This is a genomic window from Geodermatophilus saharensis, from assembly GCF_900188205.1.
Classification (GTDB): domain Bacteria; phylum Actinomycetota; class Actinomycetes; order Mycobacteriales; family Geodermatophilaceae; genus Geodermatophilus; species Geodermatophilus saharensis.
The window spans coordinates 54,594-97,695 of record NZ_FZOH01000013.1; the positions used below are offsets into that span (position 1 = coordinate 54,594).

Sequence of the window (43,102 nt, forward strand, 5' to 3'; positions counted from 1 at the left end):
GGCGCCACGGCCACCCACGGGCTGCTCGACGCGGTGGCCGGGGAGGTCGTCGGCGGCCGGTCGCTGGTCCCCGGCGAGCTGCTCGAGGGGGCCGGCGGCCGGGCCGACCTGGTGGTGGAGCAGTGCCCGAACCCCGGGGAGGTCCTGCTCGGTGCCAACCGCTGGTACCGGCGGCCGCCGGAGTACTCCGTGCCGGCCCTGCAGCTGACGTGGGCCTCGCCGCCGGGCTGCTTCCCGTGGGACGCGGGCTGGGACGGCGGCCGCTCCGGCCAGCCGCGGCCGGGCACCTGGACGGCCTGACCCCGTGGGCCGGTGGTCAGGCCAGCCCGAGGTCGCGGCGCAGCTTGGCCACGTGCCCGGTGGCCTTCACGTTGTAGGCCGCCCGCTCGACCCGTCCCTCGGCGTCGACGACGAACGTCGAGCGGATCACGCCCTGGACCTCCTTGCCGTACATCTTCTTGGTGCCGAACGCGCCGTAGGCGGTGAGCACCCGCTTGTCCGGATCGGAGACCAGGGTGATGCCCAGGCCCTCCTGCTCACGGAAGCGCTGCAGCTTCTCCGGCGGGTCGGGCGAGATGCCGATGATGTCGAGCCCGGCCTCGGCGAGCTCCCCGGCGGCGGCGGTGAAGTCGACCGCCTGGGTGGTGCAGCCGGGGGTCAGCGCGGCGGGGTAGCAGTAGACGATCACCCGGCGGCCGCGGTGGTCGGCGAGCGAGACCGGCCGGCCGTCGGCGTCGGGCAGCGTGAAGTCCGGCGCCGGGTCACCGGGCGCGAGGCGGACGGGAGCGGGCGCGGTCTCGGTCATGCCCGGCATCCTGCCGTGCCGGGCACGCCGGCCACAGCCAGGGGCGCGTCAGCCGCGCAGGAACGACAGCCGCACGTGGCGCTGCGGGTTGTCCCGGTTGGGGTCGACCAGGCAGATGCGCTGCCAGGTGCCCAGCTGCAGGCGGCCCTCGAGCACGGGCACCGTGGCGTGCGGCGGCACGAACGCCGGCAGCACGTGATCGCGGCCGTGCCCGGGACTGCCGTGCCGGTGCCGCCAGCGGTCGTCGCGGGGGAGCAGCTCGTCGAGCTGGGCGAGCAGGTCGTCGTCGCTGCCGGAGCCGGTCTCGATGATCGCCAGCCCCGCGGTGGCGTGCGGGACGAACACCTGCAGCAGCCCGTCGCCCTCGCCGCGGACGAACTCCTCGCACTCCCCGGTCAGGTCCACCACCGCCGGCACCCCGCCGGTCCGCACCGTCCGCAGCTCCGATCGCATGACGACATCGTCGTCCTGCCGGACGAACCGCGGCCACGTGCCCTCCCCGGCCGCCGCGGAGCCGGACCGCCGCCCCGTCGCGGGACCCTCCGGGCTCCACTCCTCGACGGCATCGTGCGACCTCGACAGGGGGGAGCGGTCACCGCCGGCGTCGATAGGCTCGGCGTCCGTGACCCGCCCCGACGGCCGCACGGCCGACCAGCTCCGCCCGGTGACCATCACCCGCCACTGGCTCGACCACGCCGAGGGCTCGGTGCTCGTCGAGTTCGGCCGCACCCGCGTGCTGTGCGCCGCCAGCGTCACCGAGGGCGTCCCGCGCTGGCGCCGGGGATCGGGGCTGGGCTGGGTCACCGCCGAGTACGCGATGCTGCCGCGGGCCACCCACACCCGCGGCGACCGCGAGTCGGTCAAGGGACGCATCGGCGGGCGCACCCACGAGATCAGCCGGCTCGTCGGCCGCTCGCTGCGCGCCGCGGTCGACCTCGGCGCGCTCGGGGAGAACAGCATCGCCATCGACTGCGACGTCCTGCAGGCCGACGGCGGCACCCGGACGGCGGCCGTCACCGGCGCCTACGTCGCCCTCGCCGACGCCGTCGGCTGGCTGGCCGACCGGAGGAAGCTGGCGAAGAAGACCGCGCTCGTGCAGTCGGTGGCCGCGGTGAGCGTGGGCGTCGTCGACGGCGAGCCCCGGCTGGACCTCGCCTACGAGGAGGACGTGAAGGCCGGCACCGACATGAACGTCGTCTGCACCGGCGAGGGCGGGTTCGTCGAGGTGCAGGGCACCGCCGAGGGCGCCGTCTTCGACCGGGCCACCCTCGACCGGCTGCTCGACCTCGCCGTCGCCGGCTGCGCCGACCTCACCCGCGTCCAGACCGAGGCCCTCGCGCGATGACCCGACTGCTCCTCGCCACCCGCAACGCCGGCAAGCTCGCCGAGCTCCAGCGCCTGCTGGCCGGCGCCGTCCCCGGCGTGCAGGTCGTCGGCCTGCGCGACGTCCCCGACTACCCCGAGGCCCCCGAGACCGGCGCCACCTTCGCCGAGAACGCGCTGCTCAAGGCCCGCGAGGCGGTCCGGTACACCGGCCTGCCCGCCGTCGCCGACGACTCCGGCATCGCCGTCGACGCCCTCAACGGCATGCCCGGCGTGCTCTCGGCGCGCTGGTCGGGCCGGCACGGCGACGACCCGGCGAACACCGCGCTGCTGCTGGCCCAGCTCGCCGACGTCCCCGACGAGCGGCGCGGCGCGGCCTTCGTCTGCGCCGCCGCCCTCGTCACCCCCGACGGCGCCGAGTCGGTGCTGGAACGGCAGTGGCGGGGCCGGGTGGTGCGCGAGCCGCGCGGCAGCAACGGCTTCGGCTACGACCCGGTCTTCCGGCCCGACGGCCTGGAGGTCACCGCCGCCGAGCTCGAGCCCGCGGAGAAGGACGCCCGCAGCCACCGGGGGCAGGCCTTCGCCGCGCTGGTCCCGGAGGTGGCGCGGGTCCTGCGCGCCGCCTGAGAGCCCTCCGGGCGACCGCCGGCCGACGTAGGGTGCCGCCCGCGACGGGCACGGGCGCCCGCGGGAGGAACGGGGGCCGCGTGGACCGGCGGGTGTGGATCGGGGCGCTGCGACCGGGACCGGTCGGCTACCGGCGCACCGAGGTGCTGCGCGGAGGGCTCGGCGCGCTGCTGGGCATCGCGCTGGCCGGGGTCAGCGCGCACGCGGTCCCGGGCGGGCCGGTGGGCCTGCCCTGGATCGTCGCGCCGATGGGCGCCACCGCCGTCCTGCTCTTCGCCGCGCCCGCCAGCCCGCTGGCCCAGCCCTGGCCGGTGCTCGTGGGCAACACGCTGTCCACGCTCGTCGGCGTCGCCGCCGGCAAGCTGCTCGACGACGTCACGCTGGCCGCCGCCGTCGCCGTCGGGGTGGCGATCCCGGTGATGATGCTGCTGCGCTGCGTGCACCCCCCGGGCGGGGCGTGCGCGCTGTTCGCCGCCGTCGGCACCGCCGCGGTGGCCGACCACGGCTGGGCGTTCGCGCTGTGGCCGGTCGGCGTCGACACCGTCGTGCTGCTGGCGGTCGCGACGCTGGTCAACAACCTCACCGGCCGGCCCTACCCGCACGTGCCCGACCCCCCGGCGCCGCCACCGGGCACCGACCCCCCGCCGACCAGCCGGGTCGGGTTGCAGCCCGAGGACGTCCGCGCCGCGATGGAGCGCCTCGACCGCGGCCTCGACGTCATGCCCGGCGACGTGCTGGCGCTGGTCCGCGACGCCGAGGCACACGCGCTCGACCGCCGGCTCGGGCAGCTGCGGGTCGGGGCGCTGATGGCCCGCGACGTCCGCACCGTGCAGCCGCAGGAGACGCTCTACCGCGCGCGGATGCTGATGAACCAGCACGCGGTCAAGGCGCTGCCGGTGGTCACCGGCGACGGGCACGTGGTCGGCATCGTCACCGTCCACGACCTGTTCAACACCGACATCGTGGCCTTCACCCCGGTGGCGGAGGTGATGACCAGCCCGGTGAGCACCGTCGGCGTCGACACGCCCGTCTCGGAGCTGGTCGGCCTCATGGCCGACCGGGGACTGCGCCACCTGCCGGTGGTCGACGACGACGGCCGGCTGGCCGGGATCGTCACGCGTGCGGAGCTGGTCGCCGTCCTGCACCGGGCCCTCGTCGGCTCCTGACCCCTCCGGGTGACCCCGGCCGGCCGGGCTCCACCGCCGCCGGCCGGCTGCCGAAGCCCTGCTCGATGACCGACGTCGGAGGGACACGGCATGGCGGAGGACAGCGGGACGGCGCGTGCCCGGCTGGTGGTGCTGATCCCGGCGCACGACGAGGCCGCGAACATCGGGGTCACGCTGACCGCGCTGCAGCAGCAGACCCGGCGTCCGGACCGGGTGGTCGTCATCGCCGACAACTGCAGCGACGACACGGTGGAGATCGCGCGGGCGCACGGCGCCGAGGTCTACGAGACGGTGGGCAACACCGACAAGAAGGCCGGCGCGCTCAACCAGGCCATCGTGCAGCGCTTCCGCCGCACCGCCGACAGTGACCGCCGCGGGGCCTCCGAGGACCCCCGGCGCGGCCCCGACCGCCGCCGTCCCCGGGCGGGCTGGGCCGACGGGGACGACGACGTCCCGGCCGGCACCTCACCCGACCTGCGCGACGACGACCACGTCCTGGTGATGGACGCCGACACCGAGCTCGCCCCGCGCTTCCTCGAGGTGGCCGCGGCCAGCCTCGACAGCTCGCCGCGGATCGGGGCGGCCGGCGGGCTGTTCTACGGCCACCCCGGCAGCGGCGTGCTGGGCCAGCTGCAGCGCAACGAGTACCTCCGCTACAGCCGCGACGTCGCCCGCACCGGCCGCGTCATGGTGCTCACCGGCACCGGCACGCTGTTCCGGGTGCGGGCGCTGCGGGAGGTCGCCGCGGCGCGCGGCAGCACGCTGCCGGGCACCCGCGGCCAGGTCTACGACACCCTCGCCCTCACCGAGGATAACGAGCTCACCCTCGCGCTGAAGAACCTCGGCTGGCGGCTGACCAGCCCGTCGGCGTGCGCGGTGGTCACCGAGATCATGCCGACCTGGGCGGACCTGTGGAAGCAGCGGATGCGGTGGCAGCGTGGTGCCCTGGAGAACCTGCGGCACTACGGCCTGTCCCGGGTCACCCTGCGCTACTGGGGACAGCAGGTGGGCATCGGCCTCGGCGTCCTGGCCTTCCAGGCCTACCTGCTGCTCACCGTGCTGGTCCTGGCCCGGGACGGCGGCCTGACCCTCGACCCGTTCTGGGGGTCGGTCGGCCTGGTCTTCCTCGCCGAGCGCCTGGTCACCGTCCGCCGTGGCGGGTGGCGCGCCCTGCTCCTGGCCCTGCCACTGCTGGTGGAGCTGGTCTACGACCTGTTCATCCAGGCGGTGTTCGTGCGCTCGCTGCTCGACGTCGTCCGCCGCCGCGAGGCCACCTGGCACCACGTCGCCGCACCGGCGACTCCCTGATCCCCGCCGCCGGCCCGGCGGCGACCCGACCCCCAGGAGGGAGGTGCACGTGTACAGCAAGGCGGGTTACGTGACCGCCAGCGGCGTGGGCGGCTCGACCGCCCTGGCCTACACCGGCTTCAACGCCCTGGCGTGGGTGGTAGCCGGCGTGACGCTGGTCTTCGCCGGGATGGCGCTGCTGAAGCTGGTCCCGCGCCGGTCGCGGGGCTGACGGGTCAGGACGCCGGCGCGGCTCCCGCGCCGCCGTCCGTCCCGGTCCCGGACTGCGATCCGGATCCCGAACCGGATCCCGAACCGGATCCCGAGCCGGATCCCGAACCGGATCCCGAGCCGGTCTGCGGTGCCTGCGTCGAGGGCTCGGCGGGAGCGGTCTGCCCGCTCCCGCCGTCCTCGTCGGACCCGGTGCCGTCCTCGCCGTCGCTCGGCGTGGCCGGCGCGGACTGCCCGGCCTCCTCCGGCTCCTCCGTGGGGGCCGTGGACTCCCCGGTGTCGTCGCCGGGCTGCGGGGTCTGCGTCGCGGGGGCCTCGGTGGGGGTCCCGTCGGCGGGGTCGGTCTCCGCCGGGTCCGACGGCGTGGTGTCCCGCGACGACGAGACGGTCGACAGCTCGCCGATCGTGGTGGACGACGACGAGTCCTCCGTGCCGCCGACCAGCGCCGACACCGGCTGCTTGCCGACCAGCTCGACGCCGGTGACGATCGCCATGGCGACCGCGAAGACGGCGACGGCGTACACCGCGACCCGCGACCAGCGGGGCCGGCGGCGCGGAGCCGGGGCGCGGCGCGGGTCGAGCGCGGCGGGCAGCACCTTGGTGGCGGCGGTGGCGTCGTCGGCGGCGGCAGGGGCCGGACGGGTGTCCTGCCGCTCGCGGGTCCGCTTCAGCCGCTCGGCGGTGCGGTCGAGGGAGGCGGTGTAGAGGGCCGACCCGACGGTGCTCACCACGCTGACGAGCGCCGCGCCGATGACGGTGCCGGCCACCCCGAAGAAGGAGGCGGCCACCGCGGCGGACACCGCGGCGAGGGCGCCGGCGACCACCTGCTTGACGGAGAGGGTGGTGCGCGGGGGCTTCTCGGGGGCCTGGTCGGGACGCGGCTGGATCTCGGTGCGCGGGGAGGACATGGGCTCCGACGGGGTCGAGGACGTGCAGGGAAGAGGACCACCCGGCGACCTCGTCGTAGCACCGGGCGGTCCGGTCGACACTACGTGGTCGCGGGTGGACCCGCAGTCGCGTTCCCGGGGGCCGGTGGCTCCCACCAGCGGGAACGCCGCCGGTGTGATCCTCGTCGCGGTCGGCCGCGTGGACCGGCCCGGCGCTGGGCACCGCTGCGGCGTGCGAGTGGGCATCACGGCGGTGCGGCGGCTCCGGTTCGACGACGGGACGCCGGTGACCGCGGCATCGGGCATCGCACCGCTCGGGGACGGCTGGCTCGTCGCCCAGGACGACGCCACGCACGCGGCCTGGCAGCGCCCGGACGGGGTGGCGCGCCTGCGCCTGCTGCCCCCCGTCGAGGGCCTCGACCGGTTCTCCGAGGCCGCGGGCACCAAGCACCTCAAGCCCGACCTCGAGGTGGCCTGCCCGGTGGAGGCCGACGGCCTCCCGGGCGTGCTGCTGCTGGGCTCCGGGTCGGCGGCGCGCCGCACCCGCGGCGTCCTCGTCACCCTCGACGGCGACCGGCCCGACGTGCGGGCCGCGGACCTCGCGCCGCTCTACGGCGCCGTCGCCGAGCGCCTCGGCGTGCCGGTCGCGCAGCTCAACCTGGAGGGCGCCAGCCGCGCGGGGGACGTGCTGCGCTGGTACCAGCGGGGCAACCTGGCCGCCGGCGTGGCCAACGCCGGGGTCGAGGTGCCGCTGGAGGCCCTGGTCGCCGTGCTGCTCGGCCGGGCCGGCGCCGGGACGGTGCCCCTGGGTGCCGCGCACGTCCTGGAGCTCGGGGAGGTGGCCGGCGTCGGCCTGGCGGTCACCGACGCGATCGCGCTGCCCGACGGCCGCGAGCTGCTCGCGGCCGCCGCCGAGGACACCCCCAACCCGGTCGACGACGGCCCGGTGGTGGCCACCGCCCTCGTGCTCGCCGACGGTGGCCGGGTGCTCGACGTGACGCCGCTGCCGGAGGTGGACGGCCAGGTGGTCAAGGTGGAGGGGCTGGCGCTGCGCGGGACCGACGGCGCCGCGGTGCACCTGGTCGCGGTGGTCGACGCCGACGACCCGGAGCTGCCCTCGCCGCAGGTGGACCTCACCGTCACCCCTGGCTGAGCGGCCGGGTCAGGCGGCGGCCCGCCCGCTGGTCATGAACCCGGCGACCCGCGGCACGCCCTCCTCGTACCAGCTCCTCGCCTCGGTGACCGCCAGCGGTGAGGCCGCCAGCAGGCCCGCGACGTCGTTGTCCAGGACACAGCCGGACACCACCCGGTTGACCGGGGTGCCGCGCCGCTGCCACCGCAGGACCGCGGGGTCCGGCGCCGCCCCGTGCTCGACGAAGTGCAGGACGCCCCCGGGCCGGAGCACGCGCGCCACCTCCGCCAGCGCGCGGCCGGCGTCGGGGATGCCGCAGAGGACCCAGGTGCACAGCGCCGAGTCGAAGCGGTCGTCGGGGAAGGGCAGGGCGCGGGCGTCGTCACCGGCGACGACGACCGGGACCGGGGACGCCGCGCGGCGCTCCTGCGACATCCGCAGCGCCGTGGCCGAGGGCTCCACCGCCCACACCCCGGTGACCGCCGGCGGCAGGTGGGGCTGGTTGAGCCCCGAGCCGTACCCGATCTCCAGCACGTCGCCGGTCAGCCCGGCGCAGACCCGTTCGCGGATCGGCCCGGTCAGCCGCGGCCCCAGGGCCCGGTCGAGCAGCCGGGGGCGGACGCACCGGCCGTAGATCCCCACGGGGTCGCAGGCTCCTCCCGGTGACCGGCCGGGGGCAAGGGCCCCGTGAAGGCCGTCGAGTGCGGGAGGCGGGAGTCGAACCCGCACGCCCGGAGGCACCAGATCCTAAGTCTGGCGTGGCTGCCGTTACACCACTCCCGCGTGGCCGCAGAGTCTAGGTCGCGTCGCCCGGCCGGGTGCCCGGGTTTCCCGGAACGGGCCGGTGGCGGCGGTGTCTGGCAGGCTGTCGCCCGTGCCTCCTCGCGACCCCCGAGAGATCCAGCTGGAGATCGACGCCGCCCGCGAGTCGCTGGCGGCCACCCTGGACCACCTGGCGTTCCGGAGCAGCCCCACGCGCCTGAGGGCACAGGGACAGGAGGCCGTCCAGCGCTTCCTGGTCTCCCCCGCGGGGAAGGCGACGATGGGCGGCCTGGGCCTGCTGGTGTCGCTTGTCCTCGTGCAGAAGGTCCGCCACCGCAGGGCCGCGAGGCGGACGGTCCAGCGCCGCACGCGCTGACGTGCGCACGCCCCGGCGGGACTCGGTCGGTCCCGGTCAGGAGTCGGTGTGGGACTACCCGCGCCCGCCCTCGGCCGAGGTGACCCCGCGGCGCGTCGTGGTCGAGATCGGCGGGCGGGTCGTCGCCGACACCACCCGGGCGGTCCGGGTCTGCGAGACCAGTCACCCGCCGGTGTACTACGTGCCCCGCGAGGACGTCGTCCCCGGGGTGCTCGAGCGGGCCGGCGGCTCGTCGTGGTGCGAGTGGAAGGGCGCGGCCACGTACTGGGACGCCGTCGTCGACGGGACGCGCCGCCCGTCGGCCGCGTGGTCCTACGAGCAGCCCACCGCCGGCTACGAGCACCTGCGCGGGGCGGTGGCGTTCTACCCGAGCCGGGTGGACCGGGCCACCGTCGACGGGGAGCAGGTCCGCGCCCAGGCCGGGGACTTCTACGGCGGCTGGATCACCGGCGACGTCGTCGGGCCGTTCAAGGGGGAGCCCGGCACGCTCGGCTGGTGACCGCCCCGGGTCAGCCCGCCCGGCTGCCGGCGGTCTCCTGGCGGACCAGCGGGAGGACGACCCGCTCGAGCACCGCGTCGGCGTAGGCGGCGTCCACCGGCTCGCGGGTGACCAGCCAGCGCTGCACGAACAGCGCCGTGGCCGCCTCGGCCGGGATCGACTGCGTCATCCCGGGCCCCACCTCGCCGCGCGCCTGGGCGCGGGCCCACATCTCGGCGAACGCCCGCCGCCAGATCGCCATCGGACCCTCGCGGAAGGCGTCGATCAGCGCCGGTTCGTGCTGCATGGCCGCCAGCAGCGAGCGGGTGGCCGCGCCGACCGGGCTGGCCATCATCTCGACCATCCGGTGCACGAGCTGGCGCAGGTCGCCCTCGAGGGACCCGGTGTCGGCGTCGAGCGTCCAGGCCCGGTTGAGCTCGGAGACGGTGTCGATGACGAGGTCCTGCTTGGTGCGCCAGCGGCGGTAGATGGTGGCCTTGCCGACGCCGGCCTCCGCCGCCACCGCGTCCATGGTGAGCGCGCCGTAGCCGACCTCGCCGAGCAGGCGCAGGATCGCCGCCCGGATGACGTCGTCGCGGCTGGGGTCGCGTGGTCGTCCTCCGCGGCCCGTGCGTGCCGGTGGGTCGGTGACCGGGGCAGCAGCCATGGGGGGACCCTAGGGCCTCCGGAGCCCCGCGACGGTGGTCCGCTGCGCGGTGCTCCCGCCCTGTTCGCCCCGCCCGCGCGCCTGCCGGTCCCGCCCCGGCGCGTCGGTCATCCTGCTGGCCGTGGCGAGCACGATCGGCGCGGCCCGCCGGCGCGAGGAGTGGGACCTGCCGGAGGCGGCGACCCGGGTCCTGCTGGCCAGCGCGGCCGAGCACGTGCTGCCGGCCGTGGCGGCCGTGGCGCGCGCGGTGGGGCTGTCGACCTTCGCCGCCCCGGGGCTGCTCGACCTGGCCGACGAGCACGACGGCCTGGCGGTGGAGCTCTTCTTCGACCGCATCTCCCGCGCGCTGACCGGCGCGGAGGCCGACGCGGTGCGGGTGGCCACCGACCCGGCCAACGAGTACACGGCGCTGGTGCGGGCGCTGCTGACCGCGCCCACCCTCGCCCAGGAGCTGGCCCGCCGGGGCGTCACCGCGGAGGTCGGCGTGCTGGCCGAGGCCGAGCTGTGGTCGGCCTACCAGCCGGTCGTCGACCTCGCCGGCCGCTCGGTGGTGGCCTACGAGGCGCTGCTGCGTGGCGACTCGGACGGCCGCGCCGTCGACGGCGGTGACCTGTTCTTCGTCGCCGACTCCGCCGGCTGGCTGCCGCGGCTGGACCGGGTGGGCCGGGAGTGCGCGATCGCCGGAGCGGCGGGCTGGCTCGGCGACGCGGACCTGTTCGTCAACACCCACCCGACCTCGGTGCTGCGGCCCGACGCCGACCTCGACAGCACCGAGCAGGCCGTGGCGCTGGCCGGCCTGCACCCGGGGCAGCTGGTGCTCGAGGTGGGGGAGCGGGCCGCCGTCGCCGACCGTGGGCACCTGCTCGCCGTCCTGGAGTCCTACCGCGCGCGCGGCTGGCGGGTGGCCCTCGACGAGGTGGCCGCGGGCTGGTCGAGTGCCTCGCTGCTCGACGTCGTCCGGCCCGAGGTGGTCAAGCTCGGCCGCCCGCTGGTCGCCGCCCTGCCCGACGACGGCGCCCGCGCGGTCGTGCGCACCGTCGCCGCGCACGCCCACCGCCTCGGCGCGGTGGTCGTGGCCGAGGGCGTGGAGGACGAGCGGGCCGCCGAGGAGGTCACCGCGCTCGGCGCCGACCTCGCTCAGGGCTGGCTGTTCGGCCGCCCCGAGGCCCCCGCCGTCGCCCCGGCCGCCGAGGTCAGTCCAGACCCCACCCCGTGAGCACCGGCCGCGCGTGCTCGTGGCCCAGGACCCCGTAGGCGCCGGCGGGCAGGGCGAACAGCCTGCCGTCGGCCGGCTCGAGCCCCAGCCAGCGGGCGGTCAGCACGCGCAGCACGTGCCCGTGCGCCACCAGCGCGACGTCGCCGTCGTCGAGCCGCCGGCGGGCTCGCTCCAGCACCCGGTCGACCCGCCGGCCGACCTGCTCGAGGGTCTCGCCAGGGGTGTCCCCGGGCACGACGGGATCCCGCCAGACCGACCACTCCCGGCCCAGCTGCTCGCTGATCTCGGCGGTGGTGCGCCCCTCGTAGCCGCCGTAGTCGAGCTCGACGAGGTCCTCGTCGACGGCGGTGGGGGTCAGGCCGGCCAGCTCGGCGGTGCGCCGCGCCCGCTGCCGCGGGCTGACCCAGACCTCGACCAGGTGCCGCCGGGCGAGGCTCGGGGCCAGCGCGCGGGCCCGCTGCTCGCCCTCGGGCAGCAGGGGCAGGTCGGTGACGCCCGTGTGCTGGCCGCTGCGGCTCCACTCGGTCTCGCCGTGCCGGAGCACCACGATCTCGCCCATGCCGTCTCCTCGTGCCGGTGTCGCCGGTCGGACCTGAGGAGCATCGTCGGGGACGGCGGCGGTTCCCGCTGACCCTCGGGCGTCAGCGCCAGCGGTCGAGCGCGACCGGGGTGGCCGAGCGCCGCAGGCTGTGGGGGCCGTGCACCGCGTGCGGCTCCGGCCGGGGGCGGCGAGGCTCCTCGCGCAGGGGCGGCACCCAGGCGGTGGTGACCGGCGGCTCGCGGTCCGGACGCGGTGGGCGCGGGCGCACGGGGTCCTGGCCGGTCAGCGGGCCGTCGAGCTCGAGCCGGCCGGCCAGGCCGGCCTCCCAGACCTGCCGGCGGACGGCGGCGGGCGCGCCGACCACCCGGCAGCGGCGGCCGGCCGCGGCGAGGGTGTCGCTGAAGCCGGCCAGGGCCTGCAGGCCGGTGCCGTCGTCGAAGCGGGCCCCGGCCACGTCGACGACGACGCTGCCGGTGCCGTGTCCGGCGGCCCGGGTCAGTGCCGAGGTGAGGCGGGCGAGGGTCGGGCGCCCGGCGTCGCCGGTGAGGCGGACGACGACCTGCGCGGGTGCGGGGACGACGGCGACGGAGAGGTGCACGGCTACTCCGGGTGGCAGCGGCACCACTGGTTCGGGTGCCGCCCACGACCGTAGTGCCGCCGACCGTCGCTCACAACGGGGAGTGCTCGCCCGGTTGCCCACCGCCACCTGTCCGGGGCCGCCGGGTCCGCTCGCCGGGTCCGCCCGCGCACCGGCACCATGGAGGCCGTGGACGCCGAGGACTTCACGCAGATCCGGGACGCGGTGCGCCGGCTCGTCCGGGAGGTGGTGGTCCCGCGCGAGGAGGAGATCGACCTCGACGACCGCATCCCCGAGGAGCTGCGCGGCGCGGCCGCCGACATGGGGCTGTTCGGCTACGCGCTGCCCGAGGAGTACGGCGGCCTGGGCGTGGACATGCGCGAGGACGTCGAGCTGGCCTTCGAGTTCGGCTACACGACGCCGGCGTTCCGCTCGCTGTTCGGCACCAACAACGGCATCGCCGGGCAGGTGATCGCCCGCTTCGGCAGCGAGGAGCAGAAGAAGGCGTACCTGCCGCGGATGGCCGCCGGGGAGCTGATCGGGTCCTTCGCGCTCACCGAGGCCGAGGCCGGCTCCGACCCCGCCGGGCTGCGGACGGCCGCCCGGCGCGACGGCGGGGACTGGGTGCTCGACGGCGCCAAGCGCTACATCACCAACGCGCCGCTGGCCGACCTGTTCGTCGTCTTCGCGCGCACCGACCCGGAGGAGAGGGGCGGGCGCGGGATCTCCAGCTTCGTCGTCGACGCGTCGGCGCCCGGGGTCACGCTCGGGCCCCGGGACAAGAAGATGGGGCAGTCCGGGGCGTGGACGTCGGAGGTCTTCTTCGACGGCGTCCGGGTGCCCGCCGACGCGCTCGTCGGGGAGGAGGGGCGCGGGTACGCCAAGGCGCTCACCGTGCTCTCCCGCGGCCGGCTGCACATCGCCGCGCTGTGCGTCGGCATGGCGCAGCGCGTGCTCGACGAGTCGGTGGCCTACGCCGCCACCGCCAAGCAGGGCGGTGCCCCGATCGGCCGGTTCCAGCTGGTCCAGGCGCTGATCGCCGACGTGCACGCCGAGCACCTGGCCGGGCGCGCGATGGTCCGCGAGGTGGCGGCCCGCTACGACAGCGGCGAGGACACCTCGATCGGCCCGTCCTCGGCGAAGCTGTGGTGCAGCGAGATGGTGGGGCGGGCCACCGACCGCGCCGTCCAGGTGCACGGCGGGCTGGGCTACCTGCGCACCACGCCGGTCGAGCGGTTCTACCGCGACGCCCGGCTGTACCGGCTGTACGAGGGCACCAGCGAGGTGCAGCGGGTGATCGTCGGCGGAGGGCTGCTGCGCGCGGCCGGCATGCCACGTGCGTGAGCCGCTGTCGCCGGAGGAGCGGGCCGGGCGCCGGGTCGCCGTCGGGGAGCTGGGCGGCGCGCTGCGCGGGCTCGTCGACGCCGCCGTCCGCACCGAGGTGCCCGAGGCGGAGCTGGAGTCGGTGGCCGCCGCGGTGCGGGAGCTGACGGCCCGGCTGCGGGCCGCCGGCCGGGGGCTGCACGAGATCGCCCGCGTCGACGACCCCGAGACCGGCGAGCGCTGGTACAGCCCGGTGTACGGCCCGGGCAGCCCGGTGGCGCCGCCGCTGGTCGCGACCGACAGCCCCGACGGGCGGGCGACCGGCCGGGTCACCGTGGGCAAGGCGCACGAGGGGCCGCCCGGGCTGGTGCACGGCGGGGTGGTGGCCACGCTGCTCGACCACGTGCTGGCCCGCGCGCTGCGCGCCGCGGGACGGGGTGGCCTGACCGCCTCGCTGACCGTCCGCTACCGCCGCCCGGTGCACCTCGGCGTCCCGCTGCTGCTCACCGCCGAGATGGGCGGCACCGACGGCCGGCGGACGACCGCGCACGCCCGCCTGGTCGCCGAGGACACCCCCGAGGTGGTGCTGGCCGAGGCCGAGGGGACGTTCGTCGCGCTGCGCACCGAGCAGGCCGCCGACGTCTTCGGCGCCACGGGCCGCACGGTCGGGGCCTGGACCAGCCGGAGCTGAGGGTCCCCGCAGGAGCCGAGGCCGCGCCGCGGTCCTGCTCCGGGTCGGCTCCGTGCTGCCAGGGTGAGCCGGTGTCCAGGGAGCGGTTCGCGCACGACGCGGTGCTGTCGATGGGGGCCGGCGCGGACGAGCGGGCGCCGGGCGGTGCGATCACCGTCGCCCTGTGCGGCAGCTGGGAGCACGAGCCGCCGTGCCCGCTCGCTCCGCACCACACCCGGGCGCAGCGGGCAGGGGACGAGGTGCGGCTGCGGGTGCTCTTCGCGGCCGAACCGGACGACGAACAGCGGGTGCGGGCGACGATCGACGACGCCCTGGCCGCGGGCACGGGCACGACCCCGGAGGGCGGGACCGTCTCGTGGCGGCTCGTCGGCACGTGGCCGTCGGAGGTCCGACCGGAGGAGCTGGAGCACGCCGGACGCCTGGCGCAGAGCTGAGCCGCGCGGGTGCCAGCCCCGGTCCAGGGGATCGACTCCGGCGCCGAGTCCGGTGTCCCACGACGACCCACCCGTGGCGACCTACCCGGTGAGACCGCCGACGGGTGTGTGGTGCCGGCCGCGCCGACACAGCCATGTGGCCTTCCGATCGATGATGTCCGCCCGTAGGCCGTACTCGTGCTCCGGGCACAGTGGCCAGGCCGCCCACAACCGGTCGACGAGGACGTCCTGTACGAGGCTCGCGACCTCGCACGCCGCCTCCTCGTCCCCGATGGAGAAGAAGCCGCCACTGTCGTGGTCACTGAGCTGGCCGTCGCAGGCGATTCGGAGGCCGTGGTCGCCGGCCACCGGTGTGACAGCCACGACCCGGCCCGTGGTTCGAGCAACATCTGCCGCCACCCGCCGACCGGCAGCCTCGGCGGCCGCCTGCTGGGCAGCAGCCGACAGACGGCGGACCTCAGGACCGCTGACGGCTCCCTGGGTCGTGAACAGGGGGTGGAGCCAGTCGCCCCAGTCCACGCCGCCGATCTCACCGAGCTCGGGGCGGACGACCTCCTGCCGCCACTCCTGCTCGTACATCCACCCTCCGCCCAGGACGCAGTCACGCCGACGTACCGAGTGTCCGCGAGGCCGCCTCCGGGGCAGCGAGGTCGGCGGGATCGGCATGAGCGCAGTCGTCAGTACGGCGGTGGCTGGGTGGTGGCGGTGAGGCCGGACGGGGTGGTGACGGTGAGGGTGCCGTCACCGGCGAGGTGGTGGGTCCAGCCGGGTGCCTGAGGAAGGACCCCGCCCTCCCCACCCTTCGCAAGCTCAGGGCGGGACCCTGAACGGGGCCGTCGAGCGGTGGTGGCCGGTGCAGTAGCCGGCCAGGTTGGCCGCGGTGGTGGGGCCGGCGGGCCAGGGGGTGGTGTGGTCGAGTTCGCCGTGGCGGGGGACGGGGCGGCGGCAGCCGGGGAAGCGGCAGCGGCGGTCGCGGGCGCGCACGTACCGGTCCAGTGCCGCGCCGGGCCGGTAGCCGGGGCTGGCGTCAGGAGCGCGTAGGTCGGTACCCGCACTGGCGGCGCGGTGCAGGGCGGGCAGGTCGGTGAGGGCCAGCAGGGCGCCGGTGACCGCGTCGGTGAGGGCGAGGCGGGGCCGGTCGGCCAGCCCGCCGCCGGTCAGGTTCAGCGCCACGACGAGTTCCGGCACCGCCCACTCGCTCACCGGGCGCAGCACCTCCGCCCGAGAAGCCCACCGCTCCGCCGCCATCGCCCCGGGCGAGCCCGGCGGCCGGTCGGCCGACGCCGGCCGGGTGGCGGCAAAGGCAGCGATCGCCCGCGCCCGCAGCGCCGTCTGCCGGCCGATCTCCCGGTCGGCGGCCTGCACCGCACCCAGCGGCCCCGACGCCCAGCCCACCACGGGCTCGTCGACCGCCAGGACCTCCGTCACGAACTCGATCACAAGTTCGAACGACGTGCCGATCAAGCCCTGTGGACGACGAACCAGCAGGTCAGGCGCCCAACGTGGCCGGCTCAGTCCGGACGGCGGTCCGGCACGTTCGCGGGGTCACCGCCCGGGTCGTGGGAGCGGCCGCCGGTGGGGGACAGCAGCGGGCCCGGGGCGCCGTCCCCGCGGCCGAGGGCGGCGACGAACTGGCGCAGCACGTCGTCGCCGCGGTGGGCCGGGTGCCAGTCCAGCTGCGTGCGGGCGCGGCTGGTGTCGAGCACCGGCGACTGGATCCCGAGGTCGAGCCAGCCCGGCTCGGTGGGCACCACGTGTGCGCGGAAGGCCGCCGTCAGCCCGGTCCGCACCAGCACGGCCGGGACCGGGATCCGGGTGGTGCCCAGCGCGCGGGCGATGCCGTCGGCGTCGAGGGCGGGGTCGGCGGCCACGTTGAACGGCCCCGGGACGCGCCGGTCGAGCATGCGGACGATGGCGTCGGCGAGGTCGTCGGCGTGCACGAAGCCGACCCGCAGCGACGGAAGCGGCAGGGGAAGCACCGAGGCGAGCTGCCCGGGCACCAGGCGGACGGCGCCGAACACCAGCGGGCCGAGGAAGTAGCGGCCGATCTCGCTGGCCGCCTCGGGCTGCAGCACCAGCGTGGGTCGGACGACGGTCAGCGTGACGTCCTGCCTGCGCCCGACGACCTCGCGCACCACCCGCTCGGCCTCGGACTTCTGCCGGCTGTACTGCGAGCTCGGGATCCCGGTGACCGGCCAGTCCTCGGTCACCGGCCGGTCGCCGCCGCCCGCGGCGTAGGCACCCAGCGAGGACATGTGCACCACGTGCTGCACCCCGGCGGCCACGGCCGCCCGCATGACGCGCCGGGTGCCGTCGACGTTCGCCCTGTGGAGCTCCTCGGACCGGCGGCCCGGCTGCAGCACCCAGGCCAGGTGCACGACGGCGTCGACGTCCTCGAGCAGGTTGGTCAGCGCCTGCTCGCTGGCGGTCTCGCCGAGGTCGGCGGTGTACCAGGTCGCCGACGAGTACGGCTCGGTGTCCGGCGGCTGCCGACGGGCCAGCCCGCGGACCTCGGCCACGCCGCTGCCCGGCGCGGTCAGCCGCCGCAGCAGCGCCGTGCCGACGTTGCCGCTCGCGCCGGTGACGGCGACCTTGAGGCCCTTGAGGTGTGCCTGCGGGAGCTCAGCCATGGTGTGCCGCTACCCGCTGGCCCCCGCGGCGATACGGCGAGCTGTCTCACCCTGCGCCTCCGCGGGCCGCAGCCCGAGGGAGACCACCCCGATGAGCAGGACGGCGACGGCGCCGGCGAGGAAGCCCGCGGGCAGCCCGGCGGCGTCGGCCAGGCGGGGGAGCAGCAGGCTGCCCAGGCCGCCGCCGAGCATCAGCGCGACCGACTTCGCCGAGACCGTCGTCGACCGCTGGGCGGCGCTCACCTGCTCGTGCATGAGCGCCTGGCGCAGCGGCCAGCCGGCGCCGTTGGCCAGGTAGAAGACGACGAAGGCGACGGCGGCCACCGCGACGTGCCCGGCCAGTGCCACACCGACGACGGCGAGGGCGCAGACCACCGCGGTGAGCAGGCTCGCCCAGGCCACCGACCCCCGCGCCAGCCGGCGGGCGGCCGGCGCGAGCAGGGCACCGAGCCCGGCGGCGGCGAACGAGACGGCCATGACGACGCCGTACACCGCCGCACCCCGGTCCAGCCCGCCGCCGAGGTCGGCGAACCACAGCGGCCCGAGCACCTCCAGCGTGGTCAGCGCGGTGCCGGTGAGGAACGAGATCACCAGCAGCCGCCGCAGGACGCGGTGCCGCGACGCCAGCCGCACGGTGTCGCGCACCACCACCGGCACCTCCCGGACCCCGGTGGCCAGCGCCCGCAGCCCGCCGGTCGGGGCGGTCGGCAGCGGCACGACGAGCACCGCGACGGCGACCACGGAGACCACGACGAGCGCCGCGGCCAGCAGCAGGGGCAGCACGAGCGCCGCGCTGCCCCCGCCCTCGGCGAGCAGCGGCAGCGCCCCGCCGAGCGCGGCGCCCAGGGCCAGTCCCAGGCCGTCGGCGGCGCCGGCGCGCGACAGGCCCGTCGCGGGATCGGCGTCGGGGTCCGCGGCGTGCACGGTGTCGACGTACCAGGCTTCCAGCGGGCCGGAGTCGAGCGCGCGCGAGGCGCCCTGCAGCCCCCAGGCGAGGGCGAACAGCGGCACGGAGTCCGCGACGGCCATGGTCAGCAGCGACGCGGCGGCCAGCAGCCCGGAGAGGACGAGGACCGGCCGGTGCCCGATCGCGTCGGCGAGCCCGCCGGTGGGCAGCTCCAGCAGCAGCGTGACCACCGAGTAGACGGCCAGCACCAGCCCGATGTCGGCCGGGGACAGTCCCCGCGACGAGGCCAGGAGCACCGTGATCGGCGCGGCGATGCCGACCGGCAGCCAGCGCAGCGCGGTGAGCCCGACGAACCGCCGGCCGGCCGACCGTGCCGACAGCGGCGCGCTCACGCCGGGTCCTCGGTGAGCGGGAACAGGTCGAGCAGCACGTGCACCAGGGGCGCGCCCGGCTCCTCGCGCTCGGCGCGCCAGCGGGCCAGCACGCCGTTGAGCTCCTCGGCCAGCTCGCCGGTGGCCTCCGGGGACAGGTGCAGCCCCCAGTCGTTGAGCGAGACGGCGTCGCGCCAGGCGTCGTCGAGGGACTCCCGCTGCTCGGCGTGCGCGGCGAGCATCCGCCGCTGCCGGCCCAGGGACTGGTGGGTGAGCTCCTCGACGACCTCGCGGCCGCCGGGCTGGTCGACGAGGTCCTCGGTGCGCCAGCGGGTGCTGCGGTGCCGCGCCCGCCACCAGCGCTCCCGCGCCGTCCCCTCGCCGGGGACCTCCTCGACGAAGCCGAGCGCGGCGAGCTGCCGCAGGTGGTAGCTGGTGGTGCCGCTGCTCTCGCCCAGGCGCTGGCCCAGGCGGGAGGCGGTGGAGGGACCCTCGGACCGCAGCAGGCCGAGCAGGCCGGTGCGCAGCGGGTGCGCCAGGGCGCGCAGGGTCCGGGGGTCGGTGACGTCGACGACGGGTTCGGGCGGGACCTCGGTCACACCCCCAGGCTAGGGATGCAGAGACGTCTTTGCAAAGAGTTCTCTGCATCTTGTCCGGTCAGCCGTCGGAGTCCTCGCCGTCGGTGGCGTCCTCGACCTCCTGCTCGGCGTCGTCGACGCCTTCCTCCACGGTGTCCTGGACGTCGTCGTCGACCACGTCAGAGCCGCAGGCGGCGGTCACCGGGGTCAGTGCCAGGACGAGGCCGACGGCGGCGAGGCGCCAGCGGCGGCGGGGGGTGGTGGTGGTGGACACGGCAGCTCCCTCGGTCTCGGAACGGTCCCGGAGCTCTTGCCCGCACGGGCGGTCGGCCATGCCCGGCGGCGCTATCGTTCCCGCGTGCGGGGACAGCTCGCGGTCGTCGAGGCGTGGCTGGCCGCGGTGGACCGCGCCGACGCCGCCGCCGCGACGGCCCTGTCGGCGCCGGACCTGGAGGTCGTCGGACCGCGCGGCACCGTGCGCGGCCGCGAGGTGCTCGGGCCGTGGATGGCGCGGGCGGGCTTCTCCGGCACCCCGCTGCGCTGGTTCTGCGGTGCCGACGGTGCGGTCGTCGTCGAGCAGGACGCCGTCTGGGCCGATCCGACCACCGGCGCCCAGCGCGGTCGCGCCGTCGTCGCCTCGCAGTTCACCGTCGCCGGCGGCGTGGTCACCCGGTACCAGCGCCACGACGACGGCCTGCTCCCCGCGCTGGCCGCCGCCGGGCTCGGCGCGGCCGACGAGGTGACCGCCCGCGCCGGCTGATCACCCCGGTGCGCCGACCGCCGTCCGGACGTGCTCCACCACCAGCTCGGCGGTGCGCTCGGCGGCCAGCTCCGGGATCCAGTGCGGCACGCCGTCGAGGACCTCGAGCCGGTAGGGCCCGGTGACGTGGCGGCGGGTCATGGCGGTGGCGGCCGGGCCGAGGAAGGCGTCGCCGGTGCTCCACACGTGCAGGGTCGGCACGGAGACCCGGCCGACCGAGTCGCGGGCGGCCAGCGGGATCGCCCGGTACCAGGCCAGCGCGGCCGACAGCGCCCCCGGCTTGCGCAACCGGTCGACGTAGCGGGCGGCGGTCTCCTCGGGCAGGCCGCCGTTCTGCAGCAGCCCGCGCAGTGCCGCGCCGTCGCGGGCGAGCATCAGCCGCTCCGGGACCACCGGCACCTGGAAGGCGGCCATGTAGGACGAGCGCAGCCCCTGGTCGCTGGTGAGCACCGCGCGCCCGGCGGCGGCCGGGTGCGGGGTGGACAGCGCGGTCAGGGTGCGCACCCGTTCCGGGTGCCAGGCGCCCAGCGCCCAGGCGACGGCGCCGCCCCAGTCGTGCCCGACGACGTGCGCGCTCTGCAGTCCGGCGGCGTCCAGCAGCGCCAGGACGTCGCCGGTGACCGCGCGCAGCCGGTACGGCGAGCGCCCGCGCGGGCGGGCGCCGGGGCTGTAGCCGCGCTGGTCGGGGGCCAGGGTGCGCAGGCCGGCGTCGTGCAGCAGCGGTGCCACCCGGTCGAAGGCCGAGCAGTCCTGCGGGAAGCCGTGCAGGAGCACCACGGGTTCGCCGTCGGGCGGGCCGCCGTCACGGACGTCGAAGGTGAGGCCGTCGTTCTGGAACTGCCGCATCTCCCCCCGGTGCCCGGGGGAGGTGTGCCGGAACCCTGGCGCGAGGGAGGATGGTCCGGTGACGGTGACCGCGGCGGAGCTGATCGTGCTGGTCGACGACGACGGGGCGCCCATCGGCACGATGCCCAAGCCGCTGGTGCACCACGGCGACACCCCGCTGCACCGCGCGTTCTCCGCCTACCTGTTCGCCGACGACGGCCGGCTGCTGGTCACCCGCCGCGCGGCGGGCAAGCAGACCTTCCCCGGCATGTGGACCAACACCGTCTGCGGACACCCCGGCCCCGGGGAGGACGACGGTGCCGCGATCGCCCGGCGGGCCGCGCAGGAGCTCGGGCTGCAGGTGGCCGACCTGCGCCCGGCGCTGCCCGGCTACCGCTACCGCGCGGAGTTCCGCGGCGTGGTGGAGAACGAGGTCTGCCCGGTCTACCTGGGCCGCTTCACCGGCACGCCCGACCCCGACCCGAGCGAGGTGGGGGAGTGGGAGCTGCTCGGGTGGGCGGAGTTCCGCCGTCGCCAGGAGGAGTCCGAGCGCGACGCGTGGTCGCCCTGGTGCCGCGAGCAGGCGCGGCTCATCGAGCAGGCGGGTCTGGCCCCGGCGTCGTAGTCGGCAGGCCACCGAGCGTGTCGGGCGCGCGAGGCGGCTGGTGTCGCTCCCCGGGGCGCGCCCGGGGCCCTCCTAGCGTCCGCCGCGTGGACCGCCGGGGCTTCCTGTACCTCCTCGCCGCCGGGCTCACGGGTGCCGCCGTCGGGCGCGGCGCCGCCGGGCTCGACCTCGCCGAGCCGCCCGCCCCCGCGCCGGAGCCCGCCCCCGCCCCGGCGACCCCCACCGGCCCCGGCGGCATCGTCGCCGTCCCCGCCCCGCAGGGGGTGGTCGAGGAGCTGCCCGGCACCGGGCCGCAGATCGCGCTGACCATCGACGACGGCAGCAACGGCGAGGTCGTCGCCGCGCTCATCGCCCTCTGCCGCGACACCGGCACCCGGCTGACGTTCTTCCCCAACGGCTCCTACCGCACGTGGGGCGACAACGCCCGCGACCTGTGGCCGCTCATCGAGTCCGGGCAGGTCGCCTTCGGCAACCACACCTGGTCGCACCCGGACCTGACCACCGTCCCCGACGCCGAGGTCGCCGACGAGCTGCGGCGCAACCAGGACTTCCTGCGCCGCACCCTCGGCGTGACCGAGACCCCGTTCTGGCGGCCGCCCTTCGGCTCGCACGACGAGCGCGTCGACGCCATCGCCGCCGACCTCGGCCACCCGACGACCGTCATGTGGAACGGCACCTTCGACGACGGCCGGGTGGTCTCGGCCGAGGGGCTGATGGCCGCCGCCGAGCAGTGGTTCGCGGCGCGGGCGATCATCGTCGGCCACGCCAACCAGCCGGCGATCTCCACCGTGCTCGACCAGCTGCTCGCCCTCGTGGAGAGCCGGCAGCTGGTCACCGTCACCCTCGCCGACGCCTGGTCCGCCCCGGCCTGACCCGCTCCGACCTGCGGGCCGCACCGACCTCGGCGAGAGTGGCGGGGACGCTGACGTGATCACGGCCGGCACGGCCGGAGGACGGAGGACCGGGTGGCAGGGGAGCTCAAGGGCCGCGTGGCGCTGGTGACCGGCGGGGCGAGCGGGCTGGGCCGGGCGACGTGCGTGTCGCTGGCCGAGGCCGGCGCGCACGTGGTCGTCGCCGACATCGACGCCGACGGCAGCGCGCGCACCCGCGAGCTGGTCGCCGACGCGGGAGGCGGCGCCGACGTCGTCGCGCTGGACGTGACCGACGACGCCAGCCGCCGCGCGGTGGTCGCCCAGCTGTTCGAGCAGCACGGCGACGCCTTCGACGTGCTGGTCAACGTGGCCGGCATCGACCGCCCCGGCTACGTCACCGACATCGACCTCGACGACTACCGCAGGGTCATGGCGGTCAACTGCGAGGGCCCGGTCTTCCTGACCAGCGAGTTCATCAAGCGGGTGCAGCACCTGCCCGAGGGCCGCACCGCCGACGTCGTGCACATCGTGTCGCTGTCGGCGCTCACCTCCGGCAGCGGCGCGATCGCCTACAACGGCTCCAAGGCCGGCTTCCTCAACGCCACCCGCTGCATCCAGCGCGAGCTGCGGGAGAAGGCCGTGACGCTGGAGGACGGCAGCGAGCGGCCGTTCCCCTGCCGGGTGCAGAGCGTGATCCCGGCGGCGATGGACACCCCGATGATGGAGCAGTGGGGCATCCCCGGGCACCTGATGATGCCGCCGTCGGCGGTCGCCGACACCGTCCGCACGCTGCTCCTGCTGCACCCGTCGGCGTTCGTGCCGGAGATGCAGATCGTGCCGCGCCTCGAGCCGAACTTCCCGCGGTGAGGGAGGACGCGATGACCGAGCCCGACCTGCCCGACAGCGCCATGGCCTCCGGCACCGACGCCGGCCGGCCCGGTGAGCACCTCGGCGGCGGTGACCTGCGCCCCGACGAGCAGCAGCTGCTCGCCGAGCTCGAGCGCGGCGCCGACGAGGCCCCCGCGGGCAGCGACGCGGAGCTGCGGGCGGCCGAGGACGACGCGCCGCTGCCCGCCGAGGGCGGCGCCCAGGACGACGGCCTGGACGTGGGGTTCTCCGACGCCGACGGAGGCTGAGTCCGGGCACTTCCGCGGAAGTGCCCGGACTCAGGATCGCGGGAGCAGGCGGACGGCGACGAGCGCGACGTCGTCCTCGGCGCCCCCGGGCACCAGCCGGTCGAGGACGCCGTCGCAGACCTCCTCGACCGGCCGGTCGCACAGGTCGGCCAGCGCCCGCCCGAGCCGGTCGACGCCGTCGTCGAAGCCCGCGTGCCGGCGCTCGACCAGCCCGTCGGTGTAGAGCAGCAGCGTCGACCCGGGTTCGAGCAGCACGTCGGCGTCGGGGCGCACCGCCTGCGGGCTCACCCCCAGCAGCAGGCCGGGCCGCTCGGCGGCGAGCACGCGGGCGGCGCCGTCGGGGCCGGTGACCAGCGGCGGCAGGTGACCGGCGCTGGACCAGCGCAGCCGCATGCCGCCGTCGCCGGTGGGGGACAGCCGGGCGACCAGCACGGTCGCGATCGCCCCGAGGTCGAGCCCCTCGATCGCGGCGTCGAGCCGGGACAGCACCCGGGCCGGGCTGTCGCCGTGGTCGAAGGCGATGCCGCGCAGCAGGCCGCGCAGCTGGGCCATGCAGGCGGCGGCCTGCACGTCGTGGCCGACGACGTCGCCGATGACGAGCATCGTGGAGCCGTCGGGCTGGCCGAACGCGTCGTACCAGTCGCCGCCGACCTGCGCCTCGCGGGTGGCGGGCACGTAGCGCACGCCCACCGCGAGGCCCGCGGGCGACGGCGGCTCCGACAGCAGGCTGCGCTGCAGGGTCTCCGCGGCCCGCACGATGCTGCGCGAGCGGGCGTAGAGGGCCTCGAGGAGGTGGACCCGCAGGTGGTGCACCTCGGCGCGCTCCTGCGGCGTCCACGGGTACGAGCGCTCCCGCACCGTCTCCCGCCAGCGGTCGAAGCTCTTCCGCGGGCTCAGCCGCACGTCGCCGTCCTCGCGCTCGGTGCGGGCCTTCTCGTGCGGGTCGCCGCCCCAGTCGACGTGCCGCACGGCCTCGCGGCGGTGCCACAGCACGTACTGGCCCTCCGGCAGCGGCACGGCGAGCACCCCGCAGGCGACGTCGACCGGGATGTCCAGCTCCGGCGCCTCGCGCTGCAGCGAGTCGGTGGCGACGACCTCCTCGCCCCGCGCCGCGGCCCAGGCGACCAGCCGCTCGACGACGTCGGCCGGCAGCTGCTCGCCCCGGCCGCCGGTGACCTCCTGCAGCGAGACGGTCACGCCGTCGGCGGGCAGCACGTCGAGCAGGCTGGTGCCGCCGAGCACGGTCTCCGCCAGTGGCCGGTCCTCGTCGAGCATCGCGGCGGTCAGCCAGGCCAGCGTGGAGCGCACCTGCAGCGCCCGGTGCACCTCGTCCTCGGCGGTGCGGTCGACCAGCCGCAGCGACAGCGTCGAGCCGAGGAACTCCGCCGCGGCGCGGGTGGCGTACGGCGGCTGGTGCGGGCCGGCGTAGTGGTGGCAGGCGATGAGCCCCCACAGCCGGTCGTCGCGCAGCAGCGAGATCGACATCGAGGCCCGCACGCCCATGTTGTGCAGGTACTCGAGGTGGACCGGCGAGACGCTGCGCAGCGTCGAGTAGGTGAGGTCCATCGGCCCGCCGGTGGCGGGGTGGGCGGCCGGCCGGATCGGGCTGGGGACGTAGTCGACGTCGCTGATCAGCCGCAGCCAGTTCTTCTCGTACAGCGCCCTCGCCTGCGCCGGGATGTCCGAGGCGGGGTAGTGCAGGCCGAGGAAGGAGCCGAGGTGCTCGGCCCGCGCCTCGGCGACGACCTCGCCGTGGTGGTCGGCGTCGTAGCGGTAGACCATCACGCGGTCGAAGCCGGTCAGCTCCCGCACCGCCCGGGCGGTGGTGTCGTAGAGCTCCTGCAGCGTCACGGCCCGGTTGAGCGCGGCGACCGTGCCGCGTACCGCCTGGTAGGTGTTCGGGAAGGAGAACGGCCGCGGCCCGCGCGCCGGCTCCAGCTCCACCACCAGGTTGGTCAGCGGCTCCTCGCCGGAGGAGAGCAGGGCGCGGTGCAGGATCGCGTCCACCGGCACCGGGTCGCCGCCGAAGTCGAGGGTGACCTCCACCGGGTTGCGCTCGCGCAGGTCGCCGAAGGCGCTGGCCGAGCGGACCACCGCCTCGGTCGGGCCGACCCCGAGGACGTCGGCCAGCGGCCGCCCGAGGGCGTCCGACCACGCCACCCCGGTCAGCTCGGCGAGGTTCTCCGAGGCCTGGACGACGACGAGGTCGGGCTCGCTCACGGCGAGGAACGCCCCGCGCGGCTGGACGCTGCCGGGGACGTGGATCGGCTCGCGCGCGCAGGTGTCCAGGTCGACCGCCTCGCCCGGCGCGAGCCAGGCGACGTCCTGCCCGGCGCTGACGTCTGTCACGCGGGGACCCCGGCGCGCGCGGCCGGCGCGCACCAGTCGGCCAGGACGGCGAAGGTCTCGCGGGCGGCGCCGACGACCCGGCCGGCGTCGCCCCGGCCGGTCACGTGCCCGCGGGTGACGCGCCGGAACGCCGCCCACATCGCGCCGGTGTCCCCGCCGTAGGGGGTGAAGGAGCGCAGCCGGGGCAGCCCCGGGAGGCCGGCCAGGTGGCGGTCGATGAACGTGCCGCCGAGCGTGGAGCCCTCGAGGACGTAGAGCCGGCCGAGCGCCTCGTCGGTGCCGGGGACGGCGGGCAGCACCGGCCGGTCGTCGACGGCCCGGCCGCCGAGGACGTGCAGGTCGGCGGCGTAGAGGGCGGCCCGGCGCCGCCGGTCCCAGTCCAGCGCGGCGGCGTCGGCGGGGCAGCGCGCGGCCCAGGTGTCGAGGCCGGCCTCGGCGGCCCGCCAGAAGGCGTGCAGCAGCCCCAGGACCTCGACCAGCCGGTCCCGGTCCAGGTCGGCGTCCATCAGCCCGAGCGCCGTCTCGACCCGCTCGTGGTCCACGGCGGTGGCCGTGCGCAGGTCCCGGAGGACGTCGCCGGCACCGCCCGCGTCTCGAGGCAACGCCTCTCCTCCCGCAACGATCAGCTACTCGAGGGTAGGTCAGCGCGGGGACGCCGTCGCGGCGGGACGGTCGGCCGCGAGAGGGGCCTTTGTCGCGCTAATGGCTCCCGGGCAGCCGGGCGCGGCGCAGCGAGGCGTGCACCAGCAGGCGGGTGTCGCCGTCGGCGAGGTCCAGCCCGGTGACGGCGGTGATCCGGCCCAGCCGGGAGTACAGCGTCTGGCGGTGGATGCCGAGCGCGGCCGACGTCCGGGCGACGCTGCCGGCCGCGTCCAGGTAGGCCTCGGCGGTGGCGGCCAGCGCCGGCTCGGCCAGCAGCGGTGCGACGGCCGGGTCGGGCGCGGGCAGCGCCGCGGCGGCCCGCCAGCCGCCGAGCCCGGCCCAGGAGGCCACCGGCGCCAGGCGCGGGACGACGGCGGCGACCGCGGCGGCGGTGCGCGCCTGCGCCCAGCAGCGGGGCAGGTCGGCGACCGCCGGCGCGGGGTCGGACACCCCCGCGGTGCTGCCGGCGGGCAGCCGCGCCACCAGCGGGCCGGCGGCGGCGCACGCTCCCCGCGGGTCGGCCGGCCGGGGCAGCCGCACCGCGACGGCGACCTCGCTGCGCCCGTCGGCGTCCTGCAGCACCGCCGCACCCGGGGGCAGCCGGCGGTCGGACGGCAGCGCGCCGCCGGCCGGGCGCAGCGCGACCAGCGCCACCGCCGCGCCGGCGAACCGGTCGGCCAGCACCGCGCCGGCCCGCTCCCGCGCGGCCGCCGGACCCCCGAGCGTCGCGGCGAGCGCGCCGGCCAGGTCGTCGTCGTCCCGCCGGCGGGCCAGCAGCTCCCCGGCGCGGGCGGCCAGGCCCAGCGCCGCGGCCAGCGCGGGGTCGGCGGGATCGGCCGGGTCGGTGCGGCCGCCGTCGAGCAGCCACAGGTACCCGAGGGTGCGGTCCTCGTGCCGGACCGGCAGCAGCAGGCGGGTGAGGATGCCGGCGTCGGGGTCGGCGGGGGTGCGCAGGGGCCCCCGCGCGCGGGTGATGCCGAGGTCCTCGAACCAGCGGCGGGTCGCCGGGGTGGAGCCGCGGCCGAGGATCGACCGGGTGCGGACGGCGTCCATGGCGGTGCCGTCGTCGAGAGGGTGCGCGGCGAAGGCCAGCAGCGTGAAGTCGGTGTCCTCGAGCGTCGCCGGGGCGCCGAGCAGGCGGGCGACCTCGTCGACGACGTCCTGCAGGTCGTCGCGCACCGTACGAATGTACGAGGCCGCGACGTACGTCTGTCCCTGGCGGGTGGCCCGGGCCCTGCCTAGCGTCGGTGGCGGACGCTGGTGTCCGGGACGAGACGGAGGTCGGGTCGGTGCTCTCCACGAAGACCGTGCTGCTGGGGGCCTCGCGGCGCCCGGGGCTGCGCCGCGCAGTGGTGGGCACGCCGGTGACCCGCCGGGTGGTCGAGCGGTTCGTCGCCGGCGAGACGCTGCCGGAGGCGCTCGACGTCGTCGCGCGGCTGACCGGCGAGGGCCTCGCGGTGACCCTCGACCACCTCGGCGAGGACGTCACCGACCCCGAGGAGGCCCGCGGCACCCGCGACGCCTACCTCGCCCTCCTCGACGGCCTCGCGCCGCTCGGGCTCGGCGCCGACGCGGAGGTCTCGGTCAAGCTCTCGGCGTTCGGGCAGGCGCTGCCCGGCGGGCACGACCTCGCCCTGGAGCTGGTCCGGCCGGTGGTCGAGCGGGCCACCGCGATCGGCACCACGGTCACCCTCGACATGGAGGACTCCTCCACCGTCGACTCCACGCTGGCGATCCTGGCCGAGCTGCGCCGCGACCACCCCGGCACCGGTGCCGTGCTGCAGGCCGCGCTGCGGCGCACCGAGGCCGACGCCCAGGCGCTGGCCGTGCCCGGCTCGCGGGTGCGGCTGGTCAAGGGCGCCTACGACGAGCCGTCCTCGGTCGCCTTCCGCGACCGCCGCGACGTCGACGCCGCCTACGCCCGCTGCCTCGGCATCCTCATGCGCGGACCGGGGTACCCCATGGTCGGCAGCCACGACCCGGCGATGATCGACCTCGCGCAGCGGCTGGCCGCCGAGTACGGCCGGGCCGCCGACTCGTGGGAGGTGCAGATGCTGCACGGCATCCGCGTCGACGAGCAGCACCGGCTGGCCGCGGCCGGCACCAAGGTGCGCGCCTACGTCCCCTACGGCGTCGACTGGTACGGCTACTTCGTCCGCCGGCTGGCCGAGCGCCCGGCCAACCTGCGCTTCTTCCTCCGCGCCCTCGTCAGCCGCTGACCCCTCACCCCACCCGGAGGCATGCCGTGGACGGCATCACCCGCGTCCCCCCGCCGCACAACGAGCCCGTGCTCAACTACGCACCCGGCTCCCCGGAGCGCGCGGCCCTGCAGACCCGCCTGGCCGAGCTGGCCGCCGAGCCGCTGGAGCTGACTGCCACCATCGGTGACAAGCAGCGCATGGCCGGCGGCGAGCGCTTCGACGTCGTCCAGCCGCACCGGCACGCGGCCGTGCTGGGCACCTCGGCGCACTCGACGCACGCCGACGCCGAGGAGGCCGTGGCCACCGCCAAGGCCGCCGCCCCGGCCTGGCGCGACCTGTCGCTGGACGACCGCGCCGCGGTGTTCCTCAAGGCAGCCGACCTGCTGGCCGGCCCGTGGCGGCAGACGCTCAACGCCGCCACGATGCTCGGCCAGTCCAAGACCGCCTACCAGGCCGAGATCGACAGCGCCTGCGAGCTGGTCGACTTCTGGCGCTGGAACGTGCACTTCGCCCGCGAGGTCGTCTCCGCGCAGCCGGTGTCCTCGCCGGGCGTGTGGAACCGCAGCGACCACCGGCCGCTGGAGGGCTTCGTCTACGCGGTCACCCCGTTCAACTTCACCGCGATCGCCGGCAACCTGCCCACCGCGCCGGCGCTCATGGGCAACACCGTCGTCTGGAAGCCCGCCCCCACCCAGCAGTTCGCTGCGCACTTCCTCATGCGGCTGCTGGAGGAGGCCGGCCTGCCCCCGGGCGTCATCAGCATGCTGCCCGGCGACGGCATCCCGGTGTCGGAGGTCGTGCTCGCCGACCGCGACCTCGCCGGCATCCACTTCACCGGGTCGACGCCGGTCTTCCAGCACCTGTGGCGGACGGTGGGGGAGAACATCGCCTCCTACCGCGGCTACCCGCGGATCGTCGGCGAGACCGGCGGCAAGGACTTCGTCGTCGCCCACCCCTCGGCCGACCTCGACGTGCTGCGCACCGCCCTGGTCCGCGGCGCCTTCGAGTTCCAGGGGCAGAAGTGCTCGGCGGCCTCGCGCGCCTACGTGCCGCGGTCGGTGTGGGCGCGCCTGCGCGACGACCTCGTCGGCGTCACCGAGTCGCTGTCGATGGGCGACGTCACCGACTTCTCCAACTTCATGGGCGCGGTCATCGACCGCAAGTCCTTCTCCAAGCTGTCCGGCGTCATCGACCGGGTCGACGACGACCCCGCGCTGTCGATCGTGGCCGGCGGCCAGACGGACGACTCCGAGGGCTTCTTCGTGCGGCCCACCGTCATCGAGGGCACCGACCCCGAGCACGAGGTGTTCACCACCGAGTACTTCGGCCCGATCCTCGCCGTGCACGTCTACGACGACGCCGACTACGACACCGTGCTGCGGCAGATGGAGTCGGTGGCGCCGTACGCGCTCACCGGCGCGGTCATCGCCCAGGACCGGGCGGCCATCGCGCACGCCGAGCGGTTCCTGCGCTTCGCGGCCGGCAACTTCTACGTCAACGACAAGCCGACCGGCGCCGTCGTCGGCCAGCAGCCCTTCGGCGGCGGGCGCGCCAGCGGCACCAACGACAAGGCCGGCGCGGCGCAGAACCTGCAGCGCTGGACCTCGACCCGGTCGATCAAGGAGACGTTCGTCCCGCCGACCGACCACCGCTACCCGCACATGGGCTGACGCCGCGTCGCAGCACGATCAGGTGACCTGGTCGTGCTGCGTCCTGGCTCACCGCCGGGGGTGAGCCAGGACGCGCGGGGGTGGGCCAGGACGCCGTCAGCCGGGCCAGTGGACCTGCCCGTCGTCGCCGAGCACCGCGCCGGCGGACGGGGTGTGCGGGGTGAGCCGCCCGTCGGGCATCAGGTGGTGCACCGGCACACCACGGGCGAGGACGGCGACGTCGGCGACGATCCGCCGGTGGCAGCGCCACCACACGCTCTCGCTGCACATCACCGCGACGGTGTCCGCCGCCGCCCCGGTGAGCACCTCGTCGAGCGCCGCGGCGAACTCCGGCGTGCGCGTGTGCGCGGCGTAGGCGGCGAACTGCGCGACGGTCCACCAGCCGTCGGCGACCGGCTCGCCCGGCGGGAGCCGGCGCCGCCCGCCCAGCCGGGCGTCCCAGCGGTAGCCGATCCCGCAGGCCGGCAGCCACTCCTCGAGCACCTCGCGCCGGACGTCGGGGTTGCTGCGGCTGCCGGGGAACCTGCGGACGTCGACCACGCACCCGACCCCCGCCGCGGTCAGCCGGGCGCCCAGGGCGGTGCGGTCCTCGGGTCCGTGGCCCACGGTCAGCAGCGGCACCGCCCCTGACTACCCGACCCGGCCGTGTCCGCGGTCACCGGTCATGCTGATGGGTCGGGCGCCGCGCCCGCGGAGGGGAACGGGATGGTCGAGAGCACGACGCGGGACCGGACGTCGCTGTGGCGGCTGCCGGCGATGCGGGCACTGGTCGGCGCGACGGGGCTCGGCTTCGCCGGGTACTGCCTGACGCTGGCCTCGCTCCCGGCCTACGCGGTCGCGGGCGGCGCCTCCGCCGACACCGCGGGCGTGGTCACCGCGGTGTTCCTGCTGGTCACCGTCGCCGGCCAGTCGGTCGTGCCCGCGCTCACCGCCCGCCACGGCCTCGGGCCGGTGCTCGCCGGCGGGCTGGTCCTCCTCGGTGTGCCGAGCCCGCTGTACGTCCTCGACGACGGCGTCCTCTGGCTGTCGGCGGTCTCCGCCGTGCGCGGGGCGGGGTTCGCGGTGCTCACCGTCCTCGGCGCGGTGCTCGCCGCGCAGGTCGCCCCGGCCGACCGGCGCGGTGAGTCGATCGGCCTCTACGGCCTGGCCATCGCCGTCCCCAACCTGCTCGCCGTGCCCGCCGGCGTCGCGCTGGTCCTCGACGGCCACGCCGCCTGGCTGGCCTGGCTGGCCGCCTCCCCGGTGCTGGCGCTGCCGCTGGTGCCCGGCCTGGCCCGCAGGGTGCACTGGGAGGGGGCGGCCGGCGGGTCCTCGCGCGCGGCGGTGCGGGCCGCGCTGGCGCCGTCGGTGGTGCTGCTGCTGGTCACCCTGGCCGGCGGCGGCCTGATGACGTTCCTGCCGATCGAGCGGCCCGACGGCTCGGTGGCGACGGCGGCGCTGCTGCTGTTCGGCGTCACCGGCGCGCTCACCCGCTGGCGCGCGGGCCTGCTCGCCGACCGGGTCGGCACCCGCCGGCTCGTGCCCGCGGCGCTGCTCGTGGGCGCGGCCGGGCTGGCCGTGGTCGCGCTGGGCCTGCAGGTGGGTGACGTCGTCGTGCTCGCCGGTGCCGCCGTCTTCGGGGCCGGCTACGGCGCGGTGCAGAACCTGACGCTGGTCACCGCGTTCACCCGCGCCGGGGAGGGCGGCTCGACGGCGGCCAGCGCGCTGTGGAACGCCGCGTTCGACGCCGGCACCGCCGCCGGCGCGCTGGTCCTCGGCCTGGTCGCCGCCGGGGTGGGCCTGCCGTGGACCTACGTGCTGGTGGCCGGGGTGCTGCTCGCCGGGCTGCCCCTGGCCCGGGTGGCGACCCGCCCGGCCTGACGCGCGCGGAGCCGCTCAGCGCAGCACGGAGGTCAGCAGCAGGCTGGTCTGGCTGTTGATGATCCCGGGCACCGACCGGATCCGGTTGAGCAGCCGGTCGAACCCGACGAGGTCGACCGTGCGGTGCTCGGCCACCAGGTCCCACGCGCCGTTGGTCGAGTGCATCGACTCGATCTCCGGGAAGCCGCGCAGCCGCCGGATGACGTCGTCGGTGGAGCGGCCCTCCACCTCGATCAGCGACACCGCCCGCACGCCGCCGGACGCCGCCTCGTCGCGCACCCGGACGGTGAAGCCCACGATCACGTCGTCGGCCACCAGCCGGTCGAGGTGGCTGGTCACCGTCGCCCGGGTGACGCCGAGCCGCCGGGCGAGCTCGGCGACCGGGGCCCGGCCGTCCTCGCGCAGGGCCGACAGCAGCCGGCGGTCGAGGTCACTGAGATCCGCCACGGGCAGACCGTACGTCGGCGGTGGGCAGACTGCCTACCCCGTGAGCATGACGCGCGCTCCCTGCTCATTGTGTGTGCAGATCGCCAAGTCATACCGTGAATGCATGACCATGTTCGTCGACGTGCGCAACATGATCCGCTGGACCGCCGAGACCGGCCCCCAGCAGATCATCGACGGGATGTCCCGCTACATCGAGGACGACTTCCGGCGCTGGGAGTCCTTCGACAAGATCGCCCGCGTGGGCAGCCACACGCCCTTCGGCGTGATCGAGCTGATGCCCACCAGCGACGGCGAGACCTACGCGTTCAAGTACGTCAACGGGCACCCGAGCAACCCGGCCCGCGGCTTCCAGACCGTCAGCGCCTTCGGCGCCCTGGCCGACGTGTCCAACGGCTACCCGGTGTTCCTCGCCGAGATGACCCTGCTGACCGCGCTGCGCACCGCCGCGATGTCGTCCATGGTCGCCCGCCACCTCGCCCGGCCCGACTCGCGCCGGCTCGCGCTCATCGGCGCCGGCAGCCAGTCGGAGTTCCAGGCGCTGGGCATGCGCGCCGCCCTGGGCGTCGAGCAGGTCTCCGTCTGGGACACCGACCCCGCGGCGATGGACAAGCTGGTCCGCAACCTCCAGCCGCTGGGCTTCGACGTGCACGTCGCCCGCTCCGCGCAGGAGGCGGTCCGGGGCGCCGACGTCGTGACCACCTGCACCGCCGACAAGGCCCGCGCCACCGTGCTGCAGGCGGAGTGGGTGGAGCCGGGCATGCACATCAACGCGATCGGCGGCGACTGCCCCGGCAAGACCGAGCTCGACCCGGCGATCCTGCTGCGCGAGGACACCGACGTCTTCGTCGAGTTCCCCCCGCAGACCTGGATCGAGGGCGAGATCCAGAACATGCCGGAGGGCTTCCCGGTCATCGAGCTGTGGGAGGTCGTGACGGGGCGCCGGGCCGGGCGCACCTCGGCCGAGCAGGTCACCCTGTTCGACTCCGTCGGCTTCGCCATCGAGGACCTCTCCGCGCTGCGCTACGTGCGCGACGCGGTGCGGGGCACCGAGTGGGTCGACGACATCGACCTGGTGGCCGAGCCCGAGGACCCCAAGGACCTGTTCGGGATGGTCGCGGCGTTCACGCCGATCCCCTCGTGACGCCGCCGGACCTCTCCGGCCAGGCGCCCGCCGCCGTCGTCCTGGTCCGGCCCCACGCGTTCCAGCCCAACCCGCAGACGATCGCCGACAACGCCTTCCAGGCGGCCGAGGTCGGTGAGGACCCTGCGGTCCTCGCCCGCCGCGCGCACGACGAGGTCACCGCGCTCGCCGACGCCCTCACCGGCGTCGGCGTGCGCGTGCACCTGTTCGACGACCCCGAGCCCGACCGGCCCGACAGCGTCTTCCCGAACAACTGGGTGTCCACCCACGCCGACGGGCGGGTGGCGCTGTTCCCGATGTACGCGGCCAACCGCCGCCGGGAGCGGCGCGGGGACGTCGTGGAGTTCCTCAAGGCCGCCTACCGCGTGCACGAGGTGGTCGACCTGTCCGGCCTCGAGCACGACGGCGTCTTCCTCGAGGGCACCGGCGCGATGGTGCTCGACCACGTGCTGCGGGTGGCCTACGTCGCCCGCTCGCGGCGGGTGGACCCGGTCGCGCTGGAGCGCTTCTGCCGCGTCTTCGGCTACCAGCCGGTGGTGTTCGACGCCCTGGACGCCGCCGGGCGCCCGATCTACCACACCAACGTGATGATGAGCGTGGCCGGCGAGTACGCCCTGGTGGCCCTGGAGCTGCTGCCCTCGGCCGCCGAGCGCGAGCAGCTGCGTGCGCGGCTGGAAGCCGGCGGGCGCACCGTCGTGCCGCTGACCGCCGCGCAGATCGGCGAGTTCGCCGGCAACGCCATCGAGGTGCAGGGCAGCGACGGGCCGGTGCTGGCGCTCTCGGCCCGTGCGGCGGCGAGCCTCGACGCCGACCAGCGCCGGGTGATCGAGCGGTCGGCGCGGCTGCTGCCGGTGGCGGTGCCCACCGTCGAGCTGGCCGGCGGGTCGGTGCGCTGCATGATCGCCGGCGTGCACCTCGAGCCGCGGGTGGCTGCCGCTCCGGCCCCGGCGTCCCCGGTCGCCGACGGCGCCGAGCCCGTCCTCGCGTAGGACCCGCGCCGCCGGCTCAGCCGGCGACGCGGTCGGCCGCGGCGCGCAGCGAGCGCAGCAGCAGGATCTCCTCCGCCGAGCGGCGCAGCCACGCGCGCAGCGCGGCGGGGTCGTCGCGGGCGGCGTCGCGGACGGTGCCCAGGTGCAGCTGCCGGGTGTTGGCCTGCGCCCGCTGGGCCGGCGGCAGGGCCCGGGCCTCGCTGCGGGCGACCGCGGTGAGCGCGGCGCCGACGTAGACGAGGGCGCGCACCTCGTCGACGTCGGCGAGGACGGCGTCGGCACCGGGTCCGTCACCGGCCTCGAGCCGGCTCAGCAGCAGGTCGGCGCGCTCGCGGCCCAGGGCGGTCGGGTCGGGGGAGGTCACCCCTCCACTGTGCCCGCCTCCCGGCCGGAGCCGGGAGGCGGGCAGGTGAGCTGCTGGAACGGCCCCCTCGCAGGGGCCCACGCCGAGCGTGCGAGGCGTGGGGGGTGAGGGGGTCCTTCTAGGCGTCGCGGCGGGTGAAGACCACCGCGGCGACGGCGAGCAGCACGGCGACCTCGGCGGCGAACACGGCGAACCCGGTCCACGGCTCGAGCAGCACCGGGTTGAACGTCTCCGGCGCCGCGATCCGCGAGCCGGCGTTGCCCGGCATGAGCTTGGTCAGCCACTCGCCGAGCGCGCCGGGCAGCAGCATCACCAGGTTGCCGACGAGGAACACCAGCGCCAGCACCACCGACACGACGGCGGCGGTCGAGCGCAGCAGCAACCCGGCGGCCATGGCGAACAGCCCGAGCCCGGCCATGTAGAGGCCGCTGCCCAGCAGCGAGCGCACCATCCCGTCGTCGCCGAGGCCGATGCCGATGCCCTCCGCGGACAGGAACGCGTTGCCGCCGAGCCAGCCGAGGAACGCCGTGACGACGCCGGCGACGAACAGCGTGGCGGTGAGCACCAGCGCCTTGGCCGCCAGCACCGTGCCGCGGCGGGGGGTGGCGGCCAACGTCGCGCGGATCATCCCGGTGCCGTACTCGCTGGTCACCGTGAGCGCGCCGAGGACCACCGCGGTCACCTGCGCGAAGACCAGCCCCCAGGTGATGAACGCGCCGACCGGCTCGCCGGTCTGCCCGTCGGCGAGGTCGCGGGCGACCAGCGCGCACACCAGCGTGGTGAGCCCGGCGCCGAGCGCGACCATCGCGGCCACCGACCACCCGGTGGAGCGCACCGACCACAGCTTGATCCACTCGGCGCGGACGGCGCGGGACAGCCCGGCGCCGCCGGAGGGTGCGGCCGCGGCGCGGGGCGGGGTCAGGACGGGAGCGGTCACCGGGTCACCTCGGCGGGGCGGGCGGCGGCGTACTCGACGCTGCCGGCGGTCAGGGTCATGAAGGCCTCCTCCAGCGAGGAGGTGACGAGGCCGAGCTCGTGCAGGACGACGCCGGCGCCGGCGGCGAGCTCGCCGGTGGTGACGGTGTCGGCGCCCTGCACCCGCAGCTCGTCGCCGTCGCAGGTGACGTCGGCGCCGGAGCGGCGGAGCAGCTCGGCCAGCTGCGCCGGCTGGGGGGTGCGCACCGTGACGAAGGAGGCGGCGTGCTCGGCGATGAACTCGGCGGTGGAGCAGTCGGCCAGCACCCGGCCGCGGCCGATGACGACGAGGTGGTCGGCGGTCAGCGCCATCTCGGCCATGAGGTGGCTGGAGACGAGCACCGTGCGTCCCTCGGCCGCGAGGTCGCGGGCCAGGGTGCGCACCCAGCGGATGCCCTCGGGGTCCAGGCCGTTGACCGGCTCGTCGAGGACGACCACGGGCGGGTCGCCGAGCAGGGCGGCGGCGATGCCCAGCCGCTGGCCCATGCCGAGGGAGAACCGGCCCACCCGCTGGTCGGCGACCGCCTCCAGCCCGACCAGGCCGAGCACCTCCTCGACCCGGGCGCGGGGGATGGCGTTGCTGGCGGCCATCCAGCGCAGGTGGGCCCGGGCGGTGCGGCCCGGGTGCAGGGCGCGGGCCTCCAGCAGGGCGCCGACGGCGCGCAGCGGGGCGGGGGAGTCGGCGTAGCGGGCGCCGTCGACGGTGACCGTGCCGGAGGTGGGCCGGTCCAGGCCGATGACCATCCGCATCGTCGTGGACTTGCCGGCGCCGTTGGGGCCGAGGAAGCCGGTCACCCGGCCGGGCCGGACGGTGAAGGAGACGGAGTCGACGGCGAGCCGCTCGCCGTAGCGCTTGGTCAGCCGGCTGGCGACGATCACGGGGTCACCGCCGGGGTGGGGAGGCCGAGGAGGTCATGGACGGGAACGCTCCCGCTCCGGGGCCGCCCGGCACATCCGGGCCTTCCCCCGACCCGACCCTGATCCGCCCCCGACGGCGCGGTGGGGGGCGACCCCGGGAGGTCAGGCGGTGCGGGCCAGGTCGCCGGTGGCGTCGTCGGCGGCCAGCAACCGGCGCAGGGTGACCGCCGCGCTCCGCCCGGCCCGGTTGGCGCCGATCGTGCTCGCGCTCGGCCCGTAGCCGACCAGCTGCAGGCGCGGCTCGTCGACGGCGGAGGTGCCCTCGACCGGGATGACGCCGTCGCGGGTGCGCAGCCGCAGCGGGGCGAGGTGGCCGACCGCGGCGCGGAACCCGGTGGCCCAGAGGACCACGTCGGCGGGCACGAAGCGGCCGTCGTCCCAGGCCACCCCGTCGGGCGTGAGGCGGTCGAACACCGGCAGGCGGGTGAGGACGCCGTCGTCCAGGCCGCGGCGCACCCACGGGGTGACCACCAGCCCGGTCACCCCGACGACGCTGCCGGGCATCCGGCCGGCACGGACGGCCTCGGCCACCCGCGCCACCGCCGCGCGGCCCTGCTCCTCGCCGAAGGGGCCCTCGCGCCAGACCGGGGGACGGCGGGTCACCCAGGTGGTGCGGGCGACCGGGGCGATCTCCCCGAGCAGCTGCACCGCCGACGCGCCGCCGCCGACCACCACCACCGACCGCCCGGCGAACTCCGCGGCGCCCCGGTAGTCGGCGGTGTGCAGCTGGCGACCGCGGAAGGTCTCCCGGCCCGGGTAGTACGGGACGAACGGGCGGGTCCAGGTGCCGGTGGCGTTGACGACGCCGCGGGCGCGCCACACGCCGGCGTCGGACCCGACGAGGAACCGCCCGTCGCCGCTGCGGCGCACCGCGGACACCCGCACCGGCCGCTGCACGGGCAGGGCGAAGCGCCGCTCGTACTCGGCGAAGTAGGCCGGCACCGCCTCGGCGGCGGGCAGGTCGTCGGAGGCCGGCGCGAACGGCAGCCCGGGCAGCTCGTGGACGCGGTGGGTGGTGGCCAGCGTCAGCGAGGACCAGCGGTGCTGCCAGGCCCCGCCCGGTGCGGCGTCGCCGTCGAGGACGACGACGCCGCTGCCGGGCGCAAACCCCTGGCGGCCCAGGTGGTACGCGGCGGACAGGCCGGCCTGGCCCGCGCCGACCACCACGACGTCGACGTCCCGCGGGCTGCTCACACCCGCGCAACGCCGGCCGGTCGGCCGCTATGCCGGGGTCAGCCGCCCGAGCTCCGTGCCGGTCAGCGTCACCGCCGCGGGGTCGTACCCGAACCGGACGACGACGGCGCCCGGGCGGGCCTCCACCAGCCAGGCCGTGCGCGGCCCGCCGCCGTCGGCCGGGCGGTACTCCCAGCGCCCGGCCAGCAGCGCCAGGCCTCGGCTGCGCAGGAAGGACAGCGCCTCCTCGCGGGTGGGGAAGGTCCGCAGCGGCGTGCCGGGGACGGCGTGCGCCAGCCACCCGCCGTCGCACGGCGCGGCGGTCAGGTGGCCGACGAGCTCGCCGTCCTCCGGACGGTGCACCGGCTCGAGCACGGGGGGAGTGGTCATGTCCTCCATGCTGGGGACGGGCTCAACCGGTTTCCGGCCGCCAGGCGTCGGCGTGCTCCTCGACGAACCGCCGCAGGGTCGTGGGCTCGCGCCCGAGCAGGCGGGCGAGGTCGTCGGTGGTGCGCGCGGCCAGGCCCAGCCGGGTGGTGGTGAACAGCAGGGTCATGACCAGGACCAGCCCCGCGGGTGTGCCCTCGCGCCGCTTCTCGCGGGCGAAGGCGACCACCCCGGGGTGCGGGTAGACCACCGGGCGGCCCAGCACCGCCGATAGGGTGGCCGCGATCTCGGCGAAGGTCGGCGCCTCGGGAGCGGTCAGCTCGTAGGCGCGGCCCTCGTGCCCCGGCTCGGTCAGCGCCCTGGCGGCCACCTCGGCGAGGTCGCGGACGTCGACGTGCGCGGTGCGCCCGTTGCCCGCCGGCACCGAGATCCGCGACCGGTCGCGGATCTCCTCGCGGTGCACGGTGAGCAGGTTCTGGTAGAAGTTCGCCGGCCGCAGGTGGGTCCACGCCAGGCCGGTGGCCTCCACCCGCTTCTCCAGCGCCCGGTGCGGCAGCAGCGGGTTGCGCCCGGCGGCCTGCACCGACAGCAGGACCACCCGCCGCACCCCGGCGGCGACGACCGCGTCGAGGAAGGGCTGCAGGCGCTCGGTCCGGGCGACCTCGGGCGGGCGCAGCAGGAACAGCGCCTCGACGCCGTCGAGCGCGGCCGGCCAGCTCGCGGCGTCCTCGAGGTCGAGCCGGACGGCGGGCACCCCGGGCGGGAGCCCGGCGGACGCCCGCCCGGGGTCGCGGGCGCCGGCGCGGACGTCGACGCCGGGCGCGGCCAGCCGGCGGACGACCTCGCTGCCGACCGTGCCGGTGGCGCCGGCGACGAGGACGCTCACGCGTCGGCCGCCACGACGAACGGCGCCGCCGACAGCCACTCGCGTCCCTCGGCGAGCTCGACCATGGCCAGGGCGACGTCGGCCTTGGCCACCGGTGCCGCGCGCAGCCCGGGCGCCTCGGAGGTCAGGCGGTAGCGGCCGGTACCGGGCCGGTCGGTGAGGCGTGGCGGGCGCACCTGCGTCCACTCCAGCCGGGAGCCGGCGAGGACCTCGTACTCGCCCTCCTTGTCCTCCACCAGGTCGCGGGCCAGCCGGTGGGTGAGGCCGGAGACGAACCGGGCGCCGCGGCCCTTGCGGTCACCGGGCAGGTCGGCCCCGGCGCCGGAGACGCCGACGAACCGGCGCGCCCCGGCCGCGTCCATGGCGGCCACCAGCCCGGGCAGCACCGCGCGGCCGACGTCCCCGCCCGAGCCCCTGGTGACGCCGACGCACCACAGGACGGCGTCGGCGCCCTCGACCGCCTTCGCCACCAGGGCGGCGTCGCGCACGTCCCCCGGGCGCTCGGTCACGCCCGCGTGCCCTGCCGCGGTGCGCGCCACCGCCACCACCGCGTGCCCGCGCTCGGCCGCCAGCCGCACCGCGTGCCGGCCCACGCCGCCGGCGGCCCCGAACACCACCAGGTCCACGTCCGTCTCCCTCCGTCAGGTGTCCTGACACGATGGTGTCAGGTAGCCTGACGGCCGTGCAACGCCGGGAGGAGCTGCCGCTGGCCCACCTGCTGCTGCAGGCCGGCCGGGCGTTCGACGCCGCGCTGCGGGAGGAGCTGGCCGCCCGCGGGTGGCCGCGGCTGAGCGCCGCGCAGTCGCTGGTCTTCGCCTACCTCGACCGGCAGGGCACCGCGCCGGCGGAGCTGGCGCGGCGGCTGGGCACCACCCGGCAGGCCCAGCAGGACCTGGTGGCCGGCCTGGTGCGCCTCGGGCTGGTGGAGACGGTGACCGACCCCGCCCGGCGGCGCGGCCGGCTGGTGCGGCTGACCGGCAGCGGGCGCGCCCTCGCCGCCGACGCCGGCGGCGTGCTGGCCGGCATGGAGGAGGAGCTCGGCGAGCGGGTGCCCGCGCTGCGGCGGCTGCTCGCCGAGGTCACCGGCGTGGCCGGCAGGTGGCGGCGGGCCGCCGACGGCGAGGCTCCCGGCGGCCTGGGCGCGACGGCCGACTGACGCCGCCCGGTTTCCGGCGCGGGGGCGCCGGGCACGGCGGGAGGACCGGCGGTCGGCGCCGGTCCCCGTCGAGCCAGGGAGGTCGCGTGCGGGCGATGGTCTACCGCGGGCCGTACAAGGTCCGGGTCGAGGACAAGGACGTCCCGGCGATCGAGCACCCGAACGACGCGATCGTCCGGGTGACGCTGGCGGCCATCTGCGGTTCCGACCTGCACCTCTACCACGGCCTCATGCCGGACACCCGGATCGGGCACACCTTCGGCCACGAGTTCATCGGCGTCGTCGAGCAGGTCGGCCCGTCGGTGCAGAACCTGGCCGTCGGCGACCGGGTGATGGTGCCGTTCAACGTCTTCTGCGGGTCGTGCTGGTTCTGCGCCCGCGGCCTGTACTCCAACTGCCACAACGTCAACCCCAACGCGACCGCCGTCGGCGGCATCTACGGCTACTCGCACACCACCGGCGGCTACGACGGCGGCCAGTCGCAGTTCGTGCGCGTCCCGTTCGCCGACGTCGGTCCGGTGCGCATCCCCGAGTGGATGCACGACGAGGACGCCGTCGTCATGACCGACGCCGCCGCGACCGGCTACTTCGGCGCGCAGCTCGGCGAGATCGCCGAGGGGGACACGGTCGTCGTCCTCGGCGCCGGGCCGGTCGGCCTGGTCGCGGCGCAGTCGGCGTGGCTCATGGGCGCCGGCCGGGTGATCGTCGTCGACCACCTGCGGGAGCGGCTGGAGAAGGCGCGGACGATGGCCCACGCCGAGACGCTGGACTACGACGAGGTCGACGACGTCGTCGTCGAGCTCAAGAAGCAGACCGACCACCTCGGCGCCGACGTCGTCATCGAGGCGGCCGGCGCGGAGGCCGACGGCAACTTCCTGCAGCACGTCACCGGGACCAAGCTCAAGCTGCAGGGCGGCTCCCCGGTGGCGCTGAACTGGGCCATCGACGGCGTGCGCAAGGGCGGCACGGTCTCCGTCGTCGGCGCCTACGGGCCGATCCCCAACGCGGTGAAGTTCGGCGACGCGCTGAACAAGGGCCTGACCCTGCGGATGAACCAGACGCCGGTGAAGCGGCAGTGGCCGCGGATGTTCGAGCACGTCCGCAACGGCCACCTGACCCCGCGCGAGGTGGTCACCCACCGCTTCCCGCTGGAGGAGATCGCGGAGGCCTACCACGTCTTCTCCAGCAAGCTCGACGGCTGCATCAAGCCGGTGATCGTGCCCGACGCGGCCTGAGGAGCCCCCGTGACCGAGCCCGACGTCCCCAGCGCCTACGTCCGGGACAAGCGCACCCCACCACCCAGCCGGGAGGAGCTGCGCGCCCGCATACCCGGCTGGGGCGCCGACCTCGACCCGGCCGACCGGCCCTCGTACCCGAAGCTGCAGTACCCGGCCGACACCGGCGCGCGCTGGGACTTCCCCGAGCGCCAGCCCGGCAGCGAGGGACGGGAGCACTCGATCGAGCACGCCTTCGTCACGCCGGTGTTCGGCACCGCGCAGCCGCTGCGGGGCCTCTCGGGGGCGATCCGCCGGTTCGCCTACGCCCGCTTCAGCGAGGGCCGGCTCGCGCACTGGCTGCTGCTCATCGCCGGTGACCGGGTCGACGCGTGGGAGCACCACCTGCGCTCGTTCGCCACGCTGCGGCCCGACGTGCCCGCCACCGGCCTGCGGACGGAGTTCACCCGCGGCGGGCTGCGGTCACGGCGTGGGCGCAGCGACGCCCGGCACCAGCTGCTCGACCCGGTGGTCGTCGTCGGGCCGTGGCTCGCCGGCGCCGGGGCCGCGGTGCTCGGCGTCCGGAGGGTGGTGCGCGCCGTCCGCGGCTGAGTGCCCGGCGCTCCACGCCGGCGCTACCGTCCGCCCGTGACCCCTCTCGACGAGCTGCCGCGCATCGGCGCCCCGGCCACCCGCGCGCTGCACGGCGCCGGGTACACCGGCCTGGGGCAGCTGGCCGGTGTCCCGCGCACGACGCTGGCCGCGCTGCACGGCGTGGGCCCCAGGGCGCTGCGGATCCTCGACGAGGCCCTGGCGCAGCACGGGCTCGCGCTGGGCTGAGCCCGCCCGTGTACCTGCGGATCTGGGCGTACGACGTCCCGCCGGGAGCGGTCGGCCGGTTCGTCGCTGCCTACGGGGCCGACGGCGACTGGGCGCGGCTGTTCGCCCGGGCCGCGGGCTTCGCCGGCACGGAGCTCTTCGGCGGGACCGAGGTCGGGACCCGCTTCCTCACGGTCGACCGCTGGCGGGACGAGGCGGCGTGGGCGGCGTTCCTCGAGCGGTGGGGCGAGGACTACCGGGCGCTCGACGTGGCGCTCGCCCCGCTCACCAGCCGCCAGGAGCTCCTGCTCGAGGGGGCGTCGCCCTAGGGCGTGTCTGACGGATCTTGGCGGTTTGGATCGGCAGGCTCCGGGCGATGCGACAGCATCGAGCGGTGGTCTCCGATGAGGCGTGGGCGTGGATGGAGCCGTTGCTGCCGTCCTCGGCCGGTCGGCGTGGAGGGCGGTGGCGTGATCACCGGCAGGTGATCGAGGCGATCGCCTGGAAGTACCGCACCGGCTCACCGTGGCGGGAGGTGCCCGAGCAGTTCGGGCCGTGGCAGACCGCCTATGAGCGGTTGACCCGGTGGAGCTCCGATGGCACCTGGGCCAAGTTGCTTGCCCGCGCCCAATCCGATGCCGATGCCGCGGGTGAGTTGGACTGGCTGGTCGCGGCCGATTCCAC

General features: G+C 76.4%; 55 protein-coding genes and 1 tRNA gene (1 of these 56 running past the window's edge). 29 read left to right on the plus strand and 27 right to left on the minus strand.

Annotated elements, in window-relative coordinates:
* Positions 1 to 300 carry the 3' portion of a DUF4262 domain-containing protein gene (locus CHC04_RS22680; RefSeq protein WP_089406227.1) on the plus strand. 186 nt of this gene lie to the left of the window's left edge, so 300 of the gene's 486 nt are visible here — the last part of the coding sequence; its start codon lies beyond the left edge, outside the window; the stop codon is at positions 298 to 300.
* Positions 301 to 316: 16 nt separating this feature from the next.
* On the opposite strand, the gene bcp is transcribed toward CHC04_RS22680, so the two are convergent.
* Both bcp and CHC04_RS22690 read right to left on the minus strand, forming a co-directional pair.
* Positions 317 to 805: a thioredoxin-dependent thiol peroxidase gene (bcp, locus tag CHC04_RS22685; RefSeq protein WP_089406228.1), complete on the minus strand. Its 489-nt coding sequence runs from the start codon at positions 803 to 805 to the stop codon at positions 317 to 319.
* A gap of 48 nt (positions 806 to 853) precedes the next feature.
* Positions 854 to 1,258 (minus strand): YjbQ family protein, encoded by a 405-nt coding sequence (locus tag CHC04_RS22690; RefSeq protein ID WP_089406280.1) that lies wholly within the window; start codon positions 1,256 to 1,258, stop codon positions 854 to 856.
* Between the two features lie 169 nt (positions 1,259 to 1,427).
* Between CHC04_RS22690 and rph the strand changes: the two genes are divergently transcribed.
* From rph to CHC04_RS24405, 5 genes are all read left to right on the plus strand, one after another.
* Positions 1,428 to 2,150 carry a ribonuclease PH gene (gene rph, locus CHC04_RS22695; protein WP_089406229.1) on the plus strand — a complete coding sequence of 241 codons (723 nt, stop codon included), beginning with the start codon at positions 1,428 to 1,430 and terminating at the stop codon, positions 2,148 to 2,150.
* The gene (gene rdgB / locus CHC04_RS22700) at positions 2,147 to 2,755 is read left to right on the plus strand and encodes an RdgB/HAM1 family non-canonical purine NTP pyrophosphatase (RefSeq protein WP_089406230.1); all 609 of its coding nucleotides are present in this window, start codon (positions 2,147 to 2,149) and stop codon (positions 2,753 to 2,755) included. Before rph ends, rdgB begins: the two co-directional genes overlap by 4 nt.
* An 80-nt stretch (positions 2,756 to 2,835) precedes the next feature.
* Positions 2,836 to 3,921: an HPP family protein gene (locus CHC04_RS22705; RefSeq protein ID WP_089406231.1), complete on the plus strand. Its 1,086-nt coding sequence runs from the start codon at positions 2,836 to 2,838 to the stop codon at positions 3,919 to 3,921.
* 90 nt (positions 3,922 to 4,011) lie between these two features.
* A complete protein-coding gene (locus CHC04_RS22710) occupies positions 4,012 to 5,229 on the plus strand; it encodes a glycosyltransferase family 2 protein (RefSeq protein ID WP_089406232.1) in 1,218 nt (405 codons plus the stop codon).
* Positions 5,230 to 5,278: 49 nt separating this feature from the next.
* Entirely contained in the window at positions 5,279 to 5,440 is a 162-nt protein-coding gene (locus CHC04_RS24405) for a hypothetical protein (RefSeq protein WP_176450154.1), read from the plus strand.
* A gap of 4 nt (positions 5,441 to 5,444) precedes the next feature.
* On the opposite strand, the gene CHC04_RS22715 is transcribed toward CHC04_RS24405, so the two are convergent.
* Positions 5,445 to 6,347: a hypothetical protein gene (locus CHC04_RS22715; protein WP_089406233.1), complete on the minus strand. Its 903-nt coding sequence runs from the start codon at positions 6,345 to 6,347 to the stop codon at positions 5,445 to 5,447.
* A gap of 211 nt (positions 6,348 to 6,558) precedes the next feature.
* Between CHC04_RS22715 and CHC04_RS22720 the strand changes: the two genes are divergently transcribed.
* Positions 6,559 to 7,479 (plus strand): DUF6910 family protein, encoded by a 921-nt coding sequence (locus CHC04_RS22720; RefSeq protein WP_089406281.1) that lies wholly within the window; start codon positions 6,559 to 6,561, stop codon positions 7,477 to 7,479.
* A gap of 9 nt (positions 7,480 to 7,488) precedes the next feature.
* Here CHC04_RS22720 and CHC04_RS22725 read toward each other — a convergent pair whose 3' ends face one another.
* Positions 7,489 to 8,100, minus strand: a complete 612-nt coding sequence (locus tag CHC04_RS22725) for a class I SAM-dependent methyltransferase (RefSeq protein ID WP_089406234.1) — start codon at positions 8,098 to 8,100, stop codon at positions 7,489 to 7,491.
* Between the two features lie 60 nt (positions 8,101 to 8,160).
* Positions 8,161 to 8,241: transfer RNA gene (locus CHC04_RS22730), tRNA-Leu, on the minus strand.
* Positions 8,242 to 8,332: 91 nt separating this feature from the next.
* Between CHC04_RS22730 and CHC04_RS22735 the strand changes: the two genes are divergently transcribed.
* Together CHC04_RS22735 and CHC04_RS22740 are read left to right on the plus strand one after the other, a co-directional pair.
* Positions 8,333 to 8,596 carry a DUF3618 domain-containing protein gene (locus CHC04_RS22735; RefSeq protein WP_089406282.1) on the plus strand — a complete coding sequence of 88 codons (264 nt, stop codon included), beginning with the start codon at positions 8,333 to 8,335 and terminating at the stop codon, positions 8,594 to 8,596.
* A 46-nt stretch (positions 8,597 to 8,642) separates the two neighbouring features.
* Positions 8,643 to 9,095, plus strand: a complete 453-nt coding sequence (locus CHC04_RS22740) for a DUF427 domain-containing protein (RefSeq protein WP_245817674.1) — start codon at positions 8,643 to 8,645, stop codon at positions 9,093 to 9,095.
* 10 nt (positions 9,096 to 9,105) lie between these two features.
* Here CHC04_RS22740 and CHC04_RS22745 read toward each other — a convergent pair whose 3' ends face one another.
* Positions 9,106 to 9,741, minus strand: a complete 636-nt coding sequence (locus tag CHC04_RS22745; protein ID WP_089406236.1) for a TetR/AcrR family transcriptional regulator — start codon at positions 9,739 to 9,741, stop codon at positions 9,106 to 9,108.
* A 121-nt stretch (positions 9,742 to 9,862) separates the two neighbouring features.
* On the opposite strand from CHC04_RS22745, the gene CHC04_RS22750 reads away from it, so the two are divergent.
* Positions 9,863 to 10,957 carry an EAL domain-containing protein gene (locus CHC04_RS22750; RefSeq protein ID WP_089406237.1) on the plus strand — a complete coding sequence of 365 codons (1,095 nt, stop codon included), beginning with the start codon at positions 9,863 to 9,865 and terminating at the stop codon, positions 10,955 to 10,957.
* Here CHC04_RS22750 and CHC04_RS22755 read toward each other — a convergent pair.
* Positions 10,935 to 11,516, minus strand: coding sequence for a histidine phosphatase family protein (locus CHC04_RS22755; protein ID WP_089406238.1), 582 nt, complete (start codon positions 11,514 to 11,516; stop codon positions 10,935 to 10,937). The genes CHC04_RS22750 and CHC04_RS22755 overlap by 23 nt on opposite strands.
* A gap of 82 nt (positions 11,517 to 11,598) precedes the next feature.
* Positions 11,599 to 12,096 carry an STAS domain-containing protein gene (locus CHC04_RS22760; protein ID WP_176450155.1) on the minus strand — a complete coding sequence of 166 codons (498 nt, stop codon included), beginning with the start codon at positions 12,094 to 12,096 and terminating at the stop codon, positions 11,599 to 11,601.
* A gap of 168 nt (positions 12,097 to 12,264) precedes the next feature.
* On the opposite strand from CHC04_RS22760, the gene CHC04_RS22765 reads away from it, so the two are divergent.
* From CHC04_RS22765 to CHC04_RS22775, 3 genes are all read left to right on the plus strand, one after another.
* Positions 12,265 to 13,419 carry an acyl-CoA dehydrogenase family protein gene (locus CHC04_RS22765; RefSeq protein ID WP_089406284.1) on the plus strand — a complete coding sequence of 385 codons (1,155 nt, stop codon included), beginning with the start codon at positions 12,265 to 12,267 and terminating at the stop codon, positions 13,417 to 13,419.
* The gene (locus CHC04_RS22770; RefSeq protein ID WP_089406239.1) at positions 13,412 to 14,089 is read left to right on the plus strand and encodes a PaaI family thioesterase; all 678 of its coding nucleotides are present in this window, start codon (positions 13,412 to 13,414) and stop codon (positions 14,087 to 14,089) included. Before CHC04_RS22765 ends, CHC04_RS22770 begins: the two co-directional genes overlap by 8 nt.
* 71 nt (positions 14,090 to 14,160) lie before the next feature.
* The gene (locus tag CHC04_RS22775; protein ID WP_089406240.1) at positions 14,161 to 14,523 is read left to right on the plus strand and encodes a hypothetical protein; all 363 of its coding nucleotides are present in this window, start codon (positions 14,161 to 14,163) and stop codon (positions 14,521 to 14,523) included.
* 81 nt (positions 14,524 to 14,604) lie between these two features.
* Here the strand turns inward: CHC04_RS22775 and CHC04_RS22780 are convergent, their stop codons facing one another.
* From CHC04_RS22780 to CHC04_RS24410, 6 genes are all read right to left on the minus strand, one after another.
* A complete protein-coding gene (locus CHC04_RS22780; protein WP_089406241.1) occupies positions 14,605 to 15,102 on the minus strand; it encodes a hypothetical protein in 498 nt (165 codons plus the stop codon).
* A 231-nt stretch (positions 15,103 to 15,333) separates the two neighbouring features.
* Positions 15,334 to 15,951 carry an HNH endonuclease gene (locus CHC04_RS23785; protein WP_141233896.1) on the minus strand — a complete coding sequence of 206 codons (618 nt, stop codon included), beginning with the start codon at positions 15,949 to 15,951 and terminating at the stop codon, positions 15,334 to 15,336.
* Between the two features lie 83 nt (positions 15,952 to 16,034).
* Positions 16,035 to 17,153: an NAD-dependent epimerase/dehydratase family protein gene (locus tag CHC04_RS22785; RefSeq protein ID WP_089406242.1), complete on the minus strand. Its 1,119-nt coding sequence runs from the start codon at positions 17,151 to 17,153 to the stop codon at positions 16,035 to 16,037.
* 9 nt (positions 17,154 to 17,162) lie between these two features.
* Positions 17,163 to 18,452 carry an MFS transporter gene (locus CHC04_RS22790; RefSeq protein WP_176450156.1) on the minus strand — a complete coding sequence of 430 codons (1,290 nt, stop codon included), beginning with the start codon at positions 18,450 to 18,452 and terminating at the stop codon, positions 17,163 to 17,165.
* Complete coding sequence (locus CHC04_RS22795; RefSeq protein WP_089406243.1) at positions 18,449 to 19,030, minus strand: winged helix-turn-helix domain-containing protein; 582 nt, start codon at positions 19,028 to 19,030, stop codon at positions 18,449 to 18,451. The genes CHC04_RS22790 and CHC04_RS22795 overlap by 4 nt, the downstream gene beginning before the upstream one ends.
* Before the next feature lie 58 nt (positions 19,031 to 19,088).
* Entirely contained in the window at positions 19,089 to 19,283 is a 195-nt protein-coding gene (locus CHC04_RS24410; protein WP_089406244.1) for a hypothetical protein, read from the minus strand.
* A gap of 84 nt (positions 19,284 to 19,367) precedes the next feature.
* Between CHC04_RS24410 and CHC04_RS22805 the strand changes: the two genes are divergently transcribed.
* Entirely contained in the window at positions 19,368 to 19,769 is a 402-nt protein-coding gene (locus tag CHC04_RS22805) for a nuclear transport factor 2 family protein (RefSeq protein ID WP_089406245.1), read from the plus strand.
* Here CHC04_RS22805 and CHC04_RS22810 read toward each other — a convergent pair whose 3' ends face one another.
* Positions 19,770 to 20,615, minus strand: a complete 846-nt coding sequence (locus CHC04_RS22810) for an alpha/beta fold hydrolase (protein ID WP_089406246.1) — start codon at positions 20,613 to 20,615, stop codon at positions 19,770 to 19,772.
* Positions 20,616 to 20,673: 58 nt separating this feature from the next.
* Between CHC04_RS22810 and idi the strand changes: the two genes are divergently transcribed.
* The 4 genes from idi (at position 20,674) to CHC04_RS22830 (ending at position 23,227) form a co-directional block, all read left to right on the plus strand.
* A complete protein-coding gene (idi, locus tag CHC04_RS22815; RefSeq protein WP_089406247.1) occupies positions 20,674 to 21,219 on the plus strand; it encodes an isopentenyl-diphosphate Delta-isomerase in 546 nt (181 codons plus the stop codon).
* 86 nt (positions 21,220 to 21,305) lie between these two features.
* On the plus strand, positions 21,306 to 22,091 hold the full coding sequence (locus CHC04_RS22820) for a polysaccharide deacetylase family protein (RefSeq protein WP_141233899.1): 786 nt from the start codon (positions 21,306 to 21,308) through the stop codon (positions 22,089 to 22,091).
* Between the two features lie 93 nt (positions 22,092 to 22,184).
* Positions 22,185 to 22,958, plus strand: a complete 774-nt coding sequence (locus tag CHC04_RS22825) for an SDR family NAD(P)-dependent oxidoreductase (protein WP_089406249.1) — start codon at positions 22,185 to 22,187, stop codon at positions 22,956 to 22,958.
* A gap of 11 nt (positions 22,959 to 22,969) precedes the next feature.
* Positions 22,970 to 23,227, plus strand: a complete 258-nt coding sequence (locus CHC04_RS22830) for a hypothetical protein (protein WP_089406250.1) — start codon at positions 22,970 to 22,972, stop codon at positions 23,225 to 23,227.
* A gap of 30 nt (positions 23,228 to 23,257) precedes the next feature.
* Here CHC04_RS22830 and CHC04_RS22835 read toward each other — a convergent pair whose 3' ends face one another.
* The 3 genes from CHC04_RS22835 to CHC04_RS22845 all read right to left on the minus strand — a co-directional run bounded on the left by CHC04_RS22835 (position 23,258) and on the right by CHC04_RS22845 (position 27,397).
* Positions 23,258 to 25,576, minus strand: a complete 2,319-nt coding sequence (locus tag CHC04_RS22835) for a SpoIIE family protein phosphatase (protein WP_089406286.1) — start codon at positions 25,574 to 25,576, stop codon at positions 23,258 to 23,260.
* Positions 25,573 to 26,178, minus strand: coding sequence for a biliverdin-producing heme oxygenase (locus CHC04_RS22840; protein WP_245817675.1), 606 nt, complete (start codon positions 26,176 to 26,178; stop codon positions 25,573 to 25,575). Before CHC04_RS22840 ends, CHC04_RS22835 begins: the two co-directional genes overlap by 4 nt.
* A gap of 97 nt (positions 26,179 to 26,275) precedes the next feature.
* A complete protein-coding gene (locus CHC04_RS22845) occupies positions 26,276 to 27,397 on the minus strand; it encodes a helix-turn-helix domain-containing protein (protein WP_089406252.1) in 1,122 nt (373 codons plus the stop codon).
* Between the two features lie 110 nt (positions 27,398 to 27,507).
* Between CHC04_RS22845 and CHC04_RS22850 the strand changes: the two genes are divergently transcribed.
* The gene (locus CHC04_RS22850) at positions 27,508 to 28,437 is read left to right on the plus strand and encodes a proline dehydrogenase family protein (protein WP_089406253.1); all 930 of its coding nucleotides are present in this window, start codon (positions 27,508 to 27,510) and stop codon (positions 28,435 to 28,437) included.
* 26 nt (positions 28,438 to 28,463) lie between these two features.
* Positions 28,464 to 30,089, plus strand: a complete 1,626-nt coding sequence (gene pruA, locus CHC04_RS22855) for an L-glutamate gamma-semialdehyde dehydrogenase (RefSeq protein WP_089406254.1) — start codon at positions 28,464 to 28,466, stop codon at positions 30,087 to 30,089.
* 96 nt (positions 30,090 to 30,185) lie between these two features.
* Here the strand turns inward: pruA and CHC04_RS22860 are convergent, their stop codons facing one another.
* On the minus strand, positions 30,186 to 30,710 hold the full coding sequence (locus CHC04_RS22860; RefSeq protein ID WP_089406255.1) for a DUF488 domain-containing protein: 525 nt from the start codon (positions 30,708 to 30,710) through the stop codon (positions 30,186 to 30,188).
* 84 nt (positions 30,711 to 30,794) lie between these two features.
* On the opposite strand from CHC04_RS22860, the gene CHC04_RS22865 reads away from it, so the two are divergent.
* Positions 30,795 to 31,949 (plus strand): MFS transporter, encoded by a 1,155-nt coding sequence (locus tag CHC04_RS22865; RefSeq protein ID WP_089406256.1) that lies wholly within the window; start codon positions 30,795 to 30,797, stop codon positions 31,947 to 31,949.
* A 15-nt stretch (positions 31,950 to 31,964) separates the two neighbouring features.
* Here the strand turns inward: CHC04_RS22865 and CHC04_RS22870 are convergent, their stop codons facing one another.
* Positions 31,965 to 32,396: an Lrp/AsnC family transcriptional regulator gene (locus tag CHC04_RS22870; RefSeq protein WP_089406257.1), complete on the minus strand. Its 432-nt coding sequence runs from the start codon at positions 32,394 to 32,396 to the stop codon at positions 31,965 to 31,967.
* Positions 32,397 to 32,499: 103 nt separating this feature from the next.
* On the opposite strand from CHC04_RS22870, the gene CHC04_RS22875 reads away from it, so the two are divergent.
* Positions 32,500 to 33,537, plus strand: coding sequence for an ornithine cyclodeaminase (locus CHC04_RS22875; protein WP_089406258.1), 1,038 nt, complete (start codon positions 32,500 to 32,502; stop codon positions 33,535 to 33,537).
* Positions 33,534 to 34,526, plus strand: coding sequence for a citrulline utilization hydrolase CtlX (ctlX, locus tag CHC04_RS22880; protein ID WP_089406259.1), 993 nt, complete (start codon positions 33,534 to 33,536; stop codon positions 34,524 to 34,526). The genes CHC04_RS22875 and ctlX overlap by 4 nt, the downstream gene beginning before the upstream one ends.
* Before the next feature lie 16 nt (positions 34,527 to 34,542).
* Here ctlX and CHC04_RS22885 read toward each other — a convergent pair whose 3' ends face one another.
* From CHC04_RS22885 to CHC04_RS22915, 7 genes are all read right to left on the minus strand, one after another.
* The gene (locus CHC04_RS22885) at positions 34,543 to 34,890 is read right to left on the minus strand and encodes a hypothetical protein (RefSeq protein WP_089406260.1); all 348 of its coding nucleotides are present in this window, start codon (positions 34,888 to 34,890) and stop codon (positions 34,543 to 34,545) included.
* A gap of 118 nt (positions 34,891 to 35,008) precedes the next feature.
* Positions 35,009 to 35,827 (minus strand): ABC transporter permease subunit, encoded by an 819-nt coding sequence (locus CHC04_RS22890; RefSeq protein ID WP_089406261.1) that lies wholly within the window; start codon positions 35,825 to 35,827, stop codon positions 35,009 to 35,011.
* Positions 35,824 to 36,744: an ABC transporter ATP-binding protein gene (locus CHC04_RS22895; protein ID WP_089406262.1), complete on the minus strand. Its 921-nt coding sequence runs from the start codon at positions 36,742 to 36,744 to the stop codon at positions 35,824 to 35,826. The genes CHC04_RS22890 and CHC04_RS22895 overlap by 4 nt, the downstream gene beginning before the upstream one ends.
* Before the next feature lie 141 nt (positions 36,745 to 36,885).
* Positions 36,886 to 37,977 (minus strand): NAD(P)-binding domain-containing protein, encoded by a 1,092-nt coding sequence (locus tag CHC04_RS22900; protein WP_089406263.1) that lies wholly within the window; start codon positions 37,975 to 37,977, stop codon positions 36,886 to 36,888.
* A 27-nt stretch (positions 37,978 to 38,004) separates the two neighbouring features.
* Entirely contained in the window at positions 38,005 to 38,346 is a 342-nt protein-coding gene (locus CHC04_RS22905) for a hypothetical protein (protein WP_141233900.1), read from the minus strand.
* 22 nt (positions 38,347 to 38,368) lie between these two features.
* A complete protein-coding gene (locus CHC04_RS22910; RefSeq protein ID WP_176450157.1) occupies positions 38,369 to 39,229 on the minus strand; it encodes an NAD(P)H-binding protein in 861 nt (286 codons plus the stop codon).
* Positions 39,226 to 39,855: an NAD(P)-dependent oxidoreductase gene (locus tag CHC04_RS22915; protein ID WP_089406266.1), complete on the minus strand. Its 630-nt coding sequence runs from the start codon at positions 39,853 to 39,855 to the stop codon at positions 39,226 to 39,228. The genes CHC04_RS22910 and CHC04_RS22915 overlap by 4 nt, the downstream gene beginning before the upstream one ends.
* Positions 39,856 to 39,911: 56 nt before the next feature.
* Here CHC04_RS22915 and CHC04_RS22920 point away from each other — a divergent pair, with 56 nt between their 5' ends.
* The 6 genes from CHC04_RS22920 to CHC04_RS23795 form a co-directional block, all read left to right on the plus strand.
* Complete coding sequence (locus CHC04_RS22920) at positions 39,912 to 40,385, plus strand: MarR family winged helix-turn-helix transcriptional regulator (RefSeq protein ID WP_176450158.1); 474 nt, start codon at positions 39,912 to 39,914, stop codon at positions 40,383 to 40,385.
* Positions 40,386 to 40,480: 95 nt separating this feature from the next.
* Positions 40,481 to 41,620, plus strand: coding sequence for a zinc-dependent alcohol dehydrogenase (locus CHC04_RS22925; RefSeq protein ID WP_245817677.1), 1,140 nt, complete (start codon positions 40,481 to 40,483; stop codon positions 41,618 to 41,620).
* A 9-nt stretch (positions 41,621 to 41,629) separates the two neighbouring features.
* Positions 41,630 to 42,211 (plus strand): hypothetical protein, encoded by a 582-nt coding sequence (locus CHC04_RS22930; protein WP_089406269.1) that lies wholly within the window; start codon positions 41,630 to 41,632, stop codon positions 42,209 to 42,211.
* 36 nt (positions 42,212 to 42,247) lie between these two features.
* Positions 42,248 to 42,439 (plus strand): helix-hairpin-helix domain-containing protein, encoded by a 192-nt coding sequence (locus CHC04_RS22935; protein ID WP_089406270.1) that lies wholly within the window; start codon positions 42,248 to 42,250, stop codon positions 42,437 to 42,439.
* Between the two features lie 8 nt (positions 42,440 to 42,447).
* On the plus strand, positions 42,448 to 42,747 hold the full coding sequence (locus tag CHC04_RS22940) for an antibiotic biosynthesis monooxygenase family protein (RefSeq protein WP_089406271.1): 300 nt from the start codon (positions 42,448 to 42,450) through the stop codon (positions 42,745 to 42,747).
* Positions 42,748 to 42,812: 65 nt separating this feature from the next.
* The coding region (locus CHC04_RS23795) for a transposase (protein WP_176450159.1) at positions 42,813 to 43,102 on the plus strand (290 nt) is incomplete at its 3' end.

Coding starts and splice junctions, on each gene's coding strand:
- CHC04_RS22785 (WP_089406242.1), bottom strand. CDS start 17,153: ATGGCTGAGCTCCCGCAGGCACACCTCAAGGGCCTCAAGGTCGCCGTC.
- CHC04_RS22875 (WP_089406258.1), top strand. CDS start 32,500: ATGACCATGTTCGTCGACGTGCGCAACATGATCCGCTGGACCGCCGAG.
- CHC04_RS22830 (WP_089406250.1), top strand. CDS start 22,970: ATGACCGAGCCCGACCTGCCCGACAGCGCCATGGCCTCCGGCACCGAC.
- CHC04_RS22715 (WP_089406233.1), bottom strand. CDS start 6,347: ATGTCCTCCCCGCGCACCGAGATCCAGCCGCGTCCCGACCAGGCCCCC.
- bcp (WP_089406228.1), bottom strand. CDS start 805: ATGACCGAGACCGCGCCCGCTCCCGTCCGCCTCGCGCCCGGTGACCCG.
- CHC04_RS22710 (WP_089406232.1), top strand. CDS start 4,012: ATGGCGGAGGACAGCGGGACGGCGCGTGCCCGGCTGGTGGTGCTGATC.
- CHC04_RS22925 (WP_245817677.1), top strand. CDS start 40,481: ATGGTCTACCGCGGGCCGTACAAGGTCCGGGTCGAGGACAAGGACGTC.
- CHC04_RS22745 (WP_089406236.1), bottom strand. CDS start 9,741: ATGGCTGCTGCCCCGGTCACCGACCCACCGGCACGCACGGGCCGCGGA.
- CHC04_RS22690 (WP_089406280.1), bottom strand. CDS start 1,258: ATGCGATCGGAGCTGCGGACGGTGCGGACCGGCGGGGTGCCGGCGGTG.
- CHC04_RS22810 (WP_089406246.1), bottom strand. CDS start 20,615: ATGCGGCAGTTCCAGAACGACGGCCTCACCTTCGACGTCCGTGACGGC.
- rdgB (WP_089406230.1), top strand. CDS start 2,147: ATGACCCGACTGCTCCTCGCCACCCGCAACGCCGGCAAGCTCGCCGAG.
- CHC04_RS22905 (WP_141233900.1), bottom strand. CDS start 38,346: ATGACCACTCCCCCCGTGCTCGAGCCGGTGCACCGTCCGGAGGACGGC.
- CHC04_RS22780 (WP_089406241.1), bottom strand. CDS start 15,102: ATGTACGAGCAGGAGTGGCGGCAGGAGGTCGTCCGCCCCGAGCTCGGT.
- CHC04_RS22865 (WP_089406256.1), top strand. CDS start 30,795: ATGGTCGAGAGCACGACGCGGGACCGGACGTCGCTGTGGCGGCTGCCG.
- CHC04_RS22755 (WP_089406238.1), bottom strand. CDS start 11,516: ATGGGCGAGATCGTGGTGCTCCGGCACGGCGAGACCGAGTGGAGCCGC.